49 protein-coding genes, 2 pseudogenes and 1 CRISPR repeat array (1 of these 52 only partly in view) are annotated in these 57003 nt (G+C 60.9%); of the genes and pseudogenes, 38 read left to right on the forward strand and 13 right to left on the reverse strand.

The genetic code is table 11. The annotated features are described in order from the left end of the window. Nucleotides 1-329 carry the end of a shikimate dehydrogenase family protein gene (locus KB890_RS25260; RefSeq protein WP_004175664.1) on the forward strand. The gene continues 508 nt to the left of window position 1, outside the view, so 329 of the gene's 837 nt are visible here — the last part of the coding sequence; its start codon lies beyond the left edge, outside the window; its stop codon occupies nt 327-329. A gap of 56 nt (nt 330-385) precedes the next feature. Beyond that, on the forward strand, nt 386-1129 hold the full coding sequence (locus KB890_RS25265) for a substrate-binding domain-containing protein (RefSeq protein WP_004180354.1): 744 nt from the start codon (nt 386-388) through the stop codon (nt 1127-1129). Here KB890_RS25265 and KB890_RS25270 read toward each other — a convergent pair. From KB890_RS25270 to KB890_RS25285, 4 genes are all read right to left on the reverse strand, one after another. Then, a complete protein-coding gene (locus KB890_RS25270; RefSeq protein WP_004180353.1) occupies nt 1113-1862 on the reverse strand; it encodes an ABC transporter ATP-binding protein in 750 nt (249 codons plus the stop codon). The genes KB890_RS25265 and KB890_RS25270 overlap by 17 nt on opposite strands. Beyond that, nucleotides 1859-2866, reverse strand: coding sequence for a FecCD family ABC transporter permease (locus KB890_RS25275; RefSeq protein ID WP_004180352.1), 1008 nt, complete (start codon nt 2864-2866; stop codon nt 1859-1861). The genes KB890_RS25270 and KB890_RS25275 overlap by 4 nt, the downstream gene beginning before the upstream one ends. Further along, complete coding sequence (locus KB890_RS25280; RefSeq protein ID WP_004180351.1) at nt 2856-3914, reverse strand: ABC transporter substrate-binding protein; 1059 nt, start codon at nt 3912-3914, stop codon at nt 2856-2858. Before KB890_RS25280 ends, KB890_RS25275 begins: the two co-directional genes overlap by 11 nt. 91 nt (nt 3915-4005) lie before the next feature. Continuing rightward, nucleotides 4006-4818, reverse strand: coding sequence for a DNA-binding transcriptional regulator (locus KB890_RS25285; RefSeq protein WP_009486088.1), 813 nt, complete (start codon nt 4816-4818; stop codon nt 4006-4008). A 177-nt stretch (nt 4819-4995) separates the two neighbouring features. Between KB890_RS25285 and KB890_RS25290 the strand changes: the two genes are divergently transcribed. From KB890_RS25290 to KB890_RS25325, 8 genes are all read left to right on the forward strand, one after another. Continuing rightward, nucleotides 4996-6660 carry a bifunctional 3-(3-hydroxy-phenyl)propionate/3-hydroxycinnamic acid hydroxylase gene (locus tag KB890_RS25290; protein ID WP_020324851.1) on the forward strand — a complete coding sequence of 555 codons (1665 nt, stop codon included), beginning with the start codon at nt 4996-4998 and terminating at the stop codon, nt 6658-6660. A gap of 1 nt (nt 6661) precedes the next feature. Continuing rightward, nucleotides 6662-7606 (forward strand): 2,3-dihydroxyphenylpropionate/2,3-dihydroxicinnamic acid 1,2-dioxygenase, encoded by a 945-nt coding sequence (mhpB, locus tag KB890_RS25295; protein ID WP_004180347.1) that lies wholly within the window; start codon nt 6662-6664, stop codon nt 7604-7606. Nucleotides 7607-7623: 17 nt separating this feature from the next. Next, nucleotides 7624-8490, forward strand: coding sequence for a 2-hydroxy-6-oxonona-2,4-dienedioate hydrolase (mhpC, locus tag KB890_RS25300; protein ID WP_004180345.1), 867 nt, complete (start codon nt 7624-7626; stop codon nt 8488-8490). A gap of 10 nt (nt 8491-8500) precedes the next feature. Beyond that, a complete protein-coding gene (gene mhpD, locus KB890_RS25305) occupies nt 8501-9307 on the forward strand; it encodes a 2-keto-4-pentenoate hydratase (protein ID WP_002908598.1) in 807 nt (268 codons plus the stop codon). Then, nucleotides 9300-10250 (forward strand): acetaldehyde dehydrogenase, encoded by a 951-nt coding sequence (mhpF, locus tag KB890_RS25310; RefSeq protein WP_004180342.1) that lies wholly within the window; start codon nt 9300-9302, stop codon nt 10248-10250. The genes mhpD and mhpF overlap by 8 nt, the downstream gene beginning before the upstream one ends. Next, on the forward strand, nt 10247-11263 hold the full coding sequence (mhpE, locus tag KB890_RS25315) for a 4-hydroxy-2-oxovalerate aldolase (RefSeq protein WP_004180340.1): 1017 nt from the start codon (nt 10247-10249) through the stop codon (nt 11261-11263). Before mhpF ends, mhpE begins: the two co-directional genes overlap by 4 nt. 75 nt (nt 11264-11338) lie before the next feature. Continuing rightward, on the forward strand, nt 11339-12535 hold the full coding sequence (gene mhpT / locus KB890_RS25320; RefSeq protein ID WP_004180339.1) for a 3-(3-hydroxy-phenyl)propionate transporter MhpT: 1197 nt from the start codon (nt 11339-11341) through the stop codon (nt 12533-12535). Between the two features lie 102 nt (nt 12536-12637). After that, nucleotides 12638-13363 (forward strand): purine nucleoside phosphorylase YfiH/LACC1 family protein, encoded by a 726-nt coding sequence (locus KB890_RS25325; RefSeq protein WP_004175690.1) that lies wholly within the window; start codon nt 12638-12640, stop codon nt 13361-13363. 12 nt (nt 13364-13375) lie between these two features. Here KB890_RS25325 and KB890_RS25330 read toward each other — a convergent pair whose 3' ends face one another. Both KB890_RS25330 and KB890_RS25335 read right to left on the reverse strand, forming a co-directional pair. Then, nucleotides 13376-14956 (reverse strand): rhodanese homology domain-containing protein, encoded by a 1581-nt coding sequence (locus KB890_RS25330; protein WP_004194024.1) that lies wholly within the window; start codon nt 14954-14956, stop codon nt 13376-13378. Nucleotides 14957-14961: 5 nt separating this feature from the next. Continuing rightward, on the reverse strand, nt 14962-15564 hold the full coding sequence (locus tag KB890_RS25335; RefSeq protein ID WP_004180335.1) for a cysteine dioxygenase family protein: 603 nt from the start codon (nt 15562-15564) through the stop codon (nt 14962-14964). Nucleotides 15565-15670: 106 nt separating this feature from the next. Between KB890_RS25335 and KB890_RS25340 the strand changes: the two genes are divergently transcribed. The 7 genes and pseudogenes from KB890_RS25340 (at nt 15671) to KB890_RS25370 (ending at nt 22669) form a co-directional block, all read left to right on the forward strand. After that, nucleotides 15671-16564: a LysR family transcriptional regulator gene (locus KB890_RS25340; RefSeq protein WP_004180333.1), complete on the forward strand. Its 894-nt coding sequence runs from the start codon at nt 15671-15673 to the stop codon at nt 16562-16564. A 144-nt stretch (nt 16565-16708) separates the two neighbouring features. Continuing rightward, nucleotides 16709-17804: pseudogene (locus tag KB890_RS25345) on the forward strand (LLM class flavin-dependent oxidoreductase). Continuing rightward, on the forward strand, nt 17791-18924 hold the full coding sequence (locus KB890_RS25350; protein WP_004180331.1) for an acyl-CoA dehydrogenase family protein: 1134 nt from the start codon (nt 17791-17793) through the stop codon (nt 18922-18924). The pseudogene KB890_RS25345 and the gene KB890_RS25350 overlap by 14 nt, the downstream one beginning before the upstream one ends. Nucleotides 18925-18929: 5 nt before the next feature. Further along, on the forward strand, nt 18930-19892 hold the full coding sequence (locus KB890_RS25355; protein ID WP_004180329.1) for an ABC transporter substrate-binding protein: 963 nt from the start codon (nt 18930-18932) through the stop codon (nt 19890-19892). Next, a complete protein-coding gene (locus KB890_RS25360; RefSeq protein ID WP_020325168.1) occupies nt 19889-20926 on the forward strand; it encodes an ABC transporter substrate-binding protein in 1038 nt (345 codons plus the stop codon). Before KB890_RS25355 ends, KB890_RS25360 begins: the two co-directional genes overlap by 4 nt. After that, nucleotides 20907-21902 carry an ABC transporter permease gene (locus tag KB890_RS25365; RefSeq protein WP_004148681.1) on the forward strand — a complete coding sequence of 332 codons (996 nt, stop codon included), beginning with the start codon at nt 20907-20909 and terminating at the stop codon, nt 21900-21902. Before KB890_RS25360 ends, KB890_RS25365 begins: the two co-directional genes overlap by 20 nt. Beyond that, on the forward strand, nt 21896-22669 hold the full coding sequence (locus KB890_RS25370; protein WP_002908439.1) for an ABC transporter ATP-binding protein: 774 nt from the start codon (nt 21896-21898) through the stop codon (nt 22667-22669). Before KB890_RS25365 ends, KB890_RS25370 begins: the two co-directional genes overlap by 7 nt. 108 nt (nt 22670-22777) lie before the next feature. Here KB890_RS25370 and KB890_RS25375 read toward each other — a convergent pair whose 3' ends face one another. Further along, nucleotides 22778-24850, reverse strand: a complete 2073-nt coding sequence (locus tag KB890_RS25375; protein WP_004180325.1) for a TonB-dependent siderophore receptor — start codon at nt 24848-24850, stop codon at nt 22778-22780. Nucleotides 24851-25355: 505 nt separating this feature from the next. Between KB890_RS25375 and KB890_RS25380 the strand changes: the two genes are divergently transcribed. The 9 genes and pseudogenes from KB890_RS25380 to KB890_RS25420 all read left to right on the forward strand — a co-directional run bounded on the left by KB890_RS25380 (nt 25356) and on the right by KB890_RS25420 (nt 33396). Then, on the forward strand, nt 25356-26177 hold the full coding sequence (locus KB890_RS25380) for an ABC transporter ATP-binding protein (RefSeq protein ID WP_004180324.1): 822 nt from the start codon (nt 25356-25358) through the stop codon (nt 26175-26177). After that, nucleotides 26174-27199: a FecCD family ABC transporter permease gene (locus KB890_RS25385; protein WP_004180323.1), complete on the forward strand. Its 1026-nt coding sequence runs from the start codon at nt 26174-26176 to the stop codon at nt 27197-27199. The genes KB890_RS25380 and KB890_RS25385 overlap by 4 nt, the downstream gene beginning before the upstream one ends. Beyond that, nucleotides 27196-28248, forward strand: coding sequence for a FecCD family ABC transporter permease (locus KB890_RS25390; protein ID WP_004180322.1), 1053 nt, complete (start codon nt 27196-27198; stop codon nt 28246-28248). The genes KB890_RS25385 and KB890_RS25390 overlap by 4 nt, the downstream gene beginning before the upstream one ends. Further along, complete coding sequence (locus tag KB890_RS25395) at nt 28238-29215, forward strand: ABC transporter substrate-binding protein (RefSeq protein WP_072157830.1); 978 nt, start codon at nt 28238-28240, stop codon at nt 29213-29215. The genes KB890_RS25390 and KB890_RS25395 overlap by 11 nt, the downstream gene beginning before the upstream one ends. After that, nucleotides 29181-30114 (forward strand): annotated as a pseudogene (locus tag KB890_RS25400) (MurR/RpiR family transcriptional regulator). The gene KB890_RS25395 and the pseudogene KB890_RS25400 overlap by 35 nt, the downstream one beginning before the upstream one ends. 92 nt (nt 30115-30206) lie before the next feature. Then, entirely contained in the window at nt 30207-30974 is a 768-nt protein-coding gene (locus KB890_RS25405) for a basic amino acid ABC transporter substrate-binding protein (protein WP_002908376.1), read from the forward strand. A gap of 63 nt (nt 30975-31037) precedes the next feature. After that, nucleotides 31038-31802 (forward strand): amino acid ABC transporter permease, encoded by a 765-nt coding sequence (locus KB890_RS25410; RefSeq protein WP_004151161.1) that lies wholly within the window; start codon nt 31038-31040, stop codon nt 31800-31802. Further along, nucleotides 31789-32511, forward strand: a complete 723-nt coding sequence (locus tag KB890_RS25415; protein ID WP_002908374.1) for an amino acid ABC transporter ATP-binding protein — start codon at nt 31789-31791, stop codon at nt 32509-32511. Before KB890_RS25410 ends, KB890_RS25415 begins: the two co-directional genes overlap by 14 nt. A gap of 297 nt (nt 32512-32808) precedes the next feature. Beyond that, on the forward strand, nt 32809-33396 hold the full coding sequence (locus KB890_RS25420; protein ID WP_020325161.1) for a DUF1062 domain-containing protein: 588 nt from the start codon (nt 32809-32811) through the stop codon (nt 33394-33396). 128 nt (nt 33397-33524) lie between these two features. Here the strand turns inward: KB890_RS25420 and KB890_RS25425 are convergent, their stop codons facing one another. The 4 genes from KB890_RS25425 to KB890_RS25440 all read right to left on the reverse strand — a co-directional run bounded on the left by KB890_RS25425 (nt 33525) and on the right by KB890_RS25440 (nt 37501). Further along, nucleotides 33525-33917: a VOC family protein gene (locus tag KB890_RS25425; protein ID WP_004143365.1), complete on the reverse strand. Its 393-nt coding sequence runs from the start codon at nt 33915-33917 to the stop codon at nt 33525-33527. Between the two features lie 36 nt (nt 33918-33953). Continuing rightward, complete coding sequence (locus KB890_RS25430; RefSeq protein ID WP_004180314.1) at nt 33954-35186, reverse strand: multidrug efflux MFS transporter MdtM; 1233 nt, start codon at nt 35184-35186, stop codon at nt 33954-33956. A 565-nt stretch (nt 35187-35751) separates the two neighbouring features. After that, nucleotides 35752-36186, reverse strand: a complete 435-nt coding sequence (locus KB890_RS25435) for a VOC family protein (RefSeq protein ID WP_004180313.1) — start codon at nt 36184-36186, stop codon at nt 35752-35754. A gap of 115 nt (nt 36187-36301) precedes the next feature. Continuing rightward, nucleotides 36302-37501 carry an MFS transporter gene (locus KB890_RS25440; protein WP_004148650.1) on the reverse strand — a complete coding sequence of 400 codons (1200 nt, stop codon included), beginning with the start codon at nt 37499-37501 and terminating at the stop codon, nt 36302-36304. Between the two features lie 295 nt (nt 37502-37796). On the opposite strand from KB890_RS25440, the gene KB890_RS25445 reads away from it, so the two are divergent. Further along, the gene (locus KB890_RS25445) at nt 37797-38954 is read left to right on the forward strand and encodes a M20 aminoacylase family protein (RefSeq protein ID WP_004180310.1); all 1158 of its coding nucleotides are present in this window, start codon (nt 37797-37799) and stop codon (nt 38952-38954) included. Nucleotides 38955-38996: 42 nt separating this feature from the next. Here the strand turns inward: KB890_RS25445 and fdhF are convergent, their stop codons facing one another. Together fdhF and KB890_RS25460 are read right to left on the reverse strand one after the other, a co-directional pair. Next, complete coding sequence (gene fdhF / locus KB890_RS25455; RefSeq protein ID WP_004180308.1) at nt 38997-41147, reverse strand: formate dehydrogenase subunit alpha; 2151 nt, start codon at nt 41145-41147, stop codon at nt 38997-38999. 246 nt (nt 41148-41393) lie between these two features. After that, nucleotides 41394-42473 (reverse strand): malate/lactate/ureidoglycolate dehydrogenase, encoded by a 1080-nt coding sequence (locus tag KB890_RS25460; protein ID WP_004180306.1) that lies wholly within the window; start codon nt 42471-42473, stop codon nt 41394-41396. Between the two features lie 302 nt (nt 42474-42775). On the opposite strand from KB890_RS25460, the gene KB890_RS25465 reads away from it, so the two are divergent. From KB890_RS25465 to cas2e, 11 genes are all read left to right on the forward strand, one after another. Further along, nucleotides 42776-43864, forward strand: coding sequence for an ABC transporter substrate-binding protein (locus tag KB890_RS25465; protein ID WP_002908297.1), 1089 nt, complete (start codon nt 42776-42778; stop codon nt 43862-43864). 73 nt (nt 43865-43937) lie between these two features. Further along, nucleotides 43938-45707: an ABC transporter permease gene (locus KB890_RS25470; protein ID WP_004180300.1), complete on the forward strand. Its 1770-nt coding sequence runs from the start codon at nt 43938-43940 to the stop codon at nt 45705-45707. After that, on the forward strand, nt 45700-46770 hold the full coding sequence (locus KB890_RS25475) for an ABC transporter ATP-binding protein (protein ID WP_002908292.1): 1071 nt from the start codon (nt 45700-45702) through the stop codon (nt 46768-46770). Before KB890_RS25470 ends, KB890_RS25475 begins: the two co-directional genes overlap by 8 nt. Before the next feature lie 1242 nt (nt 46771-48012). Further along, the gene (gene cas3, locus KB890_RS25480) at nt 48013-50628 is read left to right on the forward strand and encodes a CRISPR-associated helicase Cas3' (protein ID WP_015874888.1); all 2616 of its coding nucleotides are present in this window, start codon (nt 48013-48015) and stop codon (nt 50626-50628) included. A 3-nt stretch (nt 50629-50631) separates the two neighbouring features. After that, complete coding sequence (casA, locus tag KB890_RS25485; protein WP_004180298.1) at nt 50632-52155, forward strand: type I-E CRISPR-associated protein Cse1/CasA; 1524 nt, start codon at nt 50632-50634, stop codon at nt 52153-52155. An 11-nt stretch (nt 52156-52166) separates the two neighbouring features. Beyond that, nucleotides 52167-52733 carry a type I-E CRISPR-associated protein Cse2/CasB gene (gene casB / locus KB890_RS25490; protein WP_004180297.1) on the forward strand — a complete coding sequence of 189 codons (567 nt, stop codon included), beginning with the start codon at nt 52167-52169 and terminating at the stop codon, nt 52731-52733. Next, nucleotides 52726-53373 (forward strand): type I-E CRISPR-associated protein Cas6/Cse3/CasE, encoded by a 648-nt coding sequence (gene cas6e / locus KB890_RS25495; RefSeq protein WP_004180296.1) that lies wholly within the window; start codon nt 52726-52728, stop codon nt 53371-53373. Before casB ends, cas6e begins: the two co-directional genes overlap by 8 nt. A gap of 29 nt (nt 53374-53402) precedes the next feature. Continuing rightward, nucleotides 53403-54437 carry a type I-E CRISPR-associated protein Cas7/Cse4/CasC gene (gene cas7e, locus KB890_RS25500; protein ID WP_004184349.1) on the forward strand — a complete coding sequence of 345 codons (1035 nt, stop codon included), beginning with the start codon at nt 53403-53405 and terminating at the stop codon, nt 54435-54437. 12 nt (nt 54438-54449) lie between these two features. Continuing rightward, nucleotides 54450-55166 carry a type I-E CRISPR-associated protein Cas5/CasD gene (gene cas5e, locus KB890_RS25505; protein ID WP_023317605.1) on the forward strand — a complete coding sequence of 239 codons (717 nt, stop codon included), beginning with the start codon at nt 54450-54452 and terminating at the stop codon, nt 55164-55166. After that, a complete protein-coding gene (gene cas1e / locus KB890_RS25510; RefSeq protein ID WP_014907439.1) occupies nt 55166-56041 on the forward strand; it encodes a type I-E CRISPR-associated endonuclease Cas1e in 876 nt (291 codons plus the stop codon). Before cas5e ends, cas1e begins: the two co-directional genes overlap by 1 nt. After that, a complete protein-coding gene (gene cas2e / locus KB890_RS25515) occupies nt 56019-56306 on the forward strand; it encodes a type I-E CRISPR-associated endoribonuclease Cas2e (protein ID WP_004180288.1) in 288 nt (95 codons plus the stop codon). The genes cas1e and cas2e overlap by 23 nt, the downstream gene beginning before the upstream one ends. Nucleotides 56307-56353: 47 nt before the next feature. Beyond that, nucleotides 56354-56992: direct repeats of the CRISPR family, unit length 29 nt; unit sequence GTCTTCCCCACGCACGTGGGGGTGTTTCT. Nucleotides 56993-57003: the final 11 nt, after the last annotated feature.

Below are 57003 nucleotides of genomic sequence, written 5' to 3' on the forward strand. Positions count from 1 at the left end.
TGCATCAGCACTATCCGCAGCTCGATATCACCCTGATGCAGCCCGATCCTGCCGGACACGAGCTGGTGGTCAATGCCACCCCGCTGGGGATGAAGGCCAGCGATCCGCTGCCGCTGGACGTTGACCGTCTGGCGCCAGGCGCCTGGGTGGGGGAAGTCGTCATGACTCAGGAGTACACCCCGCTGCTGAGGGCCGCTCAGGCACGACAGTGCCACATCCAGCGCGGGACCGACATGCTGTTTGAAATGATCCCTGCCTATCTGCGCTTTTTTGACCTACCGGTAGCCACCCCCGAGCAGCTGCGGACCCTGGCAGAAATTCGCTACTGACGCGACGGCAAACCGGGTAATATAGCGCTATATTATCCGGTTTATAGCGATATCCTATGGCAAACACCTCTCTCACGCTGCTGGCGGCGGGAAGCCTGAGAAGCGCTTTCCTGCCGCTGGTGGCGCACTTTCGGCAGCACACTGGCCTGGCGGTCGATGCGCAGTTTGGCCCTGCCGGCCTGCTGCGCGAGCGGATCGAAGCCGGGTCGCCGTGCGCGGTTTTTGCTTCCGCCAACGCGGCGCACCCGCAGGCGCTGCTGCAGGCGGGTCTGGCGCAGGAATGCCAGGGATTTGCCGGCAACCAGCTGATGCTGACCGCCCGGCGGTCGCCGGACAACGATGGCCTGGACTGGCTGGCGCTGCTCAGCACGCCCCGCCTGCGGTTGGCGACCTCCACGCCGGGCTGCGATCCGTCGGGAGATTATACCTGGCAGCTGTTCGCCCGAATTGAGGCACGCTATCCAGGGTTGGGCAACGCGATGGCCGGGCGGGCGCAGCAGTTGGTCGGCGGCAGAGACTCACTGAGCGTGCCGCCGGGAGAAATAGCCGGCGCGTGGCTTATTCGTCAGAATCTGGCGGATCTGTTTATCGGCTATGCTCACTATGGCCCCGCGCTGGCCACCTGCGACGTTCTGCGTACCCTGACCATCCCGGCGCCGTGGAATATTCGCTGCGATTACCAGCTGGCGCGTCTCAGGGCCGATCCCGCCGCGCTGGCCCTGTATCGCTTTATCCTCGGCGACGTTGGTCAGGGGTATCTCCGGCAGGCGGGTTTTATGCCGTTCAGCGACGCAGCGTAAACCCCGGCGCCAGCAGAGGGAACGCGGAGGCGGCATGGCGGATCAGGCGTACCGGCAGGCCGTACGCTTGCCGGAGATGCGTTTCGCTCAGCACGTCGGCGGTCTCGCCCGCCAGCCACCGGCCCTCCGGCAGCAGAAGCAGCGTATGGCTGGCCACCTGTAGGGCGTGGTTGGGATCATGGGTGGTGAACAGGACGGTGCGCGCCTGGCGGTGGGCGAGGTCGCCGATCAGCTGCAGCACCACCTGCTGGTTACCGAGGTCCAGCGCCGAGCAGGGCTCATCCAGCAGGATATTCTGGCTGGCGCTGACCAGCGCGCGGGCAATCAGCACCAGCTGCTGCTGGCCGCCGGAGAGGGCGCCGAAGTCATCTTCGGCCAGGGCGGCAATCCCCAGCTGCGCCAGCGCCTGCTCAGCCCGCCGGGCATCCTCCTCGTCCGGCTGGGCAAAGAGATCCACATGACGGGCCCGGCCCATCAGCACCACATCGCTCACGCGCCAGCGAAAAGCGGGACGAAACGACTGCGGAACCAGGGCCACGCCGCCCTCGCACTGCATCTCGCCGCCCAGCGGCGGCAGCACGCCGGTCAGGGTATCCAGCAGGGTGCTTTTTCCCCGGCCATTGGCGCCCAGCACCGCCCAGATCTCACCGGGCCGGCAGGCCAGCGTGAGCGGGGCGAAGAGTGGCTGACGGTGGCCGTAGCGTAGCGCTTGCAGCGATAATGAGCTGTTCATCGGGTCGTACTCCGGCGTCGGGATTGCACCAGCAACACGGTAAACAGCGGCGCCCCGAGCAGGGCAGTGATGATCCCGATCGGGATCTCCGCCTGGGTCAGCGTGCGTGCCAGATCGTCCACCACCAGCATCAGCGCGGCGCCGAGCCAGAAGGCGGTGGGCAGCAGGCGACGATGGTCAGCCCCTACCAGCAGACGGGCGAGGTGCGGGACCACCAGACCCATCCAGGCGATGCTGCCGCTGACCGCCACCTGGGCTGCCACCAGCACCGCGCAGCAAACCAGCACGCCGCGACGCAGCGCGGCCACCGGAACGCCAAGACTGCGGGCATCCCGTTCCTCCAGGGCCAGCAGGTTGATACGCCAGCGCAGCTTCCACAGCGCCCCGGCAGCCACCGCCAGGGGCAGGGACATAAGCAGTACCTTATGCCAGCTGGCGGTCGCGAAGCTGCCGAGCAGCCAGAAAACGATGTTCGGTAACGTCTCTTCGCTGTCGGCGAGGTACTGCATCAGGCTGACCAGCGCGGCGAAGAAGCCGCTGAGAATGATCCCGGACAGAATCAGCCCCAGCGTGCTGTCCCGCCCCTGCAGGGCGGCGAGGGCGTAAATCAGCCCCAGCGCGACGAGGCCGAAGAAAAAGGTCGAGGCCATCATCAGCAGACTGCCGACGCCCAACAGGATCGCCAGCGTGCCGCCAAAGGCGGAGCCGGCGGTCACCCCGATGATGTGCGGGTCCACCAGCGGGTTCTGGAACACGCCCTGCAAGGTGGCGCCGCACAGCCCCAGCGCGCCCCCGGCCAGCAGGGCCATCACCACGCGCGGCAGGCGAACCGACCAGACGATCTGCCCGATCACCCCTTCTCCTGGCGGCAGATGGACCAGGGTGTGGCCAACGGCGCTCAGGCTTAACGGGTACTGGCCGAAACAGAGCGAGGCGACCGCGATCGCCAGGGTCACCAGCGCCAGGCTACCCTGCACCAGCCAGGGATGATGGTTAGCGGGCATCTGGCGTCCACGTCACACGGTAAAAACGCTGATAGTAATCGCTGGCTTTACTGTCCACATCGATGTTCTGGTAGCGCGCGGGATAGAGTTTTTTCGCCATCCACAGCTCGCCCAGCGCCAGGGCCTCCGGCATCGGGTAACCCCAGGCTTTGGCATACTCCGGCATCAGCCACACGCGGTGATGTTTCACCGCATCGATCGCCTGCCACTGCGGGTCGTTCTCTATCTGTTTGACCACCTGCGGATAACGGTCCTGGACGAAGATCACCTGTGGATTCCACTCCAGCACCTGCTCCAGCGACACCTGGCGGGCGCCTTTTACGCTGGCGGCCGCCACGTTCAGCGCCCCGGCGTGCGCCATCATCAGCCCGGTGTATTTGCCAGCGCCATAGGTATTCAGATCGGGGTTGGCCATGTACACCCGCACCCGCTGGTTCTGGGGAATATCGGCCACCGGCGCATTGGCTTGCTTGCGCGCCTCGAAGGTGTAGTGAATCAGCGCCTCGGCCTCGGGCTGGCGCTCGACCACCTCACCGATAAGGCGGATCCCCTCCATCAGCCCGGCGTTATAGGCCTGCTCTTCGTCAGCCATGGTGGGGTTCATTTTATTTTTTTCCCCGGCGGCATCGTGGCGCAGCGAGATGGCCACTACTGGGATCCCGGCCTGTTGGATCTGCGCGATCATCGCCGGCGGCGCATAGTTGGCGACGAAAACCACCTGCGGACGCAGCGCCAACAGGCTTTCAATATTGACCTGGGTGAGATCGCCCGGGGTCGCCAGTTGCCCGATCTCGGGCATAAAGCGGGCGAACTGCGGCCCGAGCTGTTTCTGCCAGCTGCTTAAGACGCCGACGATATCCTCGGCGGCATGCAGTTGTACCAGCAGGTTGAGCGTCTGATGCTGCAGAACCACAACGCGGGTGACGTGGTCGGGGAGGGTGACCTGGCGACCCAGCTGGTCGGTGACGGTGCGGTCGGCGAAGGCCTGGCCGGTGAACAGGCTGGCGCTGAGCAGCGTCAGGCCCAGCAGTAAGGGGTGTTTTGACATGGTGTGGCCCGAATGGCGTGAAAATTCGTTGTGTATTAAATTATATAACGAAGCCGGGCGCAATGGTTGATTGCGGTTACCCTCATCACGATCAGGGCATTTCGTACCACACTTCTTCATCCTCCATGCGGGCTTCTATCTGCCTCGCCACCCTCTGCAGCGCAGGGAGATGCTTCTGCGCCGCCTGCTCAATGGTCATTGCGCTGGCGATATAGACCAGGTTCAGGCAGCCGATAACCCGCTGCTGACTGCAGACCGGCACGGCGATCGAGGCGATTTTCTCCTCCTGCCGCCAGCCGCGGAAGTTTTCGCCATAGCCGTTCTGGCGGGTGCGGGCGAGGATCGCCGCCAGCCGTTCCGGTTCGCGGGCCAGCTGATACTCAGCTTCCGGACGGGCGGCCAGCATGCTGACGACGGCGTCGCGTTCCGCGTCGGGGGCAAAGGCCAGCCACGTCAGTCCGGAGGCGGTGAGCAGCAGCGGCAGCCGCCGTCCGACCATCGCGCGGTGAAACGACAGTCGGCTGAAGCGGTGGGTAGTCTCGCGCACCACCATGGCGTCGACGTCGAGGGTGGTGATGTCCGTTGGCCACTGCACCTCGCGCAGCAGCTCGCCGAGCAGCGGCGTGGCGAGGGCAGAAATCCAATGTTCGTCACGAAATCCATCGCTCAGCTGGCGGACGTTAATGGTCAACCGGAAGCTGTCATCGGAGCGGCTGCGGCGGACAAAACCCTCCTCCTGTAGCGTCTCCAGCAGCCGGCGCACGGTGGTGCGATGCAGTCCGCTAAACTCCGCCAGCAGGCCCGGCGTCGCGCCGCCGTCGAATTTATTTAACAATTTTAATAACAATAAACCCCGGCTTAATCCGCGCACCGTTTTGTACGCTGCGGACTCATCGTCACGCATAAATCCTCCATTAAAATGCTTTAAAAACAGTGTTGTGCACCTGGTGCACATTCGATGATGTTTTGATTGTAGCCGAAAACCCCCGCCCTATACTCAGCCCATTATAAAAATACGTTTACACATGATTAACAAATTGCCTGTCAGCCGGGCAGTTTCCGAGTCGTGAGGTCGCTGAGAATGACAACATCTACACCCGATATTCAACCCGCCGTGCAGCATACCGCTCAGGTCGCCATCGTTGGCGCCGGTCCGGTTGGTCTGATGATGGCCAACTACCTTGGCCAGATGGGCATCAGCGTGCTGGTGGTGGAAAAGCTCGCCACACTGATCGATTACCCGCGGGCCATCGGCATTGACGATGAATCCCTGCGGGCGATGCAGGCGGTGGGGCTGGTGAATGACGTGCTGCCGCATACCACGCCGTGGCACGCCATGCGTTTTCTCACCCCAAAAGGCCGCTGCTTTGCCGATATCCAGCCGATGACCGATGAGTTTGGCTGGTCGCGGCGCAACGCCTTCATTCAGCCGCAGGTCGATGCGGTGATGTATCACGGTCTGCAGCGTTTCCCGCAGGTCCGCTGCCTCTTCTCCCGCGAAGTGGAAGCCTTTAGCCAGACCGGTGACGGTGTCACGTTAAATCTTAAAGGACCGGACGGCGAGCGGGAGACGGTGCGCGCGGACTGGCTGGTGGCCTGCGACGGCGGCGCCAGCTTTATTCGCCGTACGCTGAACATCCCCTTCGAAGGTAAAACCGCGCCGAATCAGTGGATCGTCATCGATATCGCTAACGACCCGCTGGCCACCCCGCACGTTTACCTGTGCTGCGACCCGGTGCGACCCTACGTTTCCGCCGCGCTGCCCCACGGCGTGCGCCGCTTTGAATTTATGGTGATGCCCGGCGAAACCGAAGCTCAGCTCAGCGAACCGCACAATATGCGCCGCCTGCTGAGCAAAGTGCTGCCGGACCCGGATCGCGTCGAGCTGATCCGCCAGCGGGTCTATACGCATAACGCCCGCCTTGCCGAGCGCTTTCGCATCGACCGCGTGCTGCTGGCCGGCGATGCGGCGCACATCATGCCGGTCTGGCAGGGCCAGGGATATAACAGCGGCATGCGCGACGCCTTCAACCTGGCGTGGAAGCTGGCGCTGGTGGTCAACGGTAAAGCGGGAGAGGCGCTGCTCGACAGCTACCAGCAGGAGCGCCGCGACCACGCGAAAGCGATGATTGATCTGTCGGTCACCGCCGGCCACGTGCTGGCGCCGCCGAAGCGCTGGCAGGGGGCCGTGCGCGACGGTCTCTCCTGGCTGCTGAATTACCTGCCGCCGGTGAAACGCTACTTCCTCGAGATGCGCTTTAAGCCGATGCCGCAGTACCGCGAGGGGGCGCTGCTGACCGACGGCGCCGGCAAGACCTCGCCGGTGGGCAAAATGTTTATTCAACCGCAGGTGACGCTGGAGAGCGGCGAGAGCGTGCTGCTCGACGAGGTTATCGGGGCGAATTTCGCCATTATCGGCTGGGGCTGCAACCCGCAGTGGGGGCTCGACGCCGGGCAGATCGCCCGCTGGCGCGCGATTGGCGTGCGCTTTATCCAGGTGGTGCCCGAGGTGCAGATCCATCGCGAGCAGGATAACGCCCCCGGCACGCTGCGGGTGGGCGACAGGCAAAACCGCCTGAAGAGCTGGTTTGCTCAGCATAACACCGCCATCGCCGTGGTCAGACCGGACCGCTTTGTTGCCGCTCTCGCCATCCCGCAGTCCCTCGGTGCGCAGCTGACCGCTCTGGCGGAAAAAATGGCCCTCGCAACCGGGGATACCGCCCACGCTGAAGAGAAGGTGGCCTGATATGCATGCCTATTTGCACTGTCTCTCCCACACCCCGCTGGTGGGATTCGTGGACCCGGAGCAGGCGGTCCTTGATGAAGTGAACGGGGTGATTGCCGACGCCCGGCGGCGGATCGCTGAATTCGATCCCGAGCTGGTAGTGCTCTTCGCTCCCGATCACTACAACGGTTTTTTCTATGACGTGATGCCGCCGTTCTGCCTCGGCGTCGGCGCCACCGCGATTGGCGACTTCGCCAGCGCCGCCGGCGACCTGCTGGTGCCGACCGAGCTGGCGGAAGCCTGCGCCCACGCCGTGATCAACAGCGGTATCGACCTGGCGGTGTCGTACAACATGCAGGTGGACCACGGCTTCGCCCAGCCGCTGGAGTTTCTGCTGGGTGGCCTGGACCGCGTACCGGTGCTGCCGGTGTTTATTAACGGCGTCGCCGCGCCGCTGCCGGGTTTTCAACGCACCCGGCTGCTGGGCGAGGCGATGGGCCGCTTTCTCAATACCCTCAATAAGCGGGTGCTGATCCTCGGCTCGGGCGGACTCTCGCACCAGCCGCCGGTGCCGGAGCTGGCGAAGGCCGACGCCCATCTGCGCGATCGCCTGCTCGGCGGCGGAAAGCAGCTGCCGCCGGACGAACGCGAACGGCGCCAGCAGCGGGTGATCAATGCCGCCCGACGGTTTACCGAAGACCCCCACTCGCTCCATCCCCTCAACCCGGTCTGGGACAACCGCTTTATGAGCCTGCTGGAGCAGGGGCGGCTGAGCGAACTGGACGCGATCGGCAATGACGAGCTGTCGGCGATGGCCGGCAAATCGACGCACGAAATTAAGACCTGGGTGGCCGCTTTTGCCGCGCTATCCGCTTTTGGCCGCTGGCGCAGTGAAGGCCGCTATTACCGGCCGATCCCCGAGTGGATCGCCGGATTCGGCTCGCTGAGCGCCACCACCGAGATTTGATTAACCGGGAGACTAACATGAGCTATCAACCGCAAACTGAAGCCGCCACCAGCCGATTCCTCAATGTCGACGAGGGGGGCCGCACGCTGCGTATCCATATCAATGACTGCGGCGACGGGAAAGAGACCGTGGTCATGCTGCACGGCTCCGGGCCGGGGGCCACCGGCTGGGCCAACTTCAGCCGCAATATTGACCCGCTGGTCGAGGCGGGCTATCGCGTGCTGCTCCTCGACTGTCCGGGGTGGGGCAAAAGCGATGCTATCGTCAACAGCGGCTCGCGTTCGGATCTCAACGCCCGCATTCTGAAAAGCGTGGTCGATCAGCTGGGGATCGATAAAGTCCATCTGCTGGGCAACTCGATGGGCGGCCATAGCGCGGTGGCCTTCACCCTGAGCTGGCCGGAGCGGGTGGCTAAGCTGGTGCTGATGGGCGGGGGGACCGGCGGCATGAGCCTGTTCACGCCGATGCCGACCGAGGGCATCAAGCTGCTGAACGCCCTGTACCGCGAGCCGACCATTGAAAACCTCAAAAAGATGATGAGCATCTTCGTCTTCGACACCCGCGACCTCACCGCGGCGCTGTTCGAGGCGCGTCTCAACAATATGCTGTCGCGCCGCGACCATCTGGACAACTTCGTCAAGAGCCTGGAAGCCAACCCGAAGCAGTTTCCTGACTTTGGCCCGCGGCTGGGCGAAATCAGCGCGCCAACTCTGATCGTCTGGGGACGCAATGACCGCTTCGTGCCGATGGACGCCGGGTTGCGCCTGCTCGCCGGGATCGCCGGTTCGGAACTGCATATTTACCGCGACTGCGGCCACTGGGCGCAGTGGGAACATGCCGACAGTTTTAATCAGCTGGTGCTCAATTTCCTCGCACGGGCTTAAGGAGTAAATGATGACTTTTTCTCTTGACGCGCTGGCCCGGCAGCTGCGCGACGCGGAACAGAGCGGCCAGGCGATCGCCCCGCTGCGCGATATTCTCGGCGTCGACAATGCCGACGCCGCCTATGCCATCCAGCGTCTGAACGTCCAGCACCACGTGGCCCATGGCCGGCGGGTGGTGGGCCGCAAGGTGGGCCTGACCCATCCCAAAGTGCAGCAGCAGCTGGGCGTCAATCAGCCGGACTTCGGCACCCTGTTTGCCGACATGTGCTACGGCGACAACGCCGAGGTGCCGTTTGGCCGCGTGCTGCAGCCCAAGGTGGAGGCCGAGATCGCCCTGGTGCTGAAGCAGGATCTGCCGCATGCCGATACCACTTTTGATGAACTGTATAACGCCATCGAATGGGTATTGCCGGCGCTTGAGGTGGTGGGCAGCCGCATTCGCGACTGGTCAATCGGCTTTGTCGACACCGTCGCCGATAACGCCTCCTGCGGCCTGTACGTCATTGGCGGCCCGGCGCAGCGCCCGGCGGGACTGGATCTGAAGCAGTGCGCCATGCACATGACCCGCAACCAGGAGCTGGTCTCCAGCGGCCGCGGCAGCGAGTGTCTGGGGCATCCGCTGAACGCCGCAGTCTGGCTGGCGCGCAAGCTGGCGAGTCTCGGCGAACCGCTGCGGGCCGGGGATATCGTGCTGACCGGGGCGTTAGGCCCGATGGTGACGATTAACGAGGGGGACAGCTTTGTCGCCCATATCGAAGGTATTGGCTCAGTCGCGGCACGCTTCGTTGCCGCCGGAGAAGGAGATCGTGATGCGTAAACGTAAAGTCGCCATTATCGGCTCCGGGAATATCGGCACCGATTTAATGATTAAAATCCTGCGCCACGGCCAGCATCTGGAGATGGCGGTGATGGTCGGCATCGACCCGCAGTCGGATGGCCTGGCCCGCGCCCGGCGCCTGGGCGTTGCGACCACTCACGAAGGGGTGGGCGGCCTGATGCAGATGGCGGAATTTGCCGACATCGATTTTGTTTTTGACGCCACCAGCGCCGGGGCGCACATCAAAAACGATGCCGCGCTGCGCGAAGCGAAGCCGGGGATCCGCGTTATCGACCTGACGCCGGCGGCGATTGGCCCGTACTGCGTACCGGTGGTCAACCTCGCGGCCAACCTCCATCAGGGCAACGTCAATATGGTGACCTGCGGCGGGCAAGCGACCATCCCGATGATCGCCGCGGTCTCGCGAGTGGCGAAGGTGCATTACGCGGAGATTGTGGCCTCGATCGCCAGTCAATCCGCCGGGCCGGGCACGCGGGCCAATATTGACGAATTCACCGAAACCACCTCGCAGGCGATTGAAAAAGTCGGCGGCGCGGGCAAGGGCAAAGCGATTATTGTACTGAACCCTGCGGAGCCGCCGCTGATGATGCGCGATACCGTCTACGTCCTGAGCGAGCTGGCGTCGCAGGAGGCGATTGCCGCCTCGATCGCCGAAATGGCGGCGGCAGTGCAGGCTTACGTCCCAGGCTACCGGCTGAAGCAGCAGGTGCAGTTTGAGGTTATCCCCGAGGACAGGCCGGTCAACCTGCCCGGCGTCGGCTGTTTTTCCGGCCTGAAAACCGCGGTGTACCTCGAAGTGGAAGGGGCGGCGCACTATCTGCCAGCGTACGCGGGCAACCTCGATATTATGACCTCGGCGGCGCTGGCGACGGCGGAGCAAATGGCCGGGGCAATGCACAGCGCGGCGGGAGCGACAGCATGAACGGTAAAAAACTTTATATCTCGGACGTGACGCTGCGCGATGGTATGCACGCTATTCGTCACCAGTATTCCCTGGCGCAGGTGCAGCAGATCGCCAGCGCGCTGGATAAGGCCGGGGTCGACTCCATCGAAGTGGCCCATGGCGATGGCCTGCAGGGATCCAGCTTCAACTATGGCTTTGGCGCCCACAGCGACATCGCCTGGATTGAAGCGGCAGCGGATGTCGTGAGCCAAGCGAAAATCGCCACCTTACTGCTGCCGGGTATCGGCACGCTGCACGATCTGAAAGCAGCGTATCAGGCCGGGGCGCGGGTGGTGCGGGTCGCCACCCACTGCAGCGAAGCGGACGTCGCGGCGCAGCATATTGCCTTTGCCCGCGAGCTGGGGATGGACACCGTCGGTTTTCTGATGATGAGCCATATGATCTCCCCGCAGGCGCTGGCGCAGCAGGCGCTGAAGATGGAATCTTATGGCGCGACCTGTATCTATGTGGTGGATTCCGGCGGGGCGATGAACATGAACGACATTCGCGACCGCTTCCGCGCCCTGAAGGCGGTGCTGAAGCCGGAGACCGCCACCGGGATGCATGCCCATCATAATCTGAGCCTCGGGGTGGCGAACTCGATCGTCGCGGTGGAAGAGGGGTGCGATCGCATTGACGCCAGCCTGGCCGGGATGGGGGCGGGGGCGGGCAATGCGCCGCTGGAGGTGTTTATTGCCGCCGCCGACAAGCTCGGCTGGCAGCATGGCACCGATCTCTACGCCCTGATGAACGCGGCCGATGAGCTGGTGCGGCCGCTGCAGGATCGCCCGGTGCGTGTCGACCGCGAAACGCTGGCGCTGGGCTACGCCGGAGTCTACTCCAGCTTCCTGCGCCACAGCGAAGCGGCGGCCAAGCGCTATGGCCTCAGCGCGGTGGATATTCTCGTCGAGCTGGGCAAGCGGCGGATGGTCGGCGGCCAGGAGGATATGATCGTCGACGTCGCGCTGGATCTGCTTAACCGCAATAAATAACTAAGAACGTGCGGCTGACAAAGCATCAGCCGCCAGTCACCTGCTCCGTTTGTTCGGCTATCGCCAAGGTACCCTATGATCAAGATAACGACTGCAACCCCCTCGCGCCTGGTGGTCACCATCGGGCTCTGTTTTATGGTGGCCCTGATGGAAGGGCTGGATCTGCAGGCGGCGGGGATCGCCGCCGTCGGCATGGCGCAGGCCTTTGCGCTGGATAAAATGCAAATGGGCTGGATCTTCAGCGCCGGGATCCTCGGCCTGTTGCCCGGCGCGCTGGTGGGCGGCATGCTGGCGGACCGCCACGGGCGTAAGCGCATTCTGTTGGGGTCGGTGCTGCTGTTTGGCCTGTTCTCGCTGGCCACCGCGCTGGCATGGAGCTTCCCGACGCTGCTGCTGGCGCGCCTGCTCACCGGCGTCGGGCTCGGGGCGGCATTGCCGAACCTGATTGCCTTAACCTCGGAAGCCGCTGGCTCACGTTTCCGCGGCCGGGCGGTAAGCCTGATGTACTGCGGCGTACCCATTGGCGCCGCGCTGGCGGCAGCGCTGGGCTTTTCCGGTCTCGCCGCGGCCTGGCAGATTATTTTCTGGATTGGCGGCGTGGTCCCGCTGCTGCTGATCCCATTGCTGATGCGCTGGCTGCCGGAGTCGCAGGCGTTTCAGCGCGCGGAGGCCAGCGTGCCGCTGCGCACCCTGTTTGCCCCGGGCCAGGCCGCCGCTACGCTGCTGCTGTGGCTGGGTTATTTTTTCACCCTGCTGGTGGTCTATATGCTGATCAACTGGCTGCCGATGCTGCTGGTGGGCCAGGGATTCCGCGCCAGCCAGGCGGCGGGGGTGATGTTCTCTCTGCAGATCGGCGCCGCCTGCGGCACGCTGCTGCTGGGGGCGCTAATGGATAAGCTCACCCCGCTGCGGATGTCGCTCCTGATCTACAGCGGCATTCTGGCGTCGCTGCTGGCGCTGGGCAGCGCGTCGTCGCTGACTGGCATGCTGCTGGCGGGGTTTGTCGCCGGGCTGTTCGCCACCGGCGGACAAAGTGTGCTTTACGCTCTGGCGCCGCTTTTTTATCCCGCGGCCATCCGCGCCACCGGGGTGGGCACCGCCGTGGCGGTGGGGCGTCTTGGGGCGATGAGCGGCCCGCTGCTGGCCGGCAAGATGCTGGCCCTCGGCACCGGCACCGTCGGGGTGATGGCGGCCTCGGCGCCGGGCATTGTGCTGGCCGGCGTGGCGGTGTTCTGGCTGATGCATCGCCAGCAGCGCGCGGCCATGGTCTGATATGCATCCGGCGGTCTGGTAAAAAAATGCCGGGCCGCCGCCTTGCCTGTCCGCGTCCCCTGGCCTAAGGTAAGACATCATTCCCTGACGCTTATCGTCCCTATGGCTTACACCTCCCGTTTGCTCAATGCGATCCCTGGCATCCGCCACGCTTTTCTCGATGTCCATGAAACCGCCGCCTTTCCCTATGCCGAGCTGGCTCCGGTGAAGCTGGTGCATGGTAATGAGGTTCATCATTATCAGCAGCCGCTGCCGACGCGCCCGCACGCCGACGCGGTGTTTACCGCGGTAGCCGGGCAAAAGGTGGGGGTGGTGACCGCCGACTGTCTGCCGCTGCTGATCGCCTCGCGCGACGGTCGCTACGTCTGCAGCGTGCATGCCGGCTGGCAGGGGCTGGTCAGCGGTATTGTCGACAACAGTCTGGCCTGTTTTCGCCAGCAGGGGGTGGCATTGGCCGATCTGGTCATCGCCGTGGGGCCGCATATTCACCCCTGCTGTTACGAAGTCTCCGCCGGATTCTATCAGCAACTGCTGGACCAGCCCGGCGGTGACCGGGTGGCCCGCCATCGCCAGCGGCTGTTCCACTCCCGTTCGGGCCCGGTCAGCGATCCGCTCAAAGCCGCCGCACGCGGCAGCGATAATCTGTGGTTTGATCTGCGGGCCTTTGCCGAAGCGATCTTCGCAGAGGCGGGGGTGGCGCCGGCGAGCGTTGAATGGCTGGGGAGTTGTACCTACTGCACCCCGCAGTCGCTGGGCTCCTACCGGCGCCGGACCCATTTTCCGGCGCCGAAGAGCTTTCAGTATTCGTGGATCATGCGCGAAGCCTGAGGCGGGCTCGCGCTAGAGCACCCGAAAACCGTGGGTGCCGTCGCGGGCCAGCTGATCCACCAGGCCATACTCCCACTCCAGATAGGCCTGCATGGCCTCGGCGGAATTATCGGTTCCTTCGTACGGACGACGATAGCGGTCACGGCGCTCGACGGCGAGGCCGCTGTCGCCATGCGCCAGCGGCAGACCGGCGGCGATCCACGCCAGCGTCCCGCCGGTAAGCAACTGCACCGGTTTACCGGTCAAGGCCGCCACCTCCGGCACCGCGTAGCGGGCCAGCAGACTGCTGCCGCAGGTCACCACGTAACGTTGGGCGGGAGGGATCACCTCCAGGGCCTGGCGCAGCTGCGAGCGCGTTAGCCACCACGCGCCGGGGATATGGCGAGCGACAAAGTTGGCGCTGGTGGTAAAATCGAGCACCACCGTACCGGGTTCTTCCAGCTGTTGCGCCAGCTGCGCCGGGCTTATCTCCTCCGCCTGCGGGCCGGGCGGCACCTCGGCGGCTGGCACCCCGCGTTCGCTCAACTGGCTGGTCGACAGCGCGCTCAGCCGCGCCGTCTCCCAGCCCATCTGCGCCAGCCACGAGCCGGTTATTGCTGCCCGGATGCCATCGTCATCCAGCAGCACAATGCGCGCCCCTCGTACGCTGGCGAAGTGGTCGGTCTCCTGCACCAGCTGGCCGCCTGGCGCGCTCAGGCTGCCGGGATAGTGACCCGCCGCGTACTCTTCGGGGCTGCGGACATCAAACAGGAAGGTGGTGCGGTCGCTCTGCTGCAGCCAGCGTTGCAGCGTGGCCTCATCGATGACCGCCACCCCGGCCCGTTCGGCAAGATGCGCCACCTCAGCGGCCCGGGCGCCGGAGGCGCGGGCGGAGGGATCGTATTGCCGCTGCTGCTGGTGCGCCAGCGTCTGGCCGGCCAGCGTCCAGCCGATAGTGCCATTGCGTAGGGCATGGACCGGGTTTGGCACGCCGGCGTTGATCAGCGACTGGGTGCCGATGATGCTGCGGGTGCGTCCGGCGCAGTTGACGATAACCGGCGTCTGCGGGGAGGGCGTCAGGCTCTCTACCCGCAGGGCCAGCTCGCCGCCGGGCACGCTGATGCTGCCGGGGATGCTCATGGTCTGGTACTCATCGAAGCGCCGGGCGTCGACGATCACCACCTCCTGCCGGCTGTCGATGAGCGCCTGAACCTCCTGGGCGCTGAGCGACGGTGTGTGACGCACGCTTTCCACCAGCTCGCCAAAGGCTTTACTGGCGGAGTTGACGTCCTGAAACAGCTCGCCGCCGCTGCGGCGCCAGCCGGCGAGACCCTCGGCCAGCAGGGCCACATCCTGATAGCCCCAGGACCGCAGCCGTTCGACGGCGATCTCCGCCAGACCCTCGCCGTTGTCGTAGACGGTGAGCGGGGTGGTGAAGCGCGGTATCCGCCGGCGGACCTCGAGCTCCAGTTTGCTGAGCGGCAGATTGATGGCAAACAGCGGATGAGCGGTGGCGAAATCGGCCTCTTCACGGACGTCGATCAGCGCCAGTTCACGACGGTCGAGCAGCGCCTGGCGGATCCCGGCGGCCTGGCGATAAGCGTAGGTGGACATAGTGGTTATCCTTGATGTTCGCGGGAGGAATCCCAGATATTGGGTAAATGGCGGTTAGAATAGCCGGAGATAAACGGTTTCTGCTGCCCTTCCGGGGTATACACGGCGCGCTTCACCGCGCCGATATTGCCGCCGTAGACATGAATGCTGATGGAGACGCGATCCGCCAGCGCATTGCTGACGCGATGAATATCGCCATCGTCAGCGGAGACTTTCTCCACCTGGCCTGCTTCCAGAAGCGTGGCGGCGCCGAGCGCGCGCGGTATGCCATCGGTATCCAGCTGGTAGCGCTGGTTTTCCTCCGCGCCGCGCAGCATCCCAATGGCCCCCCACACCCGGTGGTCATGGATCGGCGTCGCTTGCCCCGGTCCCCAGACGAAGCTGACAACCGAGAAGCGCTCCCCGGAGTCGGCATGCAGCAGATACTGCTGGTAATGGTGCGGATGCGGCAGGGTGTACTCTTCCGGCAGCCAGTCGTCGTAACGCACCAGCGCCGCCAGCCGCTGCGCCACGGCGTCAAGCAGCGGGGCGGCCTGGTGGTGTTCGCGGTGCAGGCGGTCTACCTCATGAATGAAATGGCGTAATTTTTCCAGTCGTGGTGCAGTCATGTGCGGTTCCTGTCAGAGGGACTGGTCAAAACGCTAACAGAGGCGTTAATATTATTTAAATGCAATTTACGCATATATTAATATGCAAATTTCACATAAGGATCCTATGCGCATTGACGATATCGACGCTTTGCTGGCCACGGTGCAGTTTTCCTCCCTCAATCAGGCCGCGGAATATCTGGGGATCACCCAGTCGGCCATCACCCGGCGCCTGCAGCGTCTGGAACAGGAGCTGAACGTCACGTTGTTAGAGCGCCAGACCCGCCCGCTGACCCTGACCGCCGCCGGACACCGGGTGTACGAGCAGTGTCTGAGCATTAAGCGTGAGACGAAAAAACTCTACAGCCTGTTGGATCCGGAAGGCGAGCCGCGCGGCGCCCTGCGTCTCGGCGTGCCGCAGAGTCTCAGCGAGATTGCCCTGCCGGCGGCGCTGTCGGCGCTGAGCCAGCAGTTTCCCGGACTGTCGCCGCAGATCACCTGCGGCTGGAGCGGACAGCTGCAGCGCCGGCTGGAAAACGGCGAGCTGGACGGCATGCTGGCGATGGGGCCCGCCCAGCAAAGCTTCGCCGAGGGCTACAGCGGGCGCCTGCTGTGTCCCCTGGAGGTGGTGCCGATCGTCGGCCGGCGTTTGAATTTGCGCGCGTCATCCCTGCGGGAGTGCGCCGAACGGGGCTGGATCCTTAACCCCGACGGCTGTGGCCTGCGCGCCGGGCTCATTCGCGAGCTGCAGAGCCAGGGATTGCGGTTGACGCTCAACGTCGAGAGCGCGGGCGCGCAGCTGCAGATAGCGCTGGTGGCGCAGGGGCTGGGGCTGGGGCTGGTGCCGAGGGCGGCGCTGGCCAGCAGCCCGTGGCGGGACGAGGTCGCGGTCCTCAGCCTCAGCGATTTTCAGCCTGCGGTCTCACTGTGGCTGATCCACGCCCAGTATCTGGCGAACCTGCAGCCGCCGCTGGCCTTTTTTGCCAGCAAAGTGATGCAGCAGCTGACCGTATCCGACTGAAAGCACTATGCATTTTTGTTTAATGCTAATTAAGCATATTAAGATATGATAAAAATGCATTTTGCTCATTAACACGCTCTGTATAGGGTAATGACCAGCGCCGCTGTCGCGGCCACTCCATTACCCTGACGCAAGGAGTTGTTCATGAGCATTCAGTTTCTCGGCATGATTGGCCACCGCCTCTCTTCCGAAACGATTGCCCCGGTGGGGCCGATCTTTGACCGCGACTATATCGTTCGCTTTGCGCAAACCCATGAAGCCGCCGGGTTTGATCGTCTGCTGGTCGGCCACTGGTCCGATCAACCCGACGGCTTTCTGGTGACGGCCCTGGCCGGACTGTCGACGCAGAAAATTCAGTACCTGCTGGCCCATCGTCCCGGTTTTGTTTCCCCAACCCTTGCCGCGCGCAAATTCGCTACCCTTGAGCACCTGCTGGGGGGCCGCTTGGCGGTGCATATCATCAGCGGCGGCAACGATGCCGAGCAGCGCCGGGATGGCGATTATCTCGACCACGACCAGCGCTACGCCCGCACCGACGCCTTCCTCGACACCGTGCGCCAGGTGTGGACCAGCGAGCAGCCGGTGGATATTCACAACGATTTCTATCAGGCCGAGCAGGCCTGGTCCGCCATTCGCCCGCTGCAAAAGCCGCATCTTCCCATCTACTTCGGCGGCTCGTCGGAAGCGGCCATCGCCGTCGCCGGCAAACATGCCGACGTCTTCGCGCTGTGGGGCGAGTCGCTGGCGCAAACCGGCGAGACCATCCAGCGGGTGCGCGCCGAAGCGGCGAAACACCAGCGTGATATCGGCTTCAGCGTCTCGTTCCGGCCGATTATCGCCGACAGCGAAGCCGAAGCCTGGGAGAAAGCCGAGCATATCCTGCACGTCGCCACCGAGCAGGCGGCGCAGCGCGGAGGCGGGTTCAAAGCCAAACCGGACAGCATCGGCGCCCAGCGGCTGCGGGCTACTGCGGCGCAGGGCAGAGTGGTGGACAAACGTCTGTGGACCGGCATCGCCCAGCTGGTGGGCGGCGGACATAACTCCACCGCGCTGGTGGGCACCCCGGAGCAGGTGGCGGATGCGCTGCTCGATTACTACGACCTCGGGGTGCGTAACTTCCTGATCCGCGGCTTCGATCCGCTGAACGACGCGGCCGACTATGGCCGGGCGCTGTTGCCGATCGCCCGGGAAAAAGCCGCCCGGCGTGCAGTGGCGGAGCGCGCATCGTGATCCATCCTGAGCGCGACGACTGGGCCCGGCAGCTGACGGCGCTTCGCCAGCAGATGGCGGAGCAGGCGGCCAGCCTTGACGCCAGCGGCGAGTTTCCCTGGCGTAATATCGACCATCTGCGTGCGGGGGGCTGGTTAAGTCTCGCCGTGCCGCCATCCTGCGGCGGCGCGGGCGCTAGTCTGGCCCAGCTGCAGCAGGTCATCGCCGCCATCGCCTGGGGAGAGCCGGCGACAGCGCTGATCGTCTGCATGCAGTATCTCCACCATTTGCGGCTGGCGGAAAATGACGCCTGGCACGCGCCGCTGCGCCAGCAGGTTTTTCACGATGCTGTCGAACACGGTGGCCTCATTAACAGCCTGCGCGTCGAGCCGGAGCTGGGCTCCCCAGCGCGGGGCGGCCTGCCGGACACCGTGGCGACCCGTCGCGCGGAGGGCTGGGACATCAGCGGCCATAAAATTTATACCACCGGCATTGAAGGGCTGCGTTGGCTGGCGGTGTGGGCCAGAAGCGATGATAACCCGCCGCTGGTGGGTACCTGGCTGGTGCCTGGCGACAGCCCGGGTATCACGGTGGTGAAGAGCTGGGATCACGCCGGGATGCGGGCCACCGGCAGCCATGAAGTTATTTTTAACCACGTTCGGGTGGCGGCAGAGCACGCGGTGGATGTCTGGCCGGCCGATGCGCCACCCGCCGCCCAGGCCGAACCGTTTCGCCTGTTCGCCAACCGGCAGACGGCGCTGCTGGCGGCGATCTATGACAGCATTGCCCACGCCGCTCACGACTGGCTGGTGAGATGGCTGGCGGGGCGGGTGCCCGCCGGTCTCGGCCATCCGCTCTCTCGTCTGCCACGGGTGCAGGAGAAAGTCGGGCAGATCGCCGGGCTGCTGCTGGAGCAGGCCGCCGCGCTGCGCTTTTCCGCCATCGAGGCCAATCTGGCGAAAGTCACCATCACCGACAACGCCATTCAGGCGGTGAATATCGCGCTCGAGCTGACCGGCAATCATGGTCTCAGCCGACAAAACCCGCTGGAACGCCACTACCGCAATGTGCTCTGCGGACGGGTACATACCCCACAGAGCGACAGCGCCTGGCTGGCAGCTGGCAACTTCGTCTTTCAATCACAAGGATAATCACGATGCGTCTATCATTTTCAGGCCGGTTGGCGGCCGCGCTGATGCTGCTGGCGCTGGGCGGCTACGCGACAGCGCAGGAGCGGCTTACCCTGCGTATCGCCGATCAAAAAGGCGGCATGCGTTCGCAGCTGGAGGCGGCCAACGCCCTGCAAAATCTCCCTTACGACATTAAGTGGGCCGAGTTCCCGGCCGCCGCGCCGCTGGCGGAAGCCCTCAACGCGGGCGCCGTGGACGCGGGGATCATTGGCGATGCGCCGTTGCTCTTCGCCCTGGCCAACGGTGCGCCGGTCAAAGCTATTGCCGTGGATAAAAGCAACCCGGCGGGGACCGCGGTGCTGGTATCCCCCGGCAGCACGTTAAAAAGCGGCGCTGATTTAAAAGGCAAACGCATCGCCACCGGTAAAGGGTCGATTGGTCATTTCGTGGCGCTGAAAGCGCTGGAGCAGGCGGGGATTTCACCGAAGGAGGTGCAGTGGGTGTTCCTCGGCCCGGTGGACGCCAAAGTGGCGTTGCTAAACGGTTCGGTGGACGCCTGGGCGACCTGGGAGCCCTACACCACCCAAATGGTGAAGACCAACGAGGGGCAGATCCTGGTGAGCGGCAAAGGGCTGCTGCCGGGGAATACCTTCCTCGCGGCAACGGATTCCGCGCTTAACGATCCGCATAAACGCGCCGCGCTGCAGGATTATCTCCAGCGCCTGGCCGGCGCCGAGCGCTGGGCCTACGCCAATCTCGACAGCTACGGCAAAACGTTGGGGGAGATCATCCGCTTTCCGGCGGAGATCGCCCGCGCGCAGTTTGCCAACCGCCAGTCGCAGTGGCAGCCGCTGGCCGAGGAAACAGTGGCCCAGCAGCAGGCAACGGCGGACTTTTATCTCGCCAACGGCCTGATCCGCACCCGGCTTGACGTGAAGCCGACCTTTGACCGCCGTTTTAGCGTGCCCGCCGCCGAGGTGACGCCATGACCAGAACCCCTTTTTCCCGCCGCCGTTTTTTACAGCTCAGCGGCGGCCTGGCGCTGGCCGGGGTCTCTCTGCCGCTGTGGGCTCATGATATGGCGGACATGGCCGGCGGCGATGCCCATCCGGCGCTGCGCCTGCCAGAGCCCTACAAGATCAAGCTGGCGATCAACAAAAGCGCGGTATGCCTCGCGCCGGTCGCCGTCGCCGAGCAGCAGAAGATATTCAGTAAATACAACTTCGATGTTGAGTTTGTTAACTTCGGCAACTCCACCGATGTGCTGCTGGAGGCGATCGCCACCGGTAAGGCCGACGCCGGGGTGGGGATGGCGCTGCGCTGGCTGAAGGCGCTGGAGCAGGGCTTTGACGTCAAGCTCACCGCCGGGACCCACGGCGGCTGTCTGAACCTGCTGACGGCTAAAGACTCGCCGTTCGGCGGCCTCGAGAGCCTGAAGGGGCAAACCATCGGCGTCACCGACATGGCCGGACCAGATAAAAACTTCTTCGCCATTCTGCTTAAGCGCCACGGTATCGACCCGATCAGCGACGTGCAGTGGAAAGTCTACCCGGCGGATCTGCTCAGCGTGGCGCTGGACAAGCGCGAAATCGCCGCCATCAGCGGCAGCGAGCCGTTCAGCTATCGTCTGCTGGAGACCGGCAAGTATCAGCTGATCGCCAGCAATATGACCGGGGATTATGCCAACCTCAGCTGCTGCGTGATGGGGGTGAGCGGGAGCCTGGCGCGGGACCATAAACCGGCCGCCGCGGCGCTCACCCAGGCGATCCTTGAGGCGCACAGCTATGCCGCTGCGCATCCGGAAAGCGTGGCGCAATCCTTCCTCGCCCATGCCCTGAATACGAGTGAAGCGGAGGTGAGCGGCATCCTCCACGGGCAGGGCCACGGCCATCACGCGGTGGGCGAAGCGTTCGTGAAAGAGCTGACGCAGTATGCGGTCGACCTGCAGCGGGTGCAGGTGATCAAGCCGGGTACCGATCCCCATCAGTTCGCGGAGAGTATCTATGCCAACGTATTCGCCTGAGCAGGCTCTGGCGCGCCCCACCGGCCGCGCGCCGCTGTGGGGAGAAGGGCTGCTGGCCGCCGCGCTGTGGCTGCTGGGTGGTCTGTTTACTCTTACCTGGCCCGACGCCGGGCGGCGCTGGCCGTTTAGCGAAGGCTGGGCGCTGGCGCAATTCACCCTCGGCGGCGGCTTGCTGCTGCTGGCGCTGAGCTATCGCTACTGGCGGGCGCGCGGCGCGCGTGTGCTGCATGCCGGCAAGTGGCTGGCGCTGCTGCCGGTGCTGTTTGCTGTCTGGGAAGGGCTGACCGCCAAAACTGCCGTGTTGCCGGTACCATTCTTCGCGCCGCCGCAGGCGCTGATCGAGGTGCTGCACGACGACTGGCCGCGCCTGCTCGACAGCCTGCTGCACTCCCTGGGGCTGCTGGGGCTCGGTGTGCTGCTGGGTACCAGCAGCGGGTTCATCACCGGTCTGGCCATCGGCTGGTCGCAACGGATTGGCTACTGGGTGCATCCGGTGTTACGTCTGCTGGGGCCGGTGCCGTCCACCGCGCTGCTGCCGCTGTGCCTGTTTATTTTTCCCTCGAGTTTCGGCGCCAGCGTGTTTTTGATCGCGCTGAGCACCTGGTTCCCGGTCACGGTGCTGACCTGGTCCGGAGTGATGGGCATTGATAAGGCGTGGTACGACGTGGCGCGGACCCTCGGCGCCAGCCAGCGTTTCCTGATCCTGCGGGTGGCGATCCCCGCCGCGTTGCCGAACGTCTTTGTCGGCCTGTTTATGGGGCTCGGCGCGTCGTTTTCGGTGCTGATTGTCGCCGAAATGGTCGGGGTGAAGTCGGGGATCGGCTTTTACCTCCAGTGGGCCCAGGGCTGGGCGGCCTATCCGAATATGTATGCCGCGCTGCTGGTGATGGCCTTGTTATGCTCCGGCCTGATAAGCGGATTATTTATGCTGCGTGACCGGCTGCTGAGCTGGCAGCGAGGAGGGATGCAATGGTAACCGAGACGATAGCGCGCGGCGCGGCGGTATCCATCAGCCATCTTCATCATGCGTTTACGCTTGGCAAACAGACGGTACCGGTGCTGGAGAATATTAGCCTGCAGCTGCGCCCGGGGGAAAGCGTGGCGCTGCTGGGCCCTTCCGGCTGCGGTAAATCAACCCTGCTGCGGCTGCTGGCGGGGCTGGAAGCGCCGCAGAGCGGACAGATGCAGATCGACGGCGCGGCGCTCGGCGCCCCGGGGCCGGAGCGAATTCTGGTGTTTCAGGATCCGACGCTCTATCCGTGGCTGACGGTGCGGCAGAACGTGCTGCTGGGCCCGCAGGCGCAGGGCAAAAAGGGGCTGGAGGCGAAGGCAGACGCGCTGATTGACCGCATCGGGCTGCAGGCCTTCAGCGAGGCGTGGCCGCGGCAGCTGTCCGGGGGTATGGCGCAGCGTGCGGCGCTGGCGCGCGCCTTGTTGAACGAACCGCGTCTGCTGCTGCTCGACGAGCCGTTGGGCAAACTCGATTCGCTGACCCGCATCAGTATGCAGCGGGAGCTGATCGCCCTCTGGCAGCAGCAGGGGTATACCAGCCTGCTGGTGACCCACGATATCGAAGAGGCGCTGCTGCTGTGCGAGCGGGTGCTGGTGATGTCGCCGCGTCCAGGGCGGATTATCGCCGAGTTTGCGCTGCCGCTGGCTTTTCCCCGTCATCGCGATAACCCGCAGCTGCTGCAGCATCGTCAGGATATATTGCGCATCCTCGGCCAGGAGGCGGACTGGTAAGCTGAACGCATTCCCCGGTGGCGCTGCGACCAATGTCACGGAAACGTAGGCCGGCGCAAGCGCAGCGCCGCCCGGCAATGAATATCCGGCGCGACGCCATGGTCCGGCTTAAAAATCCATCTTCACCGTGAACTGCACTTCGCGCGGGTCGCCAATCTGGTTGCCGAGGTTATTGGTGCCGATCGAGGAAGTGTAATAGGTCTTATCAAACAGGTTCTTCACATTCACCTGCAGCGTCACCGGATACTGCAGCTTCATCTTATAGGCGGCGAACACATCCGCCACCGCATACCCCTGCAGATAATAATCCGCGCCGTTGGTGCCGGAGCGCTTGCTGACCGCGTGGCCGCCGCCGCCGACGGTCAGGGTATTGCTGTTGTAGACGTTATGAATGTCATAGGTCAGGAACAGCGAACCGGTATGTTTCGGTACGTTTGGCAGCGGTTTCCCGGCGTAATCCGGATCTTCCAGCACTTTGGCGTCGGTGTAGCCGTAGCTGGCGATCACGCTGAGGTTATCGGTGATGGACCCCGCCAGATCCACTTCCACGCCCTGGGAACGCACTTTGCCCGCCGTTTTGGCCACCGTCTCATCGCCAATGCTCTCGGTGTACAGCACGTTACGCTTATGAATATCAAACAGCGCGATATTGGCGGTAATGCCGTTTAACAGGTCGAATTTGGCGCCCACTTCGTAAGAGGTGGACTCTTCCGGCGGCAGCTCGCCGATATAGCTGGCGATCGACGACTGCGGCATAAACGACTGGGCGACGTTGGCGAACAGAGAGACGTTCGGCGTGACCTTGTAGACCAGGCCGGCTTTCGGCGTCCATTTCTCATCGCGGCTGTCGGTATTGACGTTAAACGGTCGGCCTTTACCGGCGTACTGGGTGTAGTACTGGTAGCGCACGCCGGCGACGGCGATCCAGTTGTCGGTCAGGTACAGCGCGTTCTGCACGTATGCGGCATAGCTCTCCTGCTGGATCCGCTGGTCGCTGTCGGAGGCGGAGACGGTATTACAGGTGTCGAGAGTGCCGTAGACCGGATGATAGATGTTAAAGCCTTTAACGTTCTTACAGCGCAGCATATCGGTGCGCAGCAGATCGTAATTCTCATAGGCGACGCCGGTCAGCAGCTCGTTATAAAAGCCGCCCACTACCACGTTGCCCTGCAGGTCGGCGCGGGTGGAGTGCATCTTCTGCGTTGAACCGTGGGTACCATCGACCCGGCGGGTGAGGTTGCCGGTCGCCGAATCATAGGCCATCACCCGCGCCTGGTTATCGTTATAGTGATCCTGGCTGTAGCTGTAATCGAAGCGCGCGGTCCAGGCGTCGTTAAGGCGATACTCGGCGTTGAGCTGAGCGAGATCGGAATAGCCATCGGTAATATTAAACGCTTCATCGAAGCGGATTTTGCGATCGACGTTCACCGCATGGCCGGTATTCAGATCGAAGATAGTGCCGCGATCAAAGGGGGCGCTGTAGTCGCGGTGCGAATAGGACGCGGTCACCGTTGCCCGCTCGCCAAACCAGGTCAGGGAAGGGGCGATAAAGCTGCTTTTGTTTTTACCGAAATTGCGCCAGTAATCCTCATTCTGATATTCCCCAATCAGTCGGTACGCCAGATTCGTGCCTTCGATGGGGCCGGTGATGTCGACGCTGCCGGTGCCGCCGCCAAAGCTGGTGGAGGTCCCGGAAACCGAACCGGAGAACTGCCGCTCCGGCCGTTTAGTGATGACGTTGATCAACCCGCCGGGGTCGAGGATACCGTACAGCGTCGAGGCGGGCCCCTTCAGGACCTCCACCCGTTCGGTGGCGGCGTTAAAGCTGCGCGGCAGCACGGTGCGCAGGCCGTTGGTCATGATCGAGCCGTCGCGGTTGGCGCCGAAGCCGCGGCGGGTAAAGGCGTCCTGGGTACCGCCGAGGGTGTTGGTCTGCACCACGTTAGCGACGTTATACAGCGCCTCATCGAGTGAGGTGGCGTGCTGATCTTCGAGAACCCGATCGCTGACGGTATTGACCACCTGGGGAATATCCAGCAGCGGCATCGAGGTTAGCGTCGCGGTGGCGGAGCTGAGCGGCTGATAGCCGCTTGTGGCGCTCTGCTGCGCGCCGTCGGCCACTACGGTGATGGTCTCTTCCGCGTCGTTAGTACTTTTCGCCGCGCGATTGTCGGCGGCCATTAATCCCGGTGAGGCTAAAAAAAGAAGCGAAAAAAGCGCGCGCCCTGGCAACGTCCTGCAGGCGACATGGGGTTGAGTCATTATCTGTTTCTCGTGAACGAATCTGCCTTTGCGGTCAGATTAAGCCAATAAAATCATTGCCCTGAATAATAAAAGCACTCTGTTTAGCGTCTGAATGCGCCTTCAGATGTGTAATTGAGAATCATTCAATCATGAAGGGATGTAGTAGTAAACGTTATGCAAGATAAAAATTCAACGGCGAGGAATAGGACGTTTTAAACACCTCCAGTAGGGAATGTTCTGTCGTTATCTATCTGATATTATTTTATTTTAATTATATTGCGTTGGCACAGCCTCGCTGTAGTCAGCGTCCCCGTCTGAAGACGAGGGCGAGTATTGACTACTACATTCATCCCCGTCATGATCAAAAGAGAATGAGATTTATTTTGATTTGACTGCAGAATGTCCAGCTATTGCCTGGAACGCTGCGGCGCAGGAGCGAGTTATGCCACAGCGGGTGAAACCTGCAGAGCAGGGGATCGTACTGGATGCCCTGTCGGCCGGCTACGGCCAGACCCTGATCGTTGACGATATCAACCTGACCATTCCCACCGGCAAAATGACGGTGCTGGCCGGGGCGAACGGATCCGGCAAATCCACGCTGCTCTCGACTATCGCCAGAATGCTGAAACCGCTCGGCGGCTGCGTGCGTCTGGACGGGCAAGCCATTCACCAGATGCCGACGAAGACCGTCTCGCGCCAGCTGGGCATCCTCCCGCAATCGCCGTTGACCCCGGAAGGATTGACCGTTTTCGAGCTGGTCTCGCGCGGGCGCTACCCGTGGCAGGGGCTGATGCGCCAGTGGTCCGAGGCCGATGAGCTGGCGGTAGAGGAGGCGCTGCGCTTAACCGGTACCGCCGAATTCGCCCATCTGCCGGTGGACAGCCTCTCCGGCGGCCAGCGTCAGCGCTGCTGGATCGCCATGGCGCTGGCCCAGCAAACGGCCACCATTCTGCTCGATGAGCCGACCACCTGGCTCGATCTGCGCTATCAGGTCGATATCCTTGAGCTGCTCCAGACCCTCACCCGCGAACATGGCCGCACGGTGGTGACAGTGCTCCATGACCTTAACTTTGCGGTGAACTACGCCGATCTGCTGGTATTCCTTAAACAGGGGCGCATCGCCGGCACGATTAGCGACAACGATGTCTGTAGCCCTGAGCTGATTAAACGCGTGTTTGACGTTGACGTGCAGATGTCGATTAACCCGCAAACCGGCAAACCCTTCTTTATGCCGTTTCGCGACCGCCAGGCAGCGGCACAATGAGCGTGGCCATCCTGCTTTCCGCGCGGCGTCGCCCCCGCCCCCGGCTGGCGCTGCTTCTGCTAACGCTGCTGCTTATCGCCGCCTCGCTGGTGCATCTTGGCTTAGGCGCCCGCTGGATCGCCCCGCAGACGGTGCTGCGAGCGCTGCTGGAGTACGATCCGCGTAACTTTGAGCAGCGGATTATCGTCGATCTGCGTCTGGTGCGGCTGGCGGCGGCGCTGCTGACCGGCGCGGCGCTCGGCGTCGCCGGGCTGCTGCTGCAGACGGTGATCCGTAACCCGCTTGGCGAGCCGCATATTCTCGGGCTTAACGCCGGCGCCTCGCTGGCGGTGGTGGCGACCTCGGCGCTGGGCCTGTCCTTCGGCGCTTTCCCCGCCGGGCGCCCGCTGACCGCCGCCTGCGGCGCGGGGCTGCTGTTCGGTGGCGTGATGGCGCTGGCCTCTGCCGGGCGCGGCGGGGCGACGCCGCTGCGCATCACGTTGTGCGGAGTGGCGCTGTCAGGGTTTGCGTCGGCGGTGACGGCGGCGATATTGATTCTCGATGAACAGACGCTGCTGGCGATGCGTACCTGGCTGGCCGGCGACCTGGCCGGACTGAACTGGAGCACGCTGCAGACGGCGCTGGTTCCGGCGCTGATCGGCCTTGGCGTCGCGCTGCTCATTGCCCCACGGCTTAATGTGCTGGCGCTGGGGGATAAGGTGGCGCTGGGCCTTGGCGTTAATCTCGTCCAGACGCGGCTGCTGGGTCTGCTGGCGATTGCGCTGCTCTGCGGCGCGGCGGTGGCGGTGGCCGGGCCGATCGGCTTCGTCGGGCTGGTGGTGCCGCACGTGGTGCGCCGTCTGGTGACGGAAGACATCCGCCTGGCGCTGCCCCTGGCTGCGCCGGTGGGAGCGCTGGCGCTGGTGCTGGCGGATATCGCCGCCCGGACGCTGGCCGCGCCGCAGGAGCTGGCGACCGGGGCGATGACCGCCCTGGTGGGCGCGCCGTTGTTTATCTTTATCGCCGCGAGGTTTTTTAAATGACGCGCGCCGTTCACCGGGCCGGTTTTCGGCCGCTGGCTTTCGCCTCCCGCCAGCTGCTGCTGCGTCCTGCGGCGTTAAAAATTGCCGCCAGCATAGTGCTGACGCTGCTGGCGCTGGGGCTGTACAGCCTCAGCCGCGGCAGCTATCCGCTGCCCGCGTCGACGCTGGCGCGGGCCCTGCTGGCGCCGCAGGAGATGGGCGAGCAGCCGCGCTTTATTCTGTTTGATATCCGCCTGCCGCGGATCCTGATGGCGCTGCTGTGCGGGGCCATGCTGGGGCTGGCCGGCGCGGCGATGCAGAGCATCACCCGTAACGGGCTGGCCGACCCGGGGCTGATCGGCGTCAAAGAGGGGGCCAGCATCGTGGTCCTGGCGCTGGTGCTGTTTTTCCCGGCGGTAGGCCTGGTCTGGCGACCGCTGGCGGGGATGGTCGGCGGCATAGCGGTGGCCCTGCTGGTCCTGACGCTGGCCCGCGACTGTTCGCGGCCGCGCTTTATTTTAATTGGCATCGGCGTCTCCTGGAGCCTGGCGGCCGCGGTCGGCATCTTTATGACCACCGCCGACGTACGCGACGTGCAGACGGCGATGATCTGGCTGGCGGGCAGCCTGCAGGCCGCCACCTGGCCGCTGCTGGCGGTGGCTTTTTGCTGGGCGCTGCCCGGGGCCATCATCCTGTTCTGTACCGCCCGGGCGGCGGACGTGGCGCTGCTGGGCGACCGGACCGCCATCGGCCTCGGCGTACGTCTGCAGCGGCTGACGGTGCTGCGCTTTTTCGCCCCGGTGCTGCTGACCTCGGCCAGCGTCTCCTGCGTCGGCAGCCTGGGTTTTGTGGGCCTGATGGCGCCGCATATGGCGCGTTTCGTGCTGCGCGGCGGCCAGGTATCGCTGCTGTGCGGCAGCGCGCTGATTGGCGCCTTGCTGGTGCTGGCGACCGATACCCTTGGCCGGCTGGCGTTTGCCCCGCTGCAGATCCCGGCGGGGATTGTCATTGCCCTGGTGGGCTGCCCGTTCTTCGTTGTCTTGCTCTGGCGTCGCCGTGATGCCCTTTAACCAGGAAGGTAGTATGCGTTGGTTCGTCTCATTGCTGCTGTTGCTGACGGGGGCCGTCAGCGCCGCCGCCCCACAGACTCAAATTTTCACCGATGATTTAGGCCGCACCGTCACCGTCCCGCTGCATCCGCAGCGCATTGTTTCGATGCACGATCTCGATATTACCATTCCGCTGATTGAGCTCGGGGCGCCGCCGATCGCCAGCCACGGCCGGACGCGCCCGGATGGTAGCCACTACCTGCGATCCAGCGCCCAGCTCACCGGCGTCGATTTCGACAACAGCGATATCCGCTTTATTGGCACCGCCGATATCGATCTGGAAGCGGTAGCCGCCGCCAGGCCGGATCTGATCATCACTGAGCCCAGCCGCCACGTGTCAGTGGAGCAACTGGAGAAGATTGCCCCGACGGTGAGCATCGACCATCTGCAGGGCAGCGCCCCGGAGATTTACCGCAAGCTGGCGCAGCTGACCGGCACCCAGCCGCGGCTGGCGATCCTCGAGCGCCGCTATCAGGAGCAAATCAAGCAGCTGAAAGCGATGGTCAACCCACCGCAGTACAGCGTCTCAGTGATCCAGGCGAACAACGGCAAGGTCACGGTGCATCATTCGTATCATGCGCTGGGCCGGGTGCTGCGCGACGCCGGGTTCCGCTTTCCGCCGCTGATTGAGCGGATCCCCGATGGTCAGCGCATTGACGTCAGCGCGGAACAGCTGCCGGAGCTGGACGCTGATTTTGTCTTCGCCACCTGGCGGTCGGATACCGGCGGTAAGCCGCAGGATGAGCTGCAGGCGATGGAAGGCGTGATGCCCGGCTGGTGCGACTTTATGCGCGCCTGCCGCACCGGGCACTATATTTTGCTGCCGCGGGAAGAGGTGATCTCCAACTCCTACGCCGCGCTGTCCCTGATGGTGGCCCAGGTGCAGTCGCATATTGCCGGCAGGCCGATCCCGGCGGAGGCCAAATGAAAAGCGCGGTAAAAAAAGAGAAGGGCAAAGTCGATCTGTTCGGCGAACGCTATCGCGCCCGGGCGCACCAGCTCTCCCCCCGGCTGCGGGCGGTGGTCAGCTATATCAACGACAACCGCGAGGTGGTGCTGGAGCATACGGCGATGGAGATCGCCACCGCGACCCAGACCTCCGACGCCACGGTGGTGCGTGCCATCCAGGCGCTGGGCTTCGCCGGGCTGCGCGAGCTTAAGCAGACCATGGAGCGCTGGTTCGGCACCTCGGTCACCTCGGCGGAAAAGATGCGCTCGACGGTTACCGCGCTCTCCAGCGACGTCAACTCCAGTATTGATTTTGTGCTTGAAGGCCATCAGCGGGTGTGCGAGGTCCTGTCGCGGGCCGACAACCGCGCGGCGGTGGCTCAGGCGGTGGCATTGCTCAGCGACGCGCGCCAGGTGGGGATCTTCGGTATCGGCGCCTCGGGGATCCTCGCCGAATACACCGCCCGGTTGTTCAGCCGTATTGGCCTGCCGGCGTACGTGATGAACCGCACGGGCTTTAGTCTTGCCGAACAGCTTATCGGCCTGCAGCGCGGCGATGTGCTGATCATGATGGGGCAAAAATCCCCCCATCGCGAAGGGTTGACCACCCTGCGCGAGGCGAAGCGGCTGGGTATTCCGACCATCCTGCTGACCCAGGCGGTGGACTCGCGCTTCAGCCAGGAGGCGCAGGTGGTGATCGACGTCCCGCGCGGCGGGGACAGTAGCCGGATGCCGCTGCACGGTACGGTGCTGGTCTGTCTGGAGATGATTGTCCTGTCGGTGGCCTCTACCACGCCACAAAAAACGGTGAAATCCCTGAAACGAATCAACGATCTGCATCGGGCTATCGGTAAATCCGGCGGTAAACGGGGCCATTGAGAAGATAATTCACCAGCGGGAAGGTTTCCGGTTGCATATAAAAGTGAGTGTGTGTATTTTTATGCAAAATAAATGCATAAAAAGGAAATCTCATGGTCAAGAATTTGCTCAAAGCGTGTTGCATGATAGCCGCGCTGACGGCTGCCGGACAGGCGGCTGCGGAAACCTATACCGTCGGCTCCGGCGGCACCTACCGGCCGTTTGAATTTGAAAACAGCCAGAAACAGCTGGAAGGTTTCGACATCGACATCATCAAAGCCATCGCCAAAGCCGAAGGCTTTGACGTTAAGCTGGTCAATACCCCATGGGAAGGCATCTTCGCCACGCTGAACACCGGCGACCGCGACATCATCATCTCCGGGATCACTATCACCGATAAACGCAAACAGATGGTCGATTTCTCCGCGCCGTACTTCCCGGCCGAACAGTCTATCGTCGTCGCTCAGGACTCGCAGGTGGATTCGCTGGCGGCCCTGAAAAACGAGAAGGTCGGGGTGGTGAACTCGAGCACCGGCGATATCGTGGTTTCTGAGGTGCTGGGTAAAAACAGCACCGCGATCAAGCGCTTCGACAATACCCCGCTGATGCTCCAGGAGCTGTTTGAGGACGGCGTCAGCGCCGCGGTAGGCGACGTCGGGGTGGTGAAGTACTACATCAAACAGCACCCGGAGAAGCAGTTCAAGCTGGTGCCGGATGCCAAATTTGAGCGTCAGTATTTCGGTATTGCGGTGGCGAAAGGCAACAGTGAACTGCTGGGCAAAATCAACGCCGGGCTGCAAAAGATCGTTGCTGACGGGACTTACGCCAAAATCTATAAAACCTGGTTCGACGACAACGTGCCGACGCTGCCAGCGCAATAATCCACCTTTTTCAGTGACCACGGCTATCGCCCAGGCGATAGCCGTATTTTTTAGGGAAGGACTATGACGGGATTCCGTTGGGAGATCATCGAGGAGTACGGCCCGCTGTTTGTGGACGGCGCCCTGATGACGATTAAATGTACCATTATCTGCGTGATCCTCGGGACGCTGTGGGGGTTAACTCTCGGTCTCGGGCGGATGGCGAAGGCCGAGCACGGGCCGTGGAAATATATTCTCCGCTACCTGGTGCAGTTTCCGGTGCGCTTTTACGTCAGCGCCTTCCGCGGCACGCCGCTGTTCGTGCAGATTATGGTGGTGCACTTTGCGCTGGTGCCGCTGTTTATCAATCCGCGCGACGGCCTGCTGGTGACCAGCGGCCTGATGAGCGCCGACTTTGCCCGCGAACTGCGCGCCAGCTACGGGGCGTTCCTCTCCTGCATCGTGGCGATCACCCTTAACGCCGGAGCCTATGTGTCGGAGATTTTCCGCGCCGGCATCCAGTCGATCGACAAAGGGCAGATGGAGGCCTCCCGCGCGCTGGGCATGCCGTGGTGGAAAACCATGCGCAAGGTGATCCTGCCGCAGGCGTTTCGCCGCATTCTGCCGCCGCTGGGCAATAACGCCATCGCCATTGTCAAAGACTCGTCGCTGGCCTCGGCGATCGGCCTGGCCGATCTGGCCTATGCCGCGCGCACCGTCTCCGGCGCCTACGCCACCTACTGGGAACCCTACCTGACCATCTCTCTGGTCTACTGGGTGATCACCTTCCTGCTGGCGCAGCTGGTTAACCGTCTGGAAAAGAGGTTTGGCAAAAGTGATTCACATTAATAACTTACATAAGCGCTTCGGCGACAGCCACGTGCTGCGCGGCATCAGCTGCGATATTAAACCGCAGGAAGTGGTGTGCATCATCGGCCCATCCGGCTCGGGGAAAAGCACCTTCCTGCGCTGCATGAACGCCCTGGAGACGGTCAGCGAAGGCGAGGTGGTGGTTAACGGCTTTGCCGCCCACGACCGGACCACCGACCTCAACAAGATGCGCGAAAGCGTCGGCATGGTGTTCCAGCGCTTTAACCTGTTCCCGCACATGACGGTGCTGGAAAACCTGATCATGGCGCCGATGAATCTGCGCAATATGCCGCGCCAGCAGGCGGTCGACCTGGCGGAAGCCTTGCTGGCGAAGGTGGGCTTAAGTGATAAGCGCGACGCCTGGCCCTCGAGCCTGTCCGGCGGCCAGCAGCAGCGGGTAGCCATCGCCCGCGCGCTGGCGATGAAGCCGTCGATAATGCTGTTCGATGAGCCTACTTCGGCGCTGGATCCGGAGCTGGTGGGCGACGTGCTGGAGGTGATGAAAAACCTCGCCAGCGAGGGGATGACCATGGTGATCGTGACCCACGAAATGGGCTTTGCCCGCGAAGTGGCCGACCGGGTGATCTTCATCGACCAGGGCGTCATTCAGGAAGAGGGCAAGCCGGGGCAGATCTTTAGCGCGCCGAGTAACCCACGCACCGCCGCGTTCCTCAGCAAGGTGCTGTAAACCGGGCGGGCTGGCGCGATGCCAGCCCGCTGAGCATTCCGGGTGTATTGACGAAGCTTTTAATCATCCACGCAAACATTGACAGGGCTCATATATCCGCGATAACCCCTTTGTTAATCTCAGGGTGTCGATTAGGACTTCTCCAGGAAAATAACGTTGGAAATCTTTTTTTAACCCACTGAAAAATAGCGATTAACTATTTTTCATACGCCAAAAATCATGGTCCGTTAATCACGGACTCGGTTTCGTATGGGTTAAAAAAGGTACGTTATGACAGTTACATGGACGGTCACGCCCGTGGGGTATCAGCACATTGTCAAACGCTGCCCCGCCTGCAATGTGAAACGCGACTTCGCGCCTTCCGGCGCCATCCGGGTGAATTCGCAAAAGAAGCTGCTGGATATCTGGAGCATCTATAAATGCACGCGCTGCGATTACACCTGGAATATCGCCCTGTTTTCCAGGCTGCACGTCAGCAAGATAAACCGTGAACTGCTTCAGCGCCTGCTGCAGAACGATGCAGCCATGGTTCACTATTATGCCGCTGACCTCGCGACGCTGAAGCGCAACCGCGCCGAGCCGTCGGGGCAACCTGATTTTCGTATTCACGAGCAATGGTCGGTTACGTTGATGGCATGTCAGCGGATAACGGTGCGCGTCAGAGTCAGTCAGCCATTTCGCATCAGCCTGCTATCAATACTGAAAAAACAGCTCAAGCTGAGTACGGCTGAAATCCGGTGGTTGGTCGCGACAGGGCATATCGAGGGTATTTCACTAAAACAGCTCAAGACGAAAAAGCTGAAGGCGATGGAATATGATTTTCAGCTGGCGGCGGAAACGCTGTATGCGCGACGCCGGATTACGTTATCACTTTGCGGTAGATAACTTGCCGGGAAGATAAGCCGCAGCGCTTGAGCTGCTGGCTTTTTTATTCCTCGGTGAATAAGGACGGCGAAGTTGGCCGTCCTGACTCCCTTATCTCCGCCTGCAAAAGCCACCTCCGCTGCAGCCATTCAATCTGTAGACGCATAGTAAACAAACGCCAGCTTATTGCCGTCGGGATCGCGGACGTAGGCGCTGTGAAAACCGTCGCCATACTGCGGCCGGTGACCGGGACCGCCTTCGTCACGTCCGCCGAGTTGCAGGGCGAGGGCATGCAGTTCCGCAATATGTGCGACGGAGCGGGCGTTAAGCGCCACCATCGTTCCATTACCCACCCCGGCAGGCTGCTGGTCAAAAGGAACACCCACGCACAGCCCGCAGGTGTGATTGCCGTTGAAGGTGCCCCAGGACGCCCCCTGTTCGTTACGGCCGGCTTTGACGTGCCCCAGCAGCGCCATTAACGGGTCATAGAACTTGATGGCGCGTGGCAGATCGTTCGTTCCCAGCATAATGTATGAAAACATTGTGTTCTCCTGTTGCGGGCAAAAAGGCCTAAACCTTCAGGCTGGCTGAAGGAGATGTTGCTGACGGAGTTTTAACAAGCGCGAGACCAGCATGATGACGACGATTCCCGCTATCAGCGCCAGGCAGTGAAAGGCTATTCTGCCGCCAGGCTGGAAGTAAACCCAGCGCGCTACTTCCACCGAGGCCGCCATAAAACTGAGCGCCACAATGTTGATGGTGGCTGAAACCGTCCCTTTCGGCAGGGAGTGGGAAAAAAGCGCAAAACGGAATAATACGGGGAACAACAGGCCTGTTCCGAGGGCATAGAGACTCGTTCCTGAAACGGACCACCACCAGGTATGGGGCCATGCAATATTTCCCGCCAGTAATACCAACAACCCGGTCAGCTGTATCGGGATAGTGCGCCAGATAAAGCGGGGAGAGGTCGGATCCTTGATAAAACGGGCCACGATGATGCTGGCAATAATAACGCCGCCAAAGACAGGCACCTGGGTCCAGGCATAGGCGCCGCGCGACATCCCGCCGTCATCGATCAGGATCACCGGAGAGAGTGCTACCCAGGTGATTATCGGCAGGTTACTGAATGACAACGCCAGCGCGCCCGTGAGCACCACCGGCTGTTTAAAGGCGCGGACAAACTCGGAAAATACCTCTCCCGGACGAAACCCCCGGCCCTGAGAGGTGACCGTTTCTGGCATGTTAAAAATCAGTAACGCCCAGGCCAGCAAGCTCATGGCGCCGATGATCGCAAACAATAACTTCCAGTGCAGGAAATTCATCAGGCCAGCGCCCGCCAGGGGCCCGATTACCGGCGCCAGCAAAACGATGGATGTCAGCGCCGCCATAATGCGGATAGACTCTTTTTCATCAAAAGCCTCCTGGATGGAGACATAACCGACTGTCGAAATGAAGCAGATACTGGTTCCCTGGATAAAACGGGCGATAAGATATTGATCAATCGACGTGACAAAGATCATGCTGAAGCAGGCCAAAGCAAAGATGATGGCTCCGGTCAGTAGTACGGGGCGGCGACCAATGCGGTCGGAGAGCGGCCCCAGCAGCCACTGTAATGCCAGCCCCCCGGCTAAATAGAGGCTGACAGAGGCCGGGGCTAACGCAACATCAGCCTCAAATTCCCGGATGATGTGGATAATACCCGGCTGAATGAGATCGGTAGTCAGATAAGCAGAAAAATCATAGATAACCATCGCCAGCGGAAATAACAAGATTCTGCTAAAACGGATGTACGGTCCCAACGCTAATTTCATACGCGAAGACTCCCTGGTCGGTGACGGTTTCCCTGGTATCGGGGCCTGGTTGATGTGGATCCCTTGCGGCTGTCGTCACAGGCTGGCCGCGGAATGACAAACCGAAAGATAAAATTCGCCTGGCGACTGTCATTGGGTAAGGCAACGCAACGGCATGCAGAGGGAGTGATCGAGCATGGCAGAGGGATAACGCACCGGGTTAACTGGCTGGGGGTGACGTTTCTTATGCGAGGGAGGGGTCTCGCTGCCATCGCGTGGATGTGGAGCGTTTGTCCGCAGGGGACGAGAATGAATAAAGTCGCTTGCTCCTGAGGGGAAACATTCATACCGGGAAACCTTTGTCATCATCATGGGCAAAATAGGCGAACACTCGTCAGTGTCCGCATTCGATTTCAGCACAGTGATAATCAGTCCGGCCAGTGATGGTCGGAAGTCTGATTATCAGATGATTAGGTTGTCCAGCATCGACGCCTCAGCTATGGGTATGAATTATTCATCAAAGAAATGATAACACCTACATTTATTATGGGAATTGCGCAGGTAAGAAAATGTGACTTTCGCCCGCTTACTGCGTGAAGCTGATCGCAACAGACCCGGCGCTGCGCTCAGCCTTGCCATGGTACACCGCCTCAATATTATTCCCCTGCGGATCCAGCACAAAAGCGGCATAGTAACCAGGATGATAGTGTCGTTCGCCAGGCGCGCCGTTATCACGTCCGCCATGGGTCAGCGCCGCATGGTAAAAAGCGTCCACCATGTCACGATCTCTGGCCTGGAATGCCAGGTGGTGGCGCCCAGTCAGTTTCCCGGCAGCCTCCGGGCTGTGGCGTGAGGCCAGCACCAGTTCGTCGGCCAGCAAGTATTCATTGGCGGTGGTGATAACCGGGATCTCCAGCGCCGACAGTACGGCGGTATAGAAGTTTTTGCTTGCCTCAAAGTCTTCGACAACCAGCAGAATATGATCGATCAATCTGCCACGATGTAAGGTATTACTTTCCATGGGATTTCCTCTCGGCTGGGGGCCGGCAATGGTTAACAGCAGTGAGCCAGCAAGAACAGGATACCCTCCGGTGAGGGCCATAAAAAAGGGCTGGCGCCAGGCCAGCCCGTGAGGACTACCGTGCGGACTCCGTCGCCTCGTCCATGTCATCTTCCTGCTCACTGGCAAGCAGGGTTTTCTCGTTTTTGCACAGACACTGAATCAACAGGAACAGCACGCCGCTGGCCACCAGGGTGACGATCAGGCCATCGTAACCAGTGATGCCGATCAGCATGCCGCTGACTACCGGCCCGGCAACGCTGCCGGCGGACCAGAAAAAGCCGAACAGGGCGTTAATCATAATCAGCTTCTGCCCATTGAAGGTTTTCCCCGCCCGCACCAGCGACAGGGTATAAAGCGCGCCCGCCGCGGCGCCCAGCAGCAGACAAATGGCCATCAGCTGAATGCGCGAACCGAGCATCAGCGGTAGGGCCAGCAGCGACAGGCTGAAAACCACCGCGCAGCTCAGATGCACGCGGCGAATCCCGACCCGGTCGGCCAGCCAGCCGAGCGGGGTCTGGAACATCGCATCTCCGGTCAGCACCACGGTGACCAGCAGCACCGCCAGCCCTTCATTCAGCCCTTTGTCCATGCCGTACAGCGGCAGCAGGGCGAGGATGCTGGCGTCAAAGAAGGCGAAGCAGAAGACCCCGGAGGCCAGTACCGGCAGAAAGGCGCCGAGGCTGCGCCAGCTGGCGCGCTCCCCGAGGCTTTCACGAGTGCCGGTGGGCAGATGGCGCAGCATCAGCAGGCAGACGGCGGTGACCGCGACAATCGCTATCAGCGCTGATGTCTGCCAGGCTGGGCCGACGGAGATTAGCAGCGGCCCGGCCAGCTGGCAGCCGGTAAAGGCCGAGGCGTAGAGACCGGTGAGGGTAGCGCGCTGGCTGCCCGCCGCGCCGCCGGTGATCCAGCTTTCGCCGAGTACGATAATGACCCCGGAGGCCAGGCCGGTCAGCAGGCGCGGCAGCAAAAGCAGCGTCATATCGGTAGTCATGCATGAGGCGATGGTGGCCAGCGCCAGCAGGATCAGACTGCCGCTCAGCAGCACGCCCATTTCAACGCGCCGGCACAGCGCAGGAGAGAGGAAAGAGGAGATCATCATGCCGGCGGGCGGCAGGGCGGCCAGCAGGCCGACGTACAGCGGCGCGATCTGCTGCTGCGCCAGCTCAAGACTGATTAACGGCACCGTATAGCCGGTGATAAATCCCACAAGCGACGCGGCCATGATCATCGCCAGCGTGGGGGCAAGACGATTCTGGTCTGGGTTAAACATTTTATTTCCGATGACGGAGAGGTCAGTAGTGGATCCTTCGGCAAATTGCCGTCCTGAGTTGCATAATAATTAATCGACTGGCCGTTGTCACCGTTGAAATCACTACCAAAAAAGGGCCGCAGGGCGGCAGGTGGGCTGTACGCCGCGCCGTCGCCGCATTTCGTGACGTTGTCAGCGTGGTAACGACAGGATATAACGGAGGGAGCGGCAGCGCCCCGACGCCGGTGAGCGACGGGGAAAAACGCGACGCATGACCGATTATTCAGCATTACGCTATGCAGGAAAGGAGTAATACATGGCCGTATCGCCGTCACTGATCGCCGAAGCCGTTGGCTGGCGACGTGAATTTCACGCCGCGCCTGAGCTCGGATATCAGGAACAGGAGACCTCGCGCCGCGTTGCGGAGCTGCTGGCCTCGTTTGGGCTGCAGGTGCATCGCGGGCTGGCCGGCACCGGCGTCGTGGCGACGCTGGAGAACGGCCCCGGGCCGGTTATCGGCCTGCGCGCCGATATGGACGCCCTGCCGATCACCGAGCTGGGGAGCGTCAGCTACCGTTCACGCCGCGCCGGGGTGATGCACGCCTGCGGCCACGATGGCCATACCGCGATGCTGCTGGCGGCCGCCGCCCATCTGGCGCAGACCCGCCATTTCAGCGGTACCGTCCACTTTGTCTTCCAGCCGGCGGAAGAGAACCTCGGCGGCGCGCGCAAAATGGTTGAAGAGGGGTTGTTTGAGCGCTTCCCGATGGACGCCATCTACGCGCTGCATAACTGGCCGGGGATCCCTCTTGGCGAAGTGGCGCTCAGCGATGGCGCGATGATGGCCTCGCTGGACGCCTTCGAGATCACCCTGCGCGGAAAGAGCTGTCATGCGGCGATGCCGGAGAGCGGGGCCGATCCGATCGTCGCGGCGGCGCAGCTGATAATGGCGCTGCAGACCATTCCTTCCCGCCGCTTGTCGCCGCAGGATTCCGCGGTGGTCAGCATCACCCAGATAAACGGCGGCGAGGCGATCAACGTCCTGCCGGACACCGTGGTGCTGCGCGGTACCTTCCGCTGTCTGAGCAATCGCGTTCGCGCCCGCGTGCGGGAGCTCATCGAAAGCTATGTGGCGACCCAGCCGCAGGTGTCCGATGTGCAGGGCGAGATTAGCTGGTTCCCGGGTTATCCGGTGACCAAAAACCATGCGCTGCAGGCGCAGCAGGTGCGCGAGGTGGCCGTCGCCACTCTCGGCGCGCAAGCGGTGCGCTGGAATCAGGCGCCGTCGATGGCCTCCGAAGATTTTGCCTGCATGCTGGAGGCCTGTCCGGGGGCCTATTTCTGGATAGGCACCGACGGCGAAACCCCGTCGAAGCCGCTGCATAACGCCAGCTATGACTTTAACGATGCGCTGATCGGCCCCGGCGTCGCCATGTGGGTGGGGCTGGTGGAGAAACAGCTGCCGGCGGCGTAACCCACCGGCAGCGGCAGAGGGAGCGCGCTGCGCTCCCTGAGGTCAGACGTCGGCAGCGGCTTTCAGTCGCGCTTTCATGTCGCTGTAGGCCGTCCAGGCATAGCGCTCCGCCCATTGCTGGTCGGCAATCGCTTCCACTTTCACCGCACAGTATTTGGTTTCCGGCGTTTTGGAGATCGGATCGAGGTTATCCTGGGTCAGCTCATTGCAGGCGCCCACCCACCACTGATAGGTCATATAGACCGCCCCCGGATTGATGCGATCGCTGAGGTCGGCGCGGGAGATCACCTTCCCGCGCCGGGAGCTGACCCACACCAGCTGTTTGTCGGCGATCCCCAGTCGTTGCGCATCCGCGGGATTCATCTGCACCCGTCCCGGCTCGTCGGCCAGCGACTGCAGCGCGGCGCAGTTGCCGGTCATCGAGCGGCACGAATAATGCCCGACTTCCCGCACGGTGCAGAGCACCAGCGGCCACTCGTCATCCGGGCGCTCCGCCGGCGCGCGCCAGGCGGTGGCGAACAGCTGCCCTTTACCCGAGGGGGTGTCGAAGCGGTTGTCTTTATACAGCCATGGCGTACCGGGATGATCGAGGGTCGGGCACGGCCACTGGACATGGCCCATATCGCCCATTTTCTCCCAGGTCACGCCGTAGAACAGCGGGCAGAGCTCGCGCATCTCGTCCCAGATTTGCTGGTTGTTCTCATAGTGCATCGGATAGCCCAATTCGCTGGCCAGCAGGCTAATGATCTCCCAGTCGCGCTTCACATTTCCCGCCGGAGGGATCGCCTGTTCAAACCGCTGGAACCCGCGGTCGGCGCAGGTGAAGACGCCGCCGTGCTCGCCCCAGGAGGTGGCCGGCAGCAGGACATCGGCCATTTCCGCTGTTTTGGTCATGAAGATGTCCTGCACGACCACGAAGTCCAGCGCCTCGATGCCTTTGCGCACCAGGCCGAGGTCGGCTTCGGTCTGCAGCGGATCTTCGCCCATGATGTAATAGGCTTTGATCTCGCCGGTCAGCGCTTTATGCGGCACCTCAGTGATGCGGGTGCCGACCTGGTCGTCCATCAGCGCCGGGTCGATGCCCCAGGCGGCGGCGAATTTCGCCCGCACGGCGGGGTCGGTGACCTCCTGATAGCCGGGAAACAGGTTCGGCAGCACGCCCATATCGCAGGCGCCCTGTACGTTGTTTTGCCCGCGGACCGGCCCCACGCCGACGTTGGGCCGTCCCAGGTTGCCGGTGAGCAGCGCCAGGCTTGCCAGGCCGCGCACCACGTCCACCGCCTGGCCAAACTGGGTGACCCCCATGCCCCACATAATGGTGGCGGATGGGGCGGCGGCGAACATGCGCATCGCCTCCCGGATTTCCCGCGCGCTGACCCCGACAATCCCTTCCACCGCTTCCGGGGCGTAATCCTTCACCGCCTCGCGGTAAGCATCCAGCCCTTCGGTATAGCGTTCGACATAGGTTTTGTTGTACAGCTCCTCCTCCAGCAGCACATAGCCGAAGGCATTTACCAGCGCCATGTTGCTGCCGTTGTTGAGCTGCAGATGACGATCGGCAATGCGCGCGGTTTCGATGCGCCGCGGATCGCAGACGATGATTTTGGCGCCGTTGTCCCGGGCCTTGATTACCCGGCGGGCGACGATGGGATGGGAGTCGGCGCAGTTGTAGCCAAAGACCAGCAGGCACTTCGAGTTTTCGATGTCGCTAATCGAGTTGCTCATCGCCCCGTTGCCCAGCGCCTGCTGTAGCCCGGCGACGGAGGGGCCGTGGCAGACGCGGGCGCAGCAGTCGACGTTATTGGTGTTCAGCACCGCGCGGGCGAACTTTTGCATCACATAGTTGGTTTCGTTGCCGGTGCCGCGCGAGGAGCCGGTGGTCATGATGGCGCGCGGGCCATGCTTCTCTTTGATCTCCCTGAGCTTGCTGGCGGTATAGCGAATCGCCTCCTGCCAGCTGACCGGCGTGAAGGCGCCGCCTTTCTGGTAGCGGATCATCGGTTGTTTAAGACGGGGCGTCAGGAGCTGCGTATCGTTAAGAAAATCCCAGCCGTAGTAGCCTTTCAGGCACAGCTGGTTCTGGTTGGTGACGCCGTCGGCGGCCTCCGCGCGAATGATTTTATTGTTGTCGACAACCAGTTTAAGTTTGCAACCCGCCCCGCAGTAGGGGCACACGCTCGTGATTTTTTTCATCAGTAACAGACCTGTTAACAGTGAACTGAGGATCGCTGTCGCGCCGGGCCCGACGGGCAACGATCGCGGTATCGCCTGGTGGTGATGCAGACGCAGGCCTGTTGCGCTATGCAGGTCTTGTGCCAGAATTTAAACTCTTGATCTGTATTGAAAAATGAAAAGAGATTGATGACGGGAGCATGACCTCGTCACTAATGACGATGACGCAGAGCGCCGACGTCAGACGCTCTGCGGGGTAACACGTGGCTAGGCGAGAGGGCGGCAGCGGTCGAAGTGCGATTCGCTCAGGCCGACGTCGCGCGCGGCGGCGCAGATTGCCTGCCAGCTGCCGGCATCCAGCGGGATCCCCTGCGCCAGCCGCGCTTCGCGGTTGGCGGCCTCCCATTCGCCGGGCGCCAGCACCGGGGCATCGGCATCGTGCGGCGATTGCTTACACCATGCGATAAAGGCCTCCGTCTGCGCCTGGCTGTCCGGGGCATCGAACGCGTCCGGGCGCAGGATCACCGTGGTCATGCAGTTAAAGATGGCGTCGACGCTGGTCTGCAGGCTCTCCTGATGGGTGGTTTGCCCGCCGGAGAGCGCGCCGCCGAGCACTTCGCACAGCGTCGCCAGGGCATAGCCTTTGTGCTGGGCGAAGGTGAGCAGGGCGCCCAGCGGCGAGGTCTGCATCACCGCCGGGTCGGTAGTGGGTCGACCCTCGGCGTCAATCAGGCAGCCGGGGGCCACGGCTTCGCCTTTATGCCAGGCGACGCGGGTTTTACCAAAGGCGATGGCGCTGGTGGCGTAGTCCAGCAGCAGCGGCGGATGGCCCGCGCGGGGAAACACCACGCACAGCGGGTTGGTGCCGAAGCGGCTGTCCTTCCCGCGGAACGGGGCGACCATCGGGTCGCCGATGACGCTGACGAAGTGAATGGAGATCAGCCCGGCGGCGGCGCACTGTTCGGCCCAGTAGCCGATGCGTCCGACGTGATGCGCATTGCGCAGGGCGATAGCCGCCATACCGTGCTGCTTCGCCTTTTCAATGCCTAACTGCATCGCTTCGTGGGCGACCACCTGGCCGAAGCCGGCGTTGCCGTCGAGGGTGACCACGGCGCCAGCGTCTTTGGTCACCGTGGCGTGGCGGTTGAGCTGCAGAAAACCACCGGCGTGGGATTTGACGTAGCTGGGGATCATCCCGACGCCGTGGGAGTCATGCCCGGCAAGATTGGCGGCGATCAGATGGTCCGCGACGAGGGTGGCTTCCCCTGGGGTACTGCCGAGATGGGTAAACAGTGAGACGACAAACTTATGCAGATCCGTCGCCAGAAAGCGGTGTCCTGTAGGCACTGATTCTCTCCTGTAGTCTGTTGTTATTTTGTTATGTTTGCCGTTTTATGCTGCGCCGCCCGGCGCAGAAGGTCAAGGGCGGCGTCTCCCGGCGACATGCCGCTGCGCCAGCGCCTGCGCATACGACAGACGATAAAAAACCGGGCCGGGATCGCGTTTTAATTAACGCCATAAACACCACATTTTTAAATTCTGCCAGTGTCACAAAAGCCAGAAAAAAGCCATCCCCGTCGTTGCAAGGGGAGCTGATACCACTATATGTTAAATTTGTGTTTATTAATTGATGATTAAAGGTTGGTATCATGTATAAGAAAATAAGTGGTTTAGTGGTTTCACTGACGGCCGTTTTCGCCTGTGCCGCCTGGGCGGAGGTGCCTGCGGGCTATCCCGCGGATTATCAAAAAACGATTGATGCCGCCGTAAAAGAGGGCAAGGTGGTGATCTATTCCACGACCGACACCAAAGCGGCCGGGCCGTTAATTAAGGGATTTGAAGCGCAATATCCGGGCGTCAAAGTCGAATATAACGACATGAACAGTACCGAGCTGTATAACCGCTATATCAGCGAACAGGCCGCCGGGGGCGGCAGCGGGGATGTGGTGTGGAGCTCATCGATGGATACCGCGCTGAAATTAGCCACCGAATACGCCGAACAATATGCCTCGCCGGAGGTGAAGCAATTACCCGACTGGGCGGTCTGGCAGCAAAAAGCCTATGGCACTACCTATGAGCCGGTGGTGTTTATCTATAACAAACGGCTGATCCCGCAGAATGAGGTTCCGGATTCGCATACCGCGCTGGCAAAACTTATCGCCAGCCAGGCCGATAAATTTAAAGGCAAAGTCACCACCTACGATATCGAAAAATCGGGCCTCGGCTTTATGCTGGCGGTACAGGACAGCCAGGCCGACGCGAACTATTTTGCCGACCTGGCGAATATCGCCAAAGGCGGCCTGACGGTGCAGTCATCCACCGGCACAATGATGGAGCGCGTCTCCTCCGGCGAAAACCTGATCGGCTATAACATTCTTGGCTCTTATGCCGAAGCGCGGGCGAAAAACGATCCCTCTTTAGGTATTGCTTATCCGAAAGATTACGTGCTGGTGCTCTCCCGCGTCTCGTTTATTAGCCAGGAGAGCGAACATCCCAATGCGGCGAAATTGTGGCTGGATTATGTCCTGTCGGAAAAAGGCCAGCAGATCCTCGCCAGCCAGGCGGATATTCCCTCTATTCGTCGCGATATTGCAGGTAAAAATGATATCGACGGCATGACCGCGCTGCTGGGCAAAGCGTTAAAACCGATCCCGGTCAACGAAACGCTGCTCGATTATTTACAGCCGCAAAAACGTCTGCAGTTTATTAAACAATGGCGCAGCGCCGCCGCGAAATAATCCTCCCATGGGGCATCGCCGATGCCCCTATTCACACCCGGCGGGTTTATTCACCTGACCGAAGGGATGAACCATGAACGTATTACGCAGAAAGTGGCAGGGGCTGCCGCGCGGCGTGGTGGTGTGCATCACGGCGCTGGTGATTTATGTCCCACTGTTATTTATTGTGGTGCAGAGTTTTCTTTCGGCACCGTTCTTTTCCCGCTCCAAATCGTGGAGTCTGGAAGCGTTCGCCTTTATTTTTACCGACCCGGATTTTTATCTGGCATTAAGGTCAGGTTTTATTCTGGCCTTTGGCCTGGTGATTATCGCCATTCCGCTGGGCGGTATTTTGGCGTTTCTGATGGTGCGCACCGATTTACCCGGCCGGCGGATCATTGAGCCGCTGATCCTGGTGCCGATCTTCGTCTCGCCGATGGTGCTGGGCTTTGGCTACGTGGTGGCCGCCGGGCCGGTAGGCTTCTTTTCCCAGTGGGCGCAGCAGCTGATCGGCTTTGTGCCGTGGAATATCTACTCGATGTTCAGCATTGTGGTCATCGCCGGCTTAACCCACGTTCCGCACGCCTATCTTTATATCTCTTCGGCGCTGCGCAGCGTCGGTTCCGACGTGGAAGAGGCGGCGCGCACCGTCGGCGCTACCCCGCTGCAGGTGATGACCTCGGTGAGTCTGCCGATGGTGCGGCCATCCATCCTTTACGCCTGCGTGCTGCTCTTCTTCCTCGGTCTGGAGGTTTTCGGTCTGATGCTGGTGCTGGGCGACCCCGAGGGCAACATGGTGCTGGCGACCTATCTTTATAAGCTGACCAACAAGCTCGGCACCCCATCCTACCATCTGATGGCGGCGGTGGCGGTGGTGCTGATCTGCATTACCATCCCGCTGGTGATGCTCCAGCGGCGACTGATGCGCACCGCCAACCGCTTTGTCACCATGAAGGGCAAGGCGTCGCAGGCGCGGGCGCTGCCGCTGGGCAAATGGCGCTGGGTGGCCGGGGCGGTGGTGGTGGCCTGGCTGACGGTGACCATCGGCGTACCGCTGCTCGGCGTGGCGCTGCGCGCTTTTATCTCCAACTGGGGCGTCGGTGTGTCGCTGTGGGATGAGCTGTCGCTGGCGACGTTCCACAATATCTGGCAGCAGCCCAACCTGCTGCGGGCGATCGTCAACTCGATGGCTATCGGCATCATCGGCGGCGCGCTGGCGGTGATCTGCTATCTGTTTGTCGGCATCGCCATGCACCGCAAAGCGGACAACGTCACCCGCTTTGTCGACTACAGCGTGCTGGTCCCGCGCGCGGTACCGGGGCTGCTGGCCGGTCTGGCCTTCCTGTGGGTATTCCTGTTTGTGCCGATGTGGCTCGATCAGTCGCTGAAGCACGGCTGGCTCTCGGCGCTGCCGGTGGCCGACTGGCTGCGGGAGCACCTTATCGTGCAGCTGCGCGCCCTGCGCAACACCATCTTCAGCGTCTGGCTGGCCTACACCGTGGTGTGGATGGCCTACGGCCTGCGGCTCATCTCCTCGACGCTGCTGCAGGTGGGCCCGGAGCTGGAGGAGGCGGCGCGTAGCACCGGCGCCTCGCGGAGGCAGATCACCCGCCACGTGACCGTTCCGCTGTCGCGCTATGGGCTGATTGGCTCCTGGTTGCTGATGTTCCTGATCTTTGAGCGCGAGTATTCCACCGGCGTCTATCTGCTGTCGCCGGGTACCGAAACCATCGGCTCGATGCTGGTGTCGCTGTGGGCGGCGGGGGCCATCGATATCGTCGCGGCGCTCTCCTTTATCAATATTCTGCTGGTGGTGATTGGCCTGGGTATCGCCCTGCGCTTTGGAGTGAAATTACATGATTGAGTTATCGGTAGAAAATCTGCATCTCACCTATGGCGATAACCCGGTGTTGAAGGGGGTGTCCATGACGCTCGGCCGGGGGGAGGTAGTATCGCTGCTGGGGCCTTCGGGAAGTGGGAAAACCACGCTGCTGCGGGCAGTGGCCGGGCTGGAAAAACCGACGAGCGGACGGATCGCCATCGGCAACCGCACGGTGTACGACGGCACGCCGCGCAGCGAGATCCCGGCCGAAGAGCGTAACCTCGGCCTGGTGTTCCAGTCCTATGCCCTGTGGCCGCACAAAACGGTGTTCGACAATGTGGCCTATCCGCTGAAGCTGCGTAAAGTGGCCGCCGGGGAGATAAAAGAGCGGGTGCAGCGTGTGCTGGATCAGCTGGGGCTGGGGCACCTTGGCAACCGCCATCCGCACCAGCTCTCCGGTGGCCAGCAGCAGCGGGTGGCCATCGGTCGGGCGCTGGTTTACAACCCGCCGGTGATCCTGCTGGATGAACCGCTCTCCAACCTTGACGCCAAGCTGCGCGAAGAGGCGCGGGTGTTTCTGCGCGAGCTGATCATTAAGCTGGGCCTCTCGGCGCTGATGGTCACCCACGATCAGAATGAAGCAATGGCCATCTCCGATCGTATTCTGCTGCTGAACAATGGCGTCATTGAGCAACAGGGGACGCCGCAGGAGATGTACGGCAGCCCGGCGACGCTGTTCGCCGCTGAGTTTATGGGCAGCAATAACCGCCTGCACGGCAAAGTGATGGCGCTGGAGAACGGCAGGGCGCGGATCGAAGGCGCCAGCTGGAGCCTGTGGGGGCGAGCGGGCGAGGGGGTTAGCGTTGGCGAGCCGGCGACGGCGGTGATCCGCGTCGAGCGCCTGCGACTCGACGGCGCAGCGCAGGATAACAGCCTCCAGCTACCGCTGCTGACCAGCATGTACCTCGGCGACCGCTGGGAGTACCTGTTCCGTACCGAAGGCGACGACTTTCCGCTGCGCGCCTACGGAACGGCGCTGCGCGATGCCGAACACTGCCATCTGACGCTCCCGGCGGAGGATGTGTGGATTTTTCCGCAGCGGTAACTTCGCGAAGCCACGGAAGGCAAGCGCCAGGATGACGCGCTACGTTCTGGGGATGACAAAAGCGTTTTACCCCCGGCTGCGGGCCGGGCAGGCCAGTAGGGTAGACCGGTCCAGGTCAGCAGCAAATCGACGGTGGTTATATGGTGACATACTTTTTCGTTTGATGAATGTTGATGCTGATGCGGAAACCCTGCGGAGTGCAATTGTTGTAAATCTGGCGTTTTAATACGCCGCTAAACACAATATGCTGGTGTCTTCCCCACACGCGTGGGGGTGTTTCTGCCTCCAATGCAATCACCGGCCTGCTAACCGGGTCTTCCCCACACGCGTGGGGGTGTTTCCGTGTCGAAGCGCACCTCGTAGCCGAGCCAGTCGTCTTCCCCACACGCGTGGGGGTGTTTCCGTCATCAGCGCCTTGTTCCAGCGGCGACCACCGTCTTCCCCACACGCGTGGGGGTGTTTCTCCAGTCGTCGTAGTCCTCGGTAATGTCCTCGAGTCTTCCCCACACGCGTGGGGGTGTTTCTATCGTGCAGAGTCACAACCTGACGGGATTATCGTCTTCCCCACACGCGTGGGGGTGTTTCTCGTGCATGGTGAGGATTCTACAGTCGCACCATGTCTTCCCCACACGCGTGGGGGTGTTTCTACCTCCCGGCGTCCGCGCCAGGGCGATCACGTGTCTTCCCCCACACGCGTGGGGGTGTTTCCCTGCAGCTGGCCGTCGAGCTGACGGATGCCGGGTCTTCCCCACATGTGTGGGGGTGTTTCTTCATCACGTGTGAGCGGATTTGGCTCTATCCTGTCTTCCCCACATGCGTGGAGGTGTTTTCGCCTTTCAAGTGACGACAAGTCACGTCTGTGCGCATTTCTCAGATGAAAGGGGATTCCTGACGTAGAGGCATCAATGCCGTGACATAGTTATCCTTAATGTACATCAATGTCTTCGAAATTTCGTTTGGCCAGCACAGTCTCATATGTTTTTTGTATGATTTTACTTATAAATATTCGTGAACTATGTTTGTCCTATACTTTCTTTAGGGGCATCTAAATCATTCGAGTTTATTACTCGTCTGGAGATATTGTTCTTCATATTAATTATTTATAGCTTTTTATATTATTATTTTTGGCTTTTATCTTTAATTCAGTGTGTTGTGGATATTTTTGATTTTATAAAAAGTTATTTATAAGTTTCCCGGTTTTTAGTATTAATAAAGGGCACATGTTTTTTAAGGAAAAATTCCATGAGGCGCTTGATCAGGGTTTCGCTACAAAATCAACATGCCATCGCGGCGATAAGTTTTGAAAACTGTCCAGCGAAAACCCGGATGTTGAGTGATGGTCGCGTGGTGCAGGGACGCTCGGTATTGAGCCATTGTCAGATTGTCGGGGAGATTGCTCGGGCGCTTATAGCGTTGTATCCCGAACCGATGCGAAGTCGACTCTTTCCAGCGGGAAGTGAAATGGCAGCGGCTGGCCACGATATCGGAAAGGTCAGTCCGACTTTTGCCGCCAAAATTTTTGCGGCATGTGACGTTAATGATCACCGTCTTGCTGGGTTATCGGCGGTGAACCCCGGACTCGAAACACTCTGGGGAGGACATGCAGGCGTCAGTCAGGCGACAGCGGAAAGTTTACATGCTCCGCGCTATGTTCCTGAGATCCTCGGTCAGCATCATGGTTTTAATCCAGGGCTCAACGGCAGGCGTGGCGACGCTGAAGTATTCGGCGGGCCGCTCTGGTTTGATGAGCGTAAAAAACTCGTGGATAAGCTGAAAGCGGAATTCTCCGCAGATTGGCCGACATTTGATTCAGCCGCTCAGGCTCGCGTGGTCGCCGGGTTGACCTCGGTAGCTGACTGGATTGGATCCGGTGAGTTTTTTGAAAATCCTGAGCAAGCGTGGCAGCCTGTCATAACCGCAGCCCTTAATAACGCCGGCTTTATTAAACCCGTTATCCGTCAGGGACTATCCTTTGCGGACGTCTTTTTTCCTGACGATCCACCGAAGAAACCACGCGAAGCGCAATCGCGCTTTATTGACCAGGTTGTGGGGCCTGGTCTCTATATTCTCGAAGCGCAAATGGGAATGGGGAAAACCGAAGCCGCGTTATACGCGGCTTATCAAATGTTGGTCCAGGAAAAAGCAACCGGCATTTATTTTGCGCTACCCACCCAGCTAACCTCGAACAAAATATACGATCGCTTTAATGCGTTTTTGCATCAGATTGTCAGTACTGAAACCCCGCAACATGCCTTACTTTTGCATTCCGGCGCCTGGTTGATGGATACCGAGATGGGGGAGGAAGGAAGCCCTGGTGGTGCGTGGTTTAACCACCGTAAACGCGGCTTATTAGCGCCGTTTGCCGTCGGTACCATCGATCAGGCGTTGATGGCGGTGATGAATGTTAAGCATGGTTTTGTCAGAGCGTATGGGCTCGCAGGCAAGGTTGTGATCCTTGATGAAGTTCATACTTACGATTTATACACTGGCACGATTCTTAATGCGTTAGTCGAATTCCTCCGTCAAATCGACTGTACAGTGATTATTCTTAGCGCCACGCTGAGTCAGACGCGTCGCGACGCATTACTGCAGCAAAGCACAACCAGTGAGGCATACCCGCTGATTACCGCGGCGCCATCAGCGGAACGGGAGCGCGGTCTGGTCGAGATTGGCGTTCCCGTCACCGAGAATACCACCGTCATCCTCCATTCTTGTCGTAAAGATGAGTCCGCGCGGGAAGAGGCGCTGCGGCGCGCAGAGCTCGGGCAGCAGGTTTTATGGATTGAGAACACCATTGCCGAAGCGCAACAAACATATCTGGACTTGGCCAGCCGGGCGGTCGAGGCGGGATGTGAAACAGGACTCTTACATTCCCGTTTTACGCCCCAGCACCGCAACCGGCATGAGCAACGCTGGGTCGCGCTTTACGGCCGGGCGGGTTGGCCCCAACGTAAACAGTGCGGACGCATTTTAGTCGGGACCCAGGTTCTGGAACAATCCCTCGATATAGATGCTGATTTCCTCGTCAGCCGTTTTGCGCCAACCGATATGTTGCTGCAACGTCTTGGTCGGCTGTGGCGACATACCGATACGCCCCGCCATGCCAGCGCGAAGGCGGAATGCTGGCTATTGTCCCCCTCGCTGGAGAGTGCTTTAGCCAACCCGGGTTCTGCATTCGGCATGAGCGCGATGGTCTATTCGCCCTATGTGTTATGCCGCAGTCTGGAGGTCTGGCAAGCGATCCCGTCCCTCTCATTGCCAGGGGATATTCGCCCCCTGATCGATCAAACCTATACCGAGCGCGCTGAAGAGGGGACATGGGCCACCCTATTGCATGAGCTGAAGAATGGCAGCCGCTTTCGTTCAGGAGAACAGGCGCTGCAGTCGCTGGCGAAGCTCACGTTATCTACCGGCGGGAAAACGCTGCCTGAGCATAAAGCGGAGACTCGCTATAGCGATCGTGACACCCATGACCTGTTGCTGCTGCGTGGTCTGCGTACGCAAGACGGCATCACGTATATGCGCCTGCTAGATGGTGCTGAATTAACCCTTCCGCATGGGCGCCATCGTTTAAGCCGGGCGCAGTGGCGACAGCTGGCGGTGGTGCTTAATCAGCAGCTGGTGCGAGTTAGCCCGGCTTTTTGTCCGCCCACAATAGCTAAAAGTGAGCTGGAAAAATTACACCTGCAGGAGGTGTTCTATCTTGGTCGCCCCGAAGATGACGAGGCGTTACTGCGGGTTGCGATTGTCAGCCCGGCGGGTGAGTTGAAGACACTGGATGGCCGGCCCGCAGGCGATAAATACACTCTCGAATATAGTGAATATCTTGGCTTCCGGGCCATTTCCAAAAAGGAATAAACCATGGAGAACCGCTTCAATTTGATTGATGAACCCTGGATTGCGGTCGTGGATGTGGGGTTGGTCAGTTTAACCGATATTTTCAGCCAGCCGGAATTACGCGCTTTAGGTGGGAATCCGGTAGAAAAAATCGCGCTCACTAAATTGCTACTCGCCATCGCCCAGGCAGCAGCGACGCCGACAGATGATAGCGACTGGCAGCAGATGGGCTGGCAGGGAATGGCCCATTGCTGCCTGCAGTACCTTGCTAAATGGCATGACCGTTTTTATCTGTATGGCGAAAAGCCGTTCTTACAGATGCCCGCTATTCAGGCCGCGGAATGTAAGTCATTGGGAGTATTATCACCGGAGGTGAGTACCGGCAATACCACCGTTTTGACCGAAAGTCAGCAACAGCAGCAATTAACTGATGCAGACAAAGCGCTAGCTATTGTTATGCAAATGGGCTTTGGGCTCGGAGGCAAGAAAACCGATAACTCTGTGGTATTAACGCCGGGCTATCGGGGTAAACAAAACGACAAGGGAAAGCCGGGCAGTGGAAAGGCCGGGGTTTCTGTCGGGCATATGGGATTGTTACATTCGTTCTGGCAGGGGAATTCAATCGTACAGAGCATTTGGCTCAATTTGTTTACCGCTGAGGATATTACGCAGCTGGCGATGTATCCCACGCTGGGGACTGCTCCCTGGGAGCGAATGCCGACAGGGGAAGATGATGACATTGCGCGCTCGTTGAAAGCGTCGTTGCTGGGCCGCTTGATCTCGATGGGTAAATTTTGTCTGTTAGCTGAGGACGGCATTCACTATAGCGATGGAATAAGCCATGCCGGTTATCTGGAGGGCAAAACCGACCCCTCGGTGTCCGTCGATTTTTCAGGAAAGAAACCAAAGGCGTTATGGGTTAATCCGGGTAAACGCCCCTGGCGCGAACTGACGTCGTTATTGCAGTTTATTGAGCAAGATAGCCCCCGGGGATATGAAACCCGTCAGCTTAGCCTTCCTCTGAAGCGGATAACCCATCATGCGGAGCAGTTTGCGCTATGGTCAGGCGGCTTAAGGGTGAGTAGTAATGCGGGGGAACAGTACGCTTCAGGGACCGATGATTATGTTCAGTCAGAAATATGGTTGTCATCAGATTTAATCAATCACACATTTTTAGAGTATTTAAAATATGAAATGACGCAGCTTGATGCTGTGCAAAAACAGCTTTGGGGTGCAGTTGTACGTTATTTTCGCCAGCTATCAGATATTGATAAATCAGCGACAGGGAAGGCTCAACCCTTTGTGGCAAAGCAGGCCGAAAAAGCGACGACGATATTCTGGCAACTTTGTGAACGTCAGGCTCAGACCCTAATTAATGCTTGCTTGAATTCCGGTGAAGACCATACCGCGCGTCTTCAGTTACGAAAAATTTTTGCCAGGTACGCCGGGCAGGTTTTTGATCAGCTCTGTCCCGCCGACAGTGCCCGTCAATTAGATGCCTGGGCGCTGGCCCGGCCTAATTTTTCCCAATATCTCACCCTCGATTAAGGAGGATCATCATGGATCAGGTTCCTGCAGACGTTACCGCCGAAAGCGCCGGTAACGAATCGCCTGCCAAACGATTTGTCGGTTACGTGATTGAGCGTATCGCGAAAGACAATGGCTTTGCCGCCCGCCTTAAACGAGCGGATAACCCGGCGACCGAGTATCAGAGCTGGGAAATCCTGGCGGGGTTTGGCATTGACCTGGAAAAAGAGTGGCAACGCCTGCCGTACTGCGTCATTGGCGCCGCGCTGGCAAAGGCGAAACCGGCCAGCAATGGCACAATCACTCTGGGGGCCGCCATTGCCGGTTGTTATCCCGAAGGCAATCAGTCTGAACAGGCGAAAGCTCGCCTGCGACGGCTGTTGGCCTGTACTTCGACCAGCGAAGCGTGCCGTATTTTGCGCCCGTTGTTGGCATTAATGGCCAGCCGCAGTGTGACGCCGGATTTCGCAGGGCTACTCAACGAACTGCAGTGGTTCTCCGGCAGCAGTCGCGAACGGATCCGCGCCCGCTGGGCGCAGGAATTCTATCGTCGTGCCGGTGAGGCTGCCGGGAGTGAGGCGAGGAATTCACATGACTGACCTCTTTGCGAGTGCTTTACATCTCGATCGCGCTGCGGTGAAAGCGCTGAAAATAAGCGATGCCTACTCCCTACACCGGGTGGTGTACAGCCTGTTTGCTGACGCGCGTACAGACCGGGAGAAGTGCAGCCATATTTCGAGCGGGATCGCCTATGCCGACCAGGGCGGGGATTTTCATGGCCGCAAAATATTGATCGTCTCTGACAGACCTCCGGCTGCAAAGGTTGATGGGCTGTACGGTGAGGTCATCAGTAAATCGATTCCGGCCGCCTTTCTCTCCCATTCGCGTTATCGCTTTCAGGTACAAGTGAATCCGGTACGGAAAGATAAGCAAACGGGTAAACGCGTCGCGGTGAAAGGCCGGGCCGATATTGCGCAGTGGTTTATTCAGCGAGCCGCCAGCCGCTGGGGCTTTGACGTTGACCTTCCTGGCTTGCAGGTTGAGGCGATGGAAGTGCTGCAGTTTAAAGATAAAGCCGGCCGCCAGGTAACGCTTGGCAAGGCGACGGTGCAGGGGCTGCTCACCGTCACCGACCGACAGAAGTTCCAGCATAGTTTTCATCATGGCATTGGTAAAGGGCGAGCCTTTGGCTGCGGCCTGCTGCAGATTGTGCCCGTTGTTGATGCGCTTTTTTCCTGATGGTTTAACAATTTATTAAGGATAATCTTATGACTACCCCGTTCAGAAACACCCGTATTGAGTTTCATATTCTGCAGTCTTTCCCGGTGACCTGCCTTAACCGCGATGACGTGGGCGCCCCCAAGTCCGCCATCGTTGGCGGTGTGTCGCGCGCCAGAGTGTCATCGCAGTGCTGGAAGCGCCAGGTGCGTCTGGCGCTGCCTGATTTTGGTATTCGTCTCGGGGTGCGTAGTAAAAAAACTGCCTCACTGCTGGCCAACGCCTGTCGCGCACTGGGAGCGAGCGAAGAACAGGCCACCGGATGCGGTGAAGCGATGGCCGCTTTTTTCTCCGATGATACCCTGCTGTTTCTCAGCGAGGCTGAGGCCGCCGCATTTGCCGCTTATGCGCAGGGAAAAGATTTTGACGCCGCCAGCCTGAAAGACAAAGAGCTGGTCAAAGTCGCCAAAAAGGTGGTTAACAATACCCTGGATGCCCTGGATATTGCGCTTTTCGGGCGCATGGTGGCCAAAGCGGCGGATATGAACGTTGAGGCGGCGGCATCGTTCGCGCATGCCATTTCCACCCATAAAGTGAGTAATGAGGTCGAGTTTTTTACCGCCGTGGATGACTGTAAAACGGAGGATGAAAGCGGTTCGGCACATATGGGCAGCCTGGAGTTTAATTCGGCGACCTACTATCGCTATGTCAGCCTGGATCTCGGGCAACTGGCGCAGACGTTGGGTGAGGACGCCGATATGAAAACCGCCGTCGCCGCTTTTGTTAAGGCACTCTATGTCGCCGTCCCCTCAGCCCGACAGACAACGCAGTCCGGGGCCTGCCCGTGGGAATATGCCCGCGTGTTACTGCGTAAAGGTCAGGGTCTGCAGGCTTCATTCGAGCAGCCAGTTAAGAGTCAGGGTGAAGGCTTCTTATCTCCCAGTAAAGCGGCGCTCAAAAACTGGTTGCATACAAAAGAAAAACTCTCTGGCTCCTTGTTCGGCAAACAAGGCGATTATGAGTGGGGTGAGGACCTCGACTACAGCATTGACCGCCTGATCGCTGACTTACAGTCACATCTGTAATGGACGGTGGAGATGAGACAAACTACGCAATATATGCTGCTGTGGCTTGAAGGGCCGCTGCAGTCCTGGGGGGGCGATTCAAAGTTCGGTGTGCGCGATACGCTGAATTTCCCGACTCGCTCGGGCATTCTGGGGCTGATTTGCTGTGCACGAGGCGCCGCGGGGCCAGAGGTCGAGTGGCTGGCGGAGATGAATAACCTGCCGATGGAGGTTCGCGCCTACGCCCGAACCGACAAGGAGGGCCAGCCGCTCCTGCGCGAGCCGACATTGTGCGATTTCCAGATGGTTGGCAGCGGATATGACGACAGCGATCCGTGGCAAAGTCTGCTGATCCCTAAAACATCCGATGGAAAGAAAGCCGTAGGGGGTGGAACGAAAATGACCTACCGCCACTATCTCCAGGATGCCGTATTCGCCGTGGTAATGGGACTTGGCAGCCAGCAAGCCGAGTCGTTACCAGAGGCGCTACAAAATCCGGTATGGGATTTATATCTCGGTCGTAAAAGCTGCGTGCCCAGCGAGCTGATCTATCAGGGCATCTATGACAGCGCAGAAGCGGCATGGCAGCAGGCCAGGACATTAGCTGAGAGTAAGCGGCGCACGCTGAGTTACAAGGTCATTGAAGGGGAAGGGGATGGCGATGTCATCACGCTTAATGATGTCCCGGTGCAGTTCGGCCGGCATAAGCGTTACCGGGATCGTCAGGTGACCGTGCTGGAGTGCGGCTAATGGCCCAGGGGGAGAGGCTGTTTGTCAAAGTTACCCGCGAACTCCTGCCTCAGGTAAAAGATAAATATCCTTTTCTCTATCTTGAGCGCGGGCGGCTGGAAATTGATGACAGCAGTGTGAAATGGGTGGATGCGGATGGCAACGTGGTGCCTCTCCCAGTGGCGACCATCAACACGCTGCTGCTTGGCCCCGGGACAACTGTGACTCATGAGGCGATCAAAACCGCAACTGCGGCTAACTGTGCGGTGTGCTGGGTGGGCGAGGATAGCCTGCTGTTTTATGCCGCCGGTTTTTTGCCTACTGCAGATACCCGCAATCTTAAAGCGCAGATGGCGCTGGCCTGCGATGCATCGTCTACCCTCAAGGTTGCCCGGGCGATGTTTGCTAAACGCTTTCCGGATGCCGATCTGGAGGGTAAAAGTTTAAACAGCATGATGGGCATGGAGGGGAGTCGGGTTCGCGCGTTGTATCAGCAGAAAGCGCAGGAGTATGGCGTCGGCTGGAAAGGACGTCAGTTTACACCAGGCAAGTTTGAACTGAGTGACCTGACAAACCAGGTACTGACCTCCACCAACGCCGCCCTGTATGGCATTTTATGCTCGGTTGTGCATGCGATGGGCTACTCGCCGCATATCGGCTTTATCCATTCAGGTAGCCCTTTACCGTTTGTCTATGATCTGGCCGACCTTTACAAAGAACGGCTCTGTATTGATTTGGCATTTTCACTCTCGAGGGAAATGGCGGGCCGCTACGATAAACACAAAGTCTCTGAGGCATTCAGAAAGCGAGTGATAGCCCTGGATTTGCTCAACCTGATTGCGGCCGATATCAATGAGCTGATGGGAGGGAAAGGTGCTCGTCGTACTGGCAAATGATCTGCCGCCAGCGGTGCGTGGACGAATGAAGCTGTGGTTTGTCGAACCACGGCCAAATGTTTTTGTCTCAGGCGTCAAAGATTCGGTCGCGCAAACCGTTGTTGATTACCTGTTGCAGTACACGCCTGTGGAATCAGGCCTGATGCTGTTTCGCAGTATTCCTCAACCGCCTGGTTATGAAATTCGCTACAAGGGTGAGGTCAGAAAGCCGATTATTGATCTCAGTGGGTTACAGCTGATTATTGAAACCCTAAAACTGTCGTAATACGTGGATATTGTGGTTAAACTCTCGCTCTTTCACAATATGTTGGTGTCTTCCCCACGCACGTGGGGGTGTTTCTTCGCATGGCCCGATCTCGGCGCCGCCGGTGGCGTCTTCCCCACGCACGTGGGGGTGTTTCTGACGGACATACCGCGCTGCCCGGTCTGCGGCAGTCTTCCCCACGCACGTGGGGGTGTTTCCCGTTGGCGGGACAGTTTTTTCACTGACAGGTAGTCTTCCCCACGCACGTGGGGGTGTTTCTGGCACTGTCACTGTCGAGACGATATCGACTGCGTCTTCCCCACGCACGTGGGGGTGTTTCTAGATACGGCTGCATTTGGCGTGAAGGGGTGCAGTCTTCCCCACGCACGTGGGGATGTTTCTACACTGAGCATGTACGCCGTGGATGCAGTAGCGTCTTCCCCACGCACGTGGGGGTGTTTCTGTCGTCACATAGTGCTCTATCCACTGGTTAGCGTCTTCCCCACGCACGTGGGGGTGTTTCTAGTTCGCGAGGAGACGCCCCAAGGTTCACCGCGTCTTCCCCACGCACGTGGGGGTGTTTCCCTCATCTAGTAAAAGCGGTTTTGTTATGAATGGTCTTCCCCACGCACGTGGGGGTGTTTCTCCGCCGTTTAATCGCGGTGATGATATCCGGCAGTCTTCCCCACGCACGTGGGGGTGTTTCTGGAATCCACGA

The organism is Klebsiella sp. P1954, from assembly GCF_018199955.1.
GTDB classification, from domain to species: Bacteria; Pseudomonadota; Gammaproteobacteria; order Enterobacterales; family Enterobacteriaceae; genus Klebsiella; species Klebsiella pneumoniae.

What these genes read in the sequence shown, in the direction of transcription:
- casA (WP_004180298.1), top strand. Translation starts at nt 50,632, where the DNA reads ATGGAGAACCGCTTCAATTTGATTGATGAACCCTGGATTGCGGTCGTG.
- KB890_RS25290 (WP_020324851.1), top strand. Translation starts at nt 4,996, where the DNA reads ATGACAACATCTACACCCGATATTCAACCCGCCGTGCAGCATACCGCT.
- KB890_RS25435 (WP_004180313.1), bottom strand. Translation starts at nt 36,186, where the DNA reads ATGGAAAGTAATACCTTACATCGTGGCAGATTGATCGATCATATTCTG.
- mhpB (WP_004180347.1), top strand. Translation starts at nt 6,662, where the DNA reads ATGCATGCCTATTTGCACTGTCTCTCCCACACCCCGCTGGTGGGATTC.
- KB890_RS25475 (WP_002908292.1), top strand. Translation starts at nt 45,700, where the DNA reads ATGATTGAGTTATCGGTAGAAAATCTGCATCTCACCTATGGCGATAAC.
- KB890_RS25440 (WP_004148650.1), bottom strand. Translation starts at nt 37,501, where the DNA reads ATGTTTAACCCAGACCAGAATCGTCTTGCCCCCACGCTGGCGATGATC.
- KB890_RS25360 (WP_020325168.1), top strand. Translation starts at nt 19,889, where the DNA reads ATGACCAGAACCCCTTTTTCCCGCCGCCGTTTTTTACAGCTCAGCGGC.
- KB890_RS25375 (WP_004180325.1), bottom strand. Translation starts at nt 24,850, where the DNA reads ATGGCCGCCGACAATCGCGCGGCGAAAAGTACTAACGACGCGGAAGAG.
- cas6e (WP_004180296.1), top strand. Translation starts at nt 52,726, where the DNA reads ATGACTGACCTCTTTGCGAGTGCTTTACATCTCGATCGCGCTGCGGTG.
- KB890_RS25325 (WP_004175690.1), top strand. Translation starts at nt 12,638, where the DNA reads ATGGCTTACACCTCCCGTTTGCTCAATGCGATCCCTGGCATCCGCCAC.
- KB890_RS25265 (WP_004180354.1), top strand. Translation starts at nt 386, where the DNA reads ATGGCAAACACCTCTCTCACGCTGCTGGCGGCGGGAAGCCTGAGAAGC.
- KB890_RS25355 (WP_004180329.1), top strand. Translation starts at nt 18,930, where the DNA reads ATGCGTCTATCATTTTCAGGCCGGTTGGCGGCCGCGCTGATGCTGCTG.
- mhpC (WP_004180345.1), top strand. Translation starts at nt 7,624, where the DNA reads ATGAGCTATCAACCGCAAACTGAAGCCGCCACCAGCCGATTCCTCAAT.
- KB890_RS25430 (WP_004180314.1), bottom strand. Translation starts at nt 35,186, where the DNA reads ATGAAATTAGCGTTGGGACCGTACATCCGTTTTAGCAGAATCTTGTTA.
- KB890_RS25390 (WP_004180322.1), top strand. Translation starts at nt 27,196, where the DNA reads ATGACGCGCGCCGTTCACCGGGCCGGTTTTCGGCCGCTGGCTTTCGCC.
- KB890_RS25385 (WP_004180323.1), top strand. Translation starts at nt 26,174, where the DNA reads ATGAGCGTGGCCATCCTGCTTTCCGCGCGGCGTCGCCCCCGCCCCCGG.
- KB890_RS25380 (WP_004180324.1), top strand. Translation starts at nt 25,356, where the DNA reads ATGCCACAGCGGGTGAAACCTGCAGAGCAGGGGATCGTACTGGATGCC.
- KB890_RS25465 (WP_002908297.1), top strand. Translation starts at nt 42,776, where the DNA reads ATGTATAAGAAAATAAGTGGTTTAGTGGTTTCACTGACGGCCGTTTTC.
- KB890_RS25445 (WP_004180310.1), top strand. Translation starts at nt 37,797, where the DNA reads ATGGCCGTATCGCCGTCACTGATCGCCGAAGCCGTTGGCTGGCGACGT.
- cas3 (WP_015874888.1), top strand. Translation starts at nt 48,013, where the DNA reads ATGAGGCGCTTGATCAGGGTTTCGCTACAAAATCAACATGCCATCGCG.
- KB890_RS25275 (WP_004180352.1), bottom strand. Translation starts at nt 2,866, where the DNA reads ATGCCCGCTAACCATCATCCCTGGCTGGTGCAGGGTAGCCTGGCGCTG.
- mhpE (WP_004180340.1), top strand. Translation starts at nt 10,247, where the DNA reads ATGAACGGTAAAAAACTTTATATCTCGGACGTGACGCTGCGCGATGGT.
- KB890_RS25330 (WP_004194024.1), bottom strand. Translation starts at nt 14,956, where the DNA reads ATGTCCACCTACGCTTATCGCCAGGCCGCCGGGATCCGCCAGGCGCTG.
- KB890_RS25470 (WP_004180300.1), top strand. Translation starts at nt 43,938, where the DNA reads ATGAACGTATTACGCAGAAAGTGGCAGGGGCTGCCGCGCGGCGTGGTG.
- mhpT (WP_004180339.1), top strand. Translation starts at nt 11,339, where the DNA reads ATGATCAAGATAACGACTGCAACCCCCTCGCGCCTGGTGGTCACCATC.
- KB890_RS25370 (WP_002908439.1), top strand. Translation starts at nt 21,896, where the DNA reads ATGGTAACCGAGACGATAGCGCGCGGCGCGGCGGTATCCATCAGCCAT.
- fdhF (WP_004180308.1), bottom strand. Translation starts at nt 41,147, where the DNA reads ATGAAAAAAATCACGAGCGTGTGCCCCTACTGCGGGGCGGGTTGCAAA.
- cas1e (WP_014907439.1), top strand. Translation starts at nt 55,166, where the DNA reads ATGGCCCAGGGGGAGAGGCTGTTTGTCAAAGTTACCCGCGAACTCCTG.
- mhpD (WP_002908598.1), top strand. Translation starts at nt 8,501, where the DNA reads ATGACTTTTTCTCTTGACGCGCTGGCCCGGCAGCTGCGCGACGCGGAA.
- cas5e (WP_023317605.1), top strand. Translation starts at nt 54,450, where the DNA reads ATGAGACAAACTACGCAATATATGCTGCTGTGGCTTGAAGGGCCGCTG.
- KB890_RS25395 (WP_072157830.1), top strand. Translation starts at nt 28,238, where the DNA reads ATGCCCTTTAACCAGGAAGGTAGTATGCGTTGGTTCGTCTCATTGCTG.
- KB890_RS25270 (WP_004180353.1), bottom strand. Translation starts at nt 1,862, where the DNA reads ATGAACAGCTCATTATCGCTGCAAGCGCTACGCTACGGCCACCGTCAG.
- KB890_RS25425 (WP_004143365.1), bottom strand. Translation starts at nt 33,917, where the DNA reads ATGTTTTCATACATTATGCTGGGAACGAACGATCTGCCACGCGCCATC.
- KB890_RS25340 (WP_004180333.1), top strand. Translation starts at nt 15,671, where the DNA reads ATGCGCATTGACGATATCGACGCTTTGCTGGCCACGGTGCAGTTTTCC.
- cas7e (WP_004184349.1), top strand. Translation starts at nt 53,403, where the DNA reads ATGACTACCCCGTTCAGAAACACCCGTATTGAGTTTCATATTCTGCAG.
- KB890_RS25365 (WP_004148681.1), top strand. Translation starts at nt 20,907, where the DNA reads ATGCCAACGTATTCGCCTGAGCAGGCTCTGGCGCGCCCCACCGGCCGC.
- KB890_RS25335 (WP_004180335.1), bottom strand. Translation starts at nt 15,564, where the DNA reads ATGACTGCACCACGACTGGAAAAATTACGCCATTTCATTCATGAGGTA.
- KB890_RS25405 (WP_002908376.1), top strand. Translation starts at nt 30,207, where the DNA reads ATGGTCAAGAATTTGCTCAAAGCGTGTTGCATGATAGCCGCGCTGACG.
- mhpF (WP_004180342.1), top strand. Translation starts at nt 9,300, where the DNA reads ATGCGTAAACGTAAAGTCGCCATTATCGGCTCCGGGAATATCGGCACC.
- KB890_RS25285 (WP_009486088.1), bottom strand. Translation starts at nt 4,818, where the DNA reads ATGCGTGACGATGAGTCCGCAGCGTACAAAACGGTGCGCGGATTAAGC.
- KB890_RS25280 (WP_004180351.1), bottom strand. Translation starts at nt 3,914, where the DNA reads ATGTCAAAACACCCCTTACTGCTGGGCCTGACGCTGCTCAGCGCCAGC.
- KB890_RS25410 (WP_004151161.1), top strand. Translation starts at nt 31,038, where the DNA reads ATGACGGGATTCCGTTGGGAGATCATCGAGGAGTACGGCCCGCTGTTT.
- casB (WP_004180297.1), top strand. Translation starts at nt 52,167, where the DNA reads ATGGATCAGGTTCCTGCAGACGTTACCGCCGAAAGCGCCGGTAACGAA.